Origin of the sequence: Salinisphaera hydrothermalis C41B8 (assembly GCF_000732535.1) — a bacterium.
In the GTDB taxonomy this organism is placed as follows: Bacteria; Pseudomonadota; Gammaproteobacteria; order Nevskiales; family Salinisphaeraceae; genus Salinisphaera; species Salinisphaera hydrothermalis.
Genome location: NZ_APNK01000026.1, coordinates 1 through 50,106 on the forward strand (window position 1 = coordinate 1; position 50,106 = coordinate 50,106).

A 50,106-nucleotide genomic window follows, 5' to 3' on the forward strand; every position below is an offset into this window, starting at 1 on the left:
GGGGTCAATTTTCAATCGGCGTTTCAAGACCAAAAGGGGTCACTTTTCAGTCGGCGTTGACACTTACGATCGCGCTTCTGGATTCGCACGGGTCGGCGGTGTATTAAGTAGGGGCTGGGCACGTCTGAGTGCACGCACGAACGGACAACGTCGAATAGCTCAGGCCCCATTTCGATCTCGATGTAGACCGGGCGCTGGTAGTTTCGAGACTTCTGCTGGAACACGCGGAACGAGCGGCGCTTGAGGTCGACGTTGTCGATATGCAGCGCGCACAAGTCCTGCCGCCGCTGCAGGCTGTACAAAGCAACGCCCATTGCGCGCTGCAGCCACGGATCGGCCGCTTCGTGGGTGGCGCAGTAGCCCGCCCAAGTGTGGCGCTGGCGCTCTTTCTGTGGCGCCTTGCCCTTTTGCTCAAGCGTGCGGGTGGCCGGGTTGTCGTCGCGGTATCCCTGGTGGCTGGCGAACTTGAACAGGTCGCACAGCAGCACGCGATGCTTGCCGTAGGCGTGGTGCGGCTTCTCTTTGAGCAGGCCGCTGATGTCGATCGTCTCGAACTCTTGCACGGTGCGATTCGGCCAGCGCTCGCGGTATTCGCGCAGCTTGATTGCCTTTCCGTCGATCGTGCCTTCGGCCAGACCGCGTCCGCGCAGGTGCTTCTCGTATTCGTCCAGCAGTTGGCCGAAGCCTGGGTTCTTCGTGGGTGACTTGGGTTGGGCCAGCGCCTTATCGACGAGGTTTGAAGCCTCGCGCCGGAACTTGAGATTCAGCGCCACCGCAGCATCGATCGCGGCCTTCTCATCCTTGCCCATCTGCACACGTCGACCGTCCGGCATCTTGTACCGGTAGTAGGTCGCGTTCTTCCGGGGATTCGGCTCGAGGTTGTCCGGCAGGTGCCGGAAGCGAGCGCTGCGCTTTCTGCCCACGTCGGCCATGGCTATGAGGCGGACTGCTGATCTTGCCACCGGCTCAGCGCGGCGTCAGCCAGCGCGTTGCCAGTAGAGCGCAGCGGCTCGCCGTTGTCGTCGACGAATACTACCCAGGCCCCGCCCAATTTCTCGCCGGGCAAGTCACCGTCCTTGATCCAGTTGATGATGGTTTGGGGCGAGGGCGGCTTGCCGACGAAGGCATGCCGGCGGTACTCGCCCAGCATCATGCGTTTCATGTGCGATCCCCGACAACGCGCGTGTCTCTAAAAAAATGATGCGGCCATCCGTCTCGTGTGCCGACAGACGGCGGCATCCAGTGCGGTGATTCCACGATACCAACGCGAAGCCGTTTTCCAGCCGAGTTAAACAAGGGGGATGGCGAAATCTTCAGGCAGCATTTTCACTTTGCGCCTCGAACCTCCGATTTATGCCGCCGCTCGGGGTCCAATTAAGCGTAGCTCGGCGCGCCCGTCGTCTAAGAGACAGGAGAACTAAACTGTGATTTCGGTATCGCAGTTGCCGTGGGGCCAGCTGATTGACGACGAGGGCCATGTCCCGTCCGCGGTGTTGAGCGTCGAATGGTCGTGCGATTGGGTCAGCCAATTGCGGTATCGCGACTGTAATCGTATTGAATGTCGCGCCTGTCAATATCGGTTCGATCGGCAGGCGTCGCCTCGGTGAGGTAAGTTTCAAAGCGATCATTTAAACGCTATCTCAGTAAGGCTGATTAGGGGCTGGAGGCCACCGTGTCCGGTGTGTCCTAGCTTCTGCTTACTCTCCGATGGCGCAAGCCGACCGGCGGACTTGCGTCTTAGTGCGCTGGTCATACAACAGCGAAGCGTGATGTCCATTCATCACGGTAGACTGCATAAGCGGCCCTGTATCACGCGGGGCCGATAGCCCTCGGCAGCGGGGCCGTTGCCACCTGATCGGGTCGAGCATGCCGCCGCCGCGTCCCGCAGTAATCCTTCCAACAATTAACTTGGGTCAAATGGGGGATTACCGGCCGTCCCCCGCCGGTTTACTCGTCGTACCGGTCGTGATTCATGACGACTGTCTCAGGCTCGTAATGGAAGTCAAGGTCAGCTCACTGGTGGGGTCGACGAATCCACGATTGCCGTCCAAAAGTGTCCAAGTTGGACACCTTGATCTCTCAACTTATTGATTTCATTTATAGGCATTCGAGCTCTGCGAATGTTTCGGCCTAAGGCGCTGCTGAAATAGCTATCAAATTTTGTGCGAGGCTTGTCTGTCGCCTGTTCCGACTCGGCTTGTGGTTATTTGTTGTCCGATTTTTGGGTTCATCGGGTTCAAATCGCGGCTTTCAGACGCAGTTCGGCTAGGGAATGCGTTCATGCCGCCTCCAAGGCGGCGATCCGCATCAGGTTATAGCTGGCAAACACCAGCTTGGCCTGAGCGGCGACCCGATCCAGTCCGCGTAGCATGGTTTGCCGCAGCGGCCGGTTGAACGTGCCCCAGCCGAACGGCGTCTCGACGCGGTGGAGGGCGTTGATCGACTTCGCGTAGCCGACATGCTGTGTCGTACGGGCGCCGATCGCCGATCGTCGGCCCTTGTTGTTCTGGGCCACGTGCGGCGTCACTTGGGCCTGGCGAGCGCCTTGGATGAAACGATGCTGATCGTAGTTCTTGTCGGCGCCGACGGTGAGGCGGCGCTTGCCCGGTCTTCGATCGAGCATCGCCAGCGCGGCATCGACTTCGGCGGTACCGCTGGCGTGCGTCGTTTCGGCGTCAACCACCAGGGCATGCCGATTGTCGGTCAGGACATGGCCGATATAACACAGTCGGCTGGGTTGGCCCCGGGCTTTCTTGTACAACCGGGCGTCGGGATCGGTCTTGCACTCGTGGGTGTCCGCGCGCCGAGACTCGCCCTTGAAGTCGGGCGGGCCCTTCGGCGGGTCGTCGTCATCGTCCTTGCGACGATAGCTGCCCATCGATGCCCAGGCGTCGATCAACGTGCCGTCCACGCAGAAATGCTGTTCGCACAACAGCCGTCGCTGGCGGGCCTGATCAACCACCGCGTCCAACAACCGACCGGTCACCGCGCCATCGATGAAGCGCTGCCGATTCTTGGTGAACGTCGTGGCGTCCCAGACCGCGTCGTCCAATGACAGTCCGACGAACCAGCGAAACAGCATGTTGTAGCGCAGCTGCTCGACGAGCTGACGCTCGGAGCGAATCGAATACAGGATCTGGAGCAACAGCGCCCGGATCAGGCGTTCCGGGGCAATGCCCGGTCGGCCCGTATGCGAATAGCTGGCCGTCAGTTTGCCCTCCATCGAGTCCAGGGCCGCATCGACCAGCGATCGGATCTGGCGAAGCGGGTGATCGGCGGGCACGAAATCGGTCGTCTGTGAATACGAGAACAGCGACGGCTGTTCGGCGTCCGGGCTACGCATCGGCTCGGCTCCTGCTCACTCACTACTGCTGGCCATTGTCCCGAGATTTGCCGGGTTTTTCAGTAGCCCCCTAAGACGCAAACGCGCGGGCGAATCACCCCGGGTTTTCCGGAGGCTCGTGTGTTTGAGTCACGCGGCGTTGGCGGACTCGGAAATCGTTGCATAGAAGTCTTCTTCAGCCTCGGTCGGCGGGATGTCGCCGATGGGGCCGAGAAGGCGTTGACGACTGAATCAGTCGACCCAATCCAAGGTGGCCAATTCCACGGCCTCAAGATGTCGCCACGGTCCGCTGCAGCGGATGACCTCGGTCTTGAACAACCCGATCACTGTCTCGGCCAACGAGTTGTCGTACGAGCTGCCGACACGCCCGACTGAGGGCGTGATCCCGATATCCGCGAGCCGCTCGCTGTATCGGATCGACAGATATTGGACGCCGCGATCGGTGTGTTGAATCAAGCCCTTGGCCGGTTGGCGATCATGAATGGCCTGCTCAAGTGCACCGAGCACAAGGCTCGTGTTCGGCGCGCTCGACGCGTGCCAGCCGACGATGCGGCGGGCAAACACGTCGACGACAAAGGCGACATAGACAAAACCGCGCCATGTTGCGACGTACGTAAAATCCGCGACCCAGAGCCGGTTGGGCGCAGCCGCCGTGAAGTCTCGGCGGACATGATTCTCGGGAGCGGTCCGGCGAGCCCCCCCAACGGGTCGTTCGCGGCGCACGACCGCGGGTAACACCGCGCAGGCCCATGTTCCGCATCAGACGCTCGACGGTGCAGCGTGCCACGTATGCTGAATTGCTCCACGCATTCGGGCATCGCGCTGTTGTCGTGCAGATCGGCTCGACACCGCAGACGTCGCGATGATGATCGATGAAATCGATCATCACTTGCCGCGGCGGTCGAACTCCGTCTAGGCAAAATACGCGGAGGCCTTGCGCAGGATCCCGTTGGCGCGCTTGAGCTCGCGGTTCTCGCGCTCAAGCGCCTTGTGACGTGTTCGCGTTCTTCGCTGGTCGGGCCGTCGCGCAGAACACGGCCGCGCTCAGCTTGGCGAATCCAGTTCCGCAGCGTCTCGGGCGTGCAACCAAACTTACCGGCGATCGAGCCGATCGCCGCCCACTGCGAGGCATACGCGCCCTGATGCTCGAATACCATCCGGACCGCGCGTTGACGCACTTCCGGGGAATAACGTTTGCTCTGTTTCATCGCTCCAGTCTCTCGAGAGTTGGAGCTTCCGAGAAATTCCGGGGCGATTCACCCCACGTCGCGGCGGGACTTGTCCCATGTCTTGACTGGGGTGGTTTTAAGCTCCGTTTCCAAATCGTTCATCCCCTTCTTAGCTGAAGCAGTTTCGGAGATCGTATATCCCCCTAGTGCGTCAACTGATTTTAAAGGGCTTTTCAGGTTCTCGAGAGATTATCCGCCTTAGATGCGGAGGACTGATTCACGATTCCACTGATTGCAAATCAGTCGTCCCCTTCTAAGGCGGAGAATGAATCATGGATTTATTGGCGGTATTGAGTGATTTTGGTTATCCAATAGGTTCTCCTCCTAAGAGGCGGAGGACTGATTCTGTGATTGGCCGAATCTGAATCGTATATCCCCGTCTAATAGGGATATTGATCTGAGTATTGCGGGAAGGCGCGACGCCTGATTCGCTCGCAATGGATTCTCCGCCTAAGAGGCGGAGGACTGATTCCGTATTTAGCCAAATCCAAATCGCATATCCCCATCTAAAGGGGATATTGATCTGAATATTGCGGAAATGCGCGACGCCCGATTCGCTCGCGATAGATTCTCCGCCTAAGAGGCGGAGGACTGATTCCGTATTTGGCCAAATCCAAATCGCATATCCCCATCTAAAGGGGATATTGTCTAAAACACTACGGTACGCGGGACCTTCGTCTCACTCGTAATTGCCTCTCCACCAAGTGGTGGTTAACGCAGGTGAGTCAGCCATAGCGTGCTGCCGCCGCAGTACTCTGCTCGCAGGTCGATAAATGGGCGACAAATGGGCGGGAGAGGCGCGGAGCGGGACGGGTCGGAACGCCAGCTGGTCGACTATTGTTCGACAAATGGGCGACAACGGATCGGATACGCAAAACGGGAGCTTGGTTCTTGTGCGCTGACGTGAGCAAAAAAATGATGGCTGAAATCGTCACATCCGTTTCAATACAATATCTTGCATAGGAGATGACGGGGGTTGCATATGGTGGCAATCATTCCGGCATCGATTCGTGGTACGCGACCGGTAGGTCAAGCAGGTGAGCTGGGGCGCTGCCGAGGATTCGCAGGTGTTCCACGGCGATCGCGATCGGCTGTTCGTCGCACCCCGGCGCGTGGGGAGGTTAATCGACGCGTGTGGACTGCTCCTCGTTTGCAGGGACCGGGTTCGACACCGGCTAGGTGCGACTGCCTGCGTGGTGTCCGCTCTCCGTGGGTGGTGCCCGGTTTTCGTATCGGCATCGGACCCTGACGGACTATTCGTTCACCGGTTCCCTCTCACACGCTTGCACGAGCTCGGAATCCCTGCATCCACAAATGGTGCCTTGATCAGGCCCGAAACCCAGCCGGGTCAAGAACGGCCCCGGTCGCGCTGAACAATCAGCTCATGACAGCACGGGAGACGCGTCATGGCGATCAATCGGGCTCAGATGCCCCCGGGCTTTGGATGCACGAGTTCATGCAACGGTACGGCACCGAGGGGCAATGCGAGGCCGCGCTAGCCACTGCCCGTTGGCCAACCGATTTTCTCTATCCAACTGTCACAGCCGGCGGCATACAACATTCGAGCCCGGCGACCGTACCCACAGGATCGAGGCCGGATCATACGCTTCCAGCTGATGCCGGAACTTAAAGATCGTGGTTTCGTCGGGAATACGGTCTTCTCACAATTCCGGGCCGGGGAAGCGCCGCATGAACTCGATCTCGTAGAGCGCGTCTTCCATCATCGGATCGGACAGATTGAACCACTGCTGCATCAGATCGATGCGCAATTGTGTTGCCAACCCGATCGGCTGCTTCCCGCGTCGGCCCGAGCATGGATAGTGCTGCGGTGCGATCTCGGCTTCGGAGGTGGCCCAGGGAATGAGTGCTTCCATCTATTCGAGAAACGCTCCCTCGCGCGTCTTTTTCTTCTTCGCGCTATAGTTGAAAATCGCAGACTGTGTTGCTTCATCCTTGGAGCCGGGGCCTATCGCATGCGCTTTATTAGCGCTTATCTGGCGATTCAACCCGAGATTTTTTAGCATAAGAAAACGTCGCATCGGTACTGCTGGTACGCTTGAGCGTTAGGCCATATGGAGTTTGTTATGGACGCAGGAACATTAACGCTGCTTTGTCTTATCGGTTTTGCCTCGTTGTTCGGGATTCCAAACCTAATCATTTATGTCAGAAATGTGAGGCGCGACAAGCATAAGAAATAATCAAGCGTTTTTTTTATTATGTACCAAGCACAGAACCGTGATCAGTTGCTCAGTGCCGAGGCCTTCGAGGCAGCCTCTTCGTTAGCGACGGAAGTGTCTATGGATCCGGGTAAGTCCAATATTGATACGGGTGTCCGAACACTCCGGGGCATGATGCGCGTTTCGGCGATCCCGGTCACGGTGTCAGCGGCGTCACGAAACATTCCACCCGCGCTGGCGCTTGGTGGCGAGGCTTTCGCTTGATCGAATAGTCAACCGCTTGTCTGTAAGACGCGCTCCTGATGTTGACTGAAGAGGGCCGTTGCTCAAAAAAGCGGCGCGTCCCGCGAATCATAAGGCAAATCGCGACATGGCCTGTCGCCTGATTCGATAGGATCGGGTTGTTAGAGGCATGGTCACTGTGCCGGCCATTCGTATGAGAAGGGGGTTTATGGGGCAGGCATGGGATGTGGTCGGTGACGTGCATGGGTTCGCGGACGACTTGATACAGCTGCTGGAGAAGCTGGGGTATGAGCAGCGTGCTGGTGTGTATCGCCACCCGAATCGGCGAGTGCTGTTTCTCGGCGACTTCATCGACGGTGGCAACCAGAATCGACGTGTGATGGAGATTGTCCGACCGATGGTCGACGCCGGAGGCTCGTTGGCGATCATGGGCAACCACGAATACAACGCGATCTGCTATCACACCAGGGATCCCGATCAGCCCGGGGGCTATCTACGCGCTCATTCGAAGAAAAATCTCGGCCAACACGAGAACACATTGGCCGAGTTCGATGACCCCGCCGCCCTTCAGGACATGATCGAGTGGTTCAAGACGCTGCCGTTGTTCATCGAGATTGATGGGCTTCGTGCCGTGCACGCGTGCTGGGATCCTGCTGCAATCGAATCGCTGAGGTCCCGCCTTGGCGAGCGTCCGGTGATGAGCGAATCATTTCTTGTCGAGTCCTGCGACAAGGCCAGCGCTGCACATGACGCGGTCGAAACCGTTCTGAAAGGACTGGAGTTTGAACTGCCAGCCGGCATTACATTCAAGGACAAGTACGGGCAGGCACGGCGTGAGGCCAGAATTCGCTGGTGGATGGAGAATGCCGAATCACTGGATAAGATGGTTATCGGTCCGCCGGGCCTCGATGCGGCGACCGCCGGCCATAACGCCGAGCGCAGCAAGCTGGTCGGCTACGAGCCAGACTTGCCGCCGATTTTCTTTGGCCATTACTGGCTGACCGGCGAGCCGAGACTGCAGGGGAGCAACGTCGCGTGTCTGGATTACAGCGTCGCCCGAGGCGGCAAGCTTGTCGCGTATCGATGGGATGGCGAGCAGATGCTCGATGAGTCGAAGCTCGTATGGTGATCACGGGCTCGTCTACCGGCGCGACCGGTCACGTCCGCGCTGAAGAATTGTCGGCGCGTTATGCGGCACGAGTGCTTCATGCCCTTTTCCTGAGGCTGTAATGGGGGGGGGGCAGATACGACCGCCCCCGTATCCGGGGCGGTGGGTAGTTGATTGGAGCCTCAGGCACATGGCGTACAAGAGCCGCATCAGGGTTGCCGGTGTCATTTTCCGGGGAGAGCGCGTTTGAAGAAGCTATACATCCTTGTCGTGGCCGCGGTAGTGGCCGCCATCCTGATTGTGCTGACGTGGAAATCCACTCCACTCGGCGATGACCTGGTCAAGGATAACGCGGTCAAAGCCTTGCCCCAATTTGCTGATACGGCCCGAAAGGAAACGCCCGAGGTTGATGCGGTGCTCCTGCATTACCTGCATCTGAAGAACAAGGTGCCGCTCTACGTGGCGGAGGCCTCTTTGATCAAGTATCCCGAGATGGCAGAGAAGGTCCTGCCCATCTACGGCGATCAGCCTGAATTCCGGACTATCCTGAGTGCCTACGGCAGCAGCGTCATCCCGCCCATCTACTATTTCGTGACCAATGACGTGCACTCGGTCGATGCGATGTACTACTCAGCGCAGACAATGCATTCGGCGAGTCGAGGCGTGCACTTGGCCAAGGCTCGGGTGGAAGGCTGGCTCGGGTTCGGGACGTCGGATAAAAAGGTCCCCAAGACATCGAGCCATTCTGCCGAGGCACGCGACCCAAACGCAGGTGCCACGAATCCGGGTGGGGCCGATACCGTTTCTGCCGCTGACCGGACGCAATCGTCCAATGTCGACGGGAGCCTGTCAGAGCGCAGCGGTGACAATCATCCGCCTTTGACCCCCACAATGCGGGGATGGTTTGCCATCCAATTCATTCACAAGGATGGTCATGATTTTCTCAGCCAGTTTGCCATGGCCAAAGATGGTCATGTCACCTGGATCCAGAGCGAACGCATCCTGCAGGACCTGAATTCATTCTTCGGTAGCGGGATACGAAAGCTCGACACCAAGTACCAAACCGGTCGGAAGGTCACCGCGGGCGACGTGGGCTGGGCCGCAGCGGATGTGATCGGAACATTCGGCGGCATGAAGCTCCTGCGGGTCGGTAAGACGGCCGAAGCGGCAGCCAGGACCACTGAATTCGCCGAGGACGCCAGCAGAACCGCCCGTGTGGCCGATGAGGCGGGCGGAGCAAGAAAAATGGCTCAGGATGTGGGAGGCGCAGCGAGAGAGGCGAAGGAAACCGGGAGATCGGCCACGTTCGCTCAAGGGACGGCCAAGTTCGGACACGCTACTGCCAAGGGCGTGAATTACAGCAAGTACGCAAAGTTGCCTCTTATCGCGGCGACGGGCTATCTGGCGATTTTTCACCCATCGCTCATATCGGACGCGCTTGCAGTGGCGGCTCACATACTCGGACTTCCAGTGTGGCTGGTGCAATTTGCGGGGTGGTTCCTCATCCTGCTCCCGTTGCTCTATATCTGCTCATGGATCCTGAAGTACCTGATCAGGCCCTCCATTTTTGTGCTGCGTCTGTCAGCCCACGGTCTTTCAAGGATCGAACAGTGGTCTAGCCGCTCGGGGGCGCGTCCAAATAAAACGACAGACGCGACATCCACACCGGCGACCTGAGCTGAACGCGCTGCGACGCGCCAGCCAAGGCGGGCCAAAAAAATCAGAACAGGGGGCAGGATGATCGAGAACCATATCCACCGAGCCGAGAATCTCGCTCTGTCGCATCTCGACTATGTCCTTTGGGCCCTGGCAGCAATATGGGGGCTCGGGCTTATCCTGGGAATGCTCAAGCAGATCGTCGTGTACCGCGACTTCAACGATGTCACGTTCTGCTGGCTGACGGTAACATTGCCCATTGCGGCCTTTTTCATACTGATGAACATGGGCGCCACAAGTTTTTATGGCCTCGCCTCGTATATCGGGTGGTTGGAGGCCACGATGGCACTGGTCATACTGGTGCGCACTTCTATCGACAATCGCAATCCCTTCAAGGCCGTCCTGGCCTTCATGGTGAAAATTCCGGTCGCCATCCTGCTCGCCGTGAACATCGTTGACTTTGCCACCGGAGACAAGCGTCAATCCCGCAGAATGTCCGCCTTCTTCATTCTCCTCCTGAGTGGCTTCGTCATTGCTCTGGTCGACGACCGGAGCAAAGGCTTTCTCGCCACAGGGCTCCTCAGACGACATGGAATCAGTCAGAGAGGATCGACAACCTAATTTAGGGGAGTGGCCGCCGCGCGCTGATCTCGCGGCCGTCGTGTCATCATGTACTTGAGACTGAGCGCTGCCTGTTGTCACTGCAGCGGTGATTCCTCACTCCGAATCTCACGCCGATGTCGACACAACACTCATGTGAATGACACCTTGTGCCGTGCCGACCCGAAGCCTGTTGCACAGCCGGGAGCAATCCGAAGGTGCCAAAAACGGGCCATTGACCTGGCATATCGACGACGGAGGGCGGCAGCAATGGGCCGTTGGCTAAATTTGATGCCGACGAGCTGTACTCCCTCGACAACATCTTGCTGAGTCCGCTATTCGTGTACCGGGATCAGTTGGTAGCCGTCGGCGGGCTCGAAAAAGATCTCGCCGGCCTCCGGGTCGATGTCGTCAGCGCTCGTTACCTGCTGTACGTCGTCCCAGTAACGGACCTGCTCGGCTAGTGCCTTCGCGTCGACAGCGTAAGGCGGTGCCGTCATGGCCAGGATCTCATGGACCTGGTCCCTGGTCAGGCAGGGCATCCAGAGCGGGGCGAGTACGCGCTTGGTGCGCAGGGGCGCTTCCACCCAGCTCTGGCCCAGGTGCTTGAGTAACCGGCGGGGCAGGGTCCGACATTCCGTGTGATATTTCGAGTCGGTGTCGCGTCTTGGCTCGGATACTGCGCCCGGTATGTTCCACTGCCGTCCCGGTCGCCGATTGCGCAAGCCGGCTGTTGGGGTTGCGTCTTACCGACGGCGTGAGACAACCGAGGCAGGCTGAAAGCAATTTACGTCAGCCCAGCGGCCCGACTCAGTCCCAGGCCGATAGCCCCGCTCTCTGCCCGACGCACCGGGTGGGGGTCAGGAACGATCGCCAGGACACATGCCATGCAAGAACTTCCGCCTTTGGGCTTCGCCGCCGCACCGCGTCTGGATGACCACCCGAAATCGCTTCTTGAGCGACTGGACGAATTGACGGAGGGCCGACCGCTGACCACGCTCAGCGTGGTTGGCGCCGCCCTGTATATCGCGATCGCCGAGATCACCGCGGGGCCCGAGCGGATGGGCCTGCTCCTGGCCCTGTGCCACGTCACGCTGGAAAGCCCATTCCTGGCCAAAGTGCCGCTTATCGTACTGGCCCTGCCGTTACATCCGCTCAGGAAAAAACATGAAATCGACGCCTGGGCCCGCGCCGGCTGGTACCGCGAAGGGTTCGAGCCAAAACACCACGATTCGCGGCAACTCCGCCGTGTTAGCCGAGACGAGATCGCCGTCCACCGCGCTGGCCGGCGTGGTTGAAGCTGGACACACCACCGGACGAACCCGCCCGCCGCGTGCGGACGGGTTATCCGTCCGATACCCATCCCGCAACGGAGTCCATGCGATAATGAAAGCATCCCGAATTCTGCGTTTCCTCGCCACCGCGTGTGGCGTACTGGCCGGCGTATTAGCGGCCAACCCCTGGCAAGGTAGTACGATCGTGGCGGGCTCATGCGGTGGTTTGTTTCTACTGCTCGCGATCGGTTTGTTTTTCAGGGCGCAGCAACTCGAAGACCAGAACGAGCGGTGACTGAATGATCAAGGCATTCCGCGCCAGAGTCGCTCAAGGTTGCGCACTCGATTTCGAGTACAAAGTCAGGATCAGATAAAGCAATGGCCCCGCGGTGGACAAGAATAAGAGCGGTGAGGTGCCGCCCGGGAGACGAGGCGGTCAGGTTCAACGCCGGTATTGAATACAAGGGACGAATTGCCCGCGGAGACAAACGGCCTTTCGGATATCGGTATCCTGGCATGGGCGGAGGATCTGATCGTGGCCAAGAGACCGAAAGCAAGGCGGGTGGTATCCACGGTTAAACTGCGCGGGCAATCGCGTTGCGCTTGCCCAACACCTGAAACTACCCGCGCGGGGAGGCTTGATCTTCGTTCGCTTGGGGAAGCTATATCTATTCCCGGAGCAGAGACGGGGATCGGAGAACAGTCATGGACGTCGTAGAACCCTGAATAGCCGATCTGATCAGGAGGTATTGCGACCATCTGCAAGGGGCCGCTGGTATTCGCCGCGTGCGCTGCACGGGGCGGATCGAGATCCTTAAATCACGACTGCTTCATGGTTATGTCGTGTGGCTTCGCGTCGGCCGGTGCTGCATGCTCGGCTTCGCCGCGATCCAAATATTCCAGTTTGTTGGCTATGCCGTTCCAGTCATCCGCATCCGGTGGCGCATCGAGAATATGATCGAGCACGGGCCATCGCGAGGCCAGGTCGGCATTGATAGCCAGAAAATGCCCTTGATCTGGGGGCAGCTCGTCTTCCTCGAAAATAGCGTGCGCTGGGCATACCTCAACGCACAGTGTGCAGTCGATGCATTCCGCCGGGTCGATGGCGAGGAAGTTCGGCCCTTCGTGAAAACAGTCGACTGGGCATACTTCAACGCAGTCGGTGTATTTGCACTTGATACAGTTGTCGGTCACGACGTGTGTCACGATTGCGACTCCATGCAGTCTGCGCGGCAGAGGTTATCGATGCGGTGGCAGATTTGCCTTGATCTGTGTCAAGCAGGCGCTTCACGGCGTTGTTGGAGTTCGGCCGGACACCAAGCACCAAATGCTTGGGCGGGCTGACGACATTTTGAGCTTCGGTATAAACGCCGGTTTTGACGCCCGTGCGCGTGTCCATGATGCGCTCGAACTGAAAGCGCCAGCTTGACTGGGGCTTGTTTGTCAGCGTATCGAAGACGTTAGACAGTCTGAGCGCGGATCTGGAGTAGTCGCTGGTGGGCTGGGTATGTTCTTTCGGTAGGCTACCTTTCGCGGTCCGATGACATGCGACAACCGATTGCCGGCTTTCACCAAGACGAAGAACTGCACTGGGTGGCCGAACTCGTTTGCGGCCATTGTCAGCACGTACGCCACAACCCGCCGTGGGTAGAGCGCCCCTGGGTGACAACCGAGGCCGGCCGCGCGTCGATGAGGGGGTTCGAGCTGAACTGCGTCAAATGTGATCAGGGCGCGCCAAAGGATTTACAGCGGCCCAGATAGCGGCTGGCGGGCGGAGCGTTTGGTGATTGGATCACCGCGCAGGCCGATTACGTCTCGGGCGGGCGCCCAGAGATTTCGCACAATCCATGCACGCTGTCATATCCCGACGCTACGTGGATTGGTGGCCCGGACAGCGCGACCGTTCTTACCTGATCATTCATCCAGAGTTTGGCTTCTGGTTTTGTTTGCGGGCCGGATGGGTGGTTGCAAGCAAGTGATTCATGCGTGGCCACGGCTATTGGACTATGAGGCGAACGTGGCAACCCGACCCAAGCTGCGGCGTACCCCGGCATCGTTTAGGAAAGCGGTCATCCGAATCGATTCCCGGTCCGGCCGAATGTCGGTCGGCGACGTTTACAAATAAGGGGCCAGAAAACCCGCGGGCTGCTTGCTGAAGGCGACGCTTACAATATAGACAAAGACGGTCAGCGCCATCAGGCTGATGACGGCGCGGCCCGCCCGGTTATATGGTGCGCGGAATACAGCGACACCAAGTGCGATATAGACAATGAGGCCGATCACCTTGGCCGTGAGCCAGTCGCTGTTGAGGAATGGATATTGATGGATCAAGAATGCGAGCGTCAGCCCGCTGGCCAAGAGCAGCGTATCGATCAGGTGCGGTAGCACGCGCAACCAATTCCAAAGGGCGCGCCCCGACAACAACACCCAGAGTGCGCGCGACGCGAAAAGGCTGCCGCTGAGTGCGACACAGGTCACGTGGACGGTTTTGATTGCGTCGTAGTACTCGTCGATCATCACGCCATGAGTTGCTCGCGTAGCGAAACCAGGTTCGGGATATGCAGGTCATGGCCCTGCATTTCGATCAAATCCTCGTCCTGCAATAGCCGTAAGATGCGCGAAAGTGTCTCCGGCGTCACTGCAATTTTGGCGGCGATCAGCGACTTGGTGGCCGGTAATCTGACCGTCGTCGGGCCCGCGTCACAGTCGGATGCCAGACTCAGCAGATAGTGGACCACGCGGTAACGACTGTTCTGCAGCGACAGTGCCTCGATTTCATCCCAATGGGCCTCGATCCGTTGGGTCAAGTTGGCCAGTACCGCCCGGCAGGCGACAAAAGAGTCCTGGAGGATCTCTAGATAGGCTGCGGCGTCGATAGCCACCAGCACCCCGGCGTTCAGCCCTCCGGCATTCACCAGATATCGCGGCGCGTCCATAAACATCACGCTCTCGGCAAAACTCTGGCCGGGCTCGATCAACCGCATGATTTTTTCGTGGCCATCATTGGAAACGCGATAGAGCTTCACGGTGCCGGAATACAGGACGAAGAAGGCAGGTGCCTGCTCGTTCTGCTGAAACAGCATCTGGCCGTCCGAGAACTCTCGAATGTGAAGTGCCGGCAGTAGTCTCGCGTGCTGTGCATCGCTCAGGCCGGAGAACAGGTCATGCGTGCGTAGCGACTGAACGACCGCGTGCTCCGTGTCTTTCATCTAAACAATGCCCGTCCGGACACGGCTCGTAGCGCATCTGCGGTCTCGAATACCTTCGCTGCGCCACAGGGGCCGTATGCATGCATTCGGTGTGTGGCTGCCGGGCCTCCGAGGCGCGTCTTGATCAAGGTCAACGCTAACACCGGGCCGCGAACCCTAGACTGCCCATGAACCAAGCCAAAGTCTAACCAGCGAAGCCGGCCCGTGCGAATGACGTTGAACAGACCTCGAAGAACAGATGATCCACAGCGGTCGCAGACGATGCTTGGAACGTGGGATCCTCCGCTTCTGTCGGCGCCCCATCGGCTGTTCTTTCTGCTTGGCGGGCTGCAACTGGTGCTGTGCATCCTGTTCTGGCTCGTTGTACTGACCGGACTTTATATACCGGCCGTGCCCGTGCTGCCGCTGACCGTCAATGCGATGTCGGCGCATCTGTTTCTGATGCTCTACGGGCTGTTCATCTTTTTTGTCTTCGGTTTCCTACTCACCGTGTTTCCCCGTTGGCTGGATACCGCCGAGGTTGACCGGTGCCGCTATGCCCTAATGGCCGCGCTGTTGACGGTCGGCATGGGCGCTTATTACCTCGGCCTGTTCACAAGCCGCAATGTGGCCCTCATCGGCACTGGGCTCTTCGTCGGCGGCTGGGGGGTGGGCCTGTGGACCCTGGCCGGTATCTGGCGGTGCTCCAATCGCGGCGACAAGCGCTTTGCGCTATTCCCATTCGGATGCGTCACCCTGGGCGGTATTGGGGCCGTCAGCCACGCGCTGTGGCTCTGGACATCGCAGGATGAGCTATTGGTGATCGCGGGCGCCGTCGGGCTCTGGCTTTATCTGGTGCCGTTGGTGATCGTCATCAGCTATCGGATGATTCCGTTCTTCAGCAGCAGGGTGCTGACGCCCTACGTCGCCATCAAACCCCGCTGGACCCTGCCGGCCACGCTGATCTGCGTCCTCGCGCACTTCGGGCTGACCCTTTTTGATAAGCCCGAATGGCTTTTTCTGTGCGATCTGCCGTTGGCTGCCATTGGCGCTTGGCATAGCTATCGCTGGGGGTTGTGGCGCAGCCTGCGGGTGCCGTTGCTTGGAATGCTCCACTTGAGTTTCGCTTGGCTGGCTGTCGCGATGGCTTTGTATGCTATCCAGAGTCTGCTGCAATGGACGCGTAGCCCGTTGGATCTGGGACTGGCGCCGTTGCATGCGCTGGCCATCGGTTTCGTCACCAGCATGCTCGTAGCGATGGCGTCGCGCGTAAGCCTCGGGCACTCCGGCCGGCCGCTGCGGGCCGACCGGATCACGCTATGGGCCTTCGCAGCCGTTCAGCTCGCGACTATCGCCCGGGTGCTGGCCGAATTTCCGTGGCCGGGCCATGGCTATGCATATCTCGGTCTGGTTTTAGCGGCAGCGCTGCTTTGGCTCGCCGCGTTCATCCCCTGGGGGCTGCACTTCGGCACGATCTACTGTCGACCGCGGGTGGATGGCGTGCCCGGCTGAGGGGACGTGTCAGCCAATGTGTCATGCCAACCTATCAGCTGGCGGCATACGCGATGCGGTATTGCCCGCGACGTACGCCATCCCATTGGCGCACTGTCTTGCCGCGACGCATCAGGACGAAGCGTTTGTGACTCGAGCCGGCACACCCTCGCGATCGAAGAATACGAACGCGTCCAGATCCGCACCAATGGCCAGCGCGGTCGCCATACGCTCCAGATGGGACTCGCATTCGCCGGAGGTGGGCGCTCTGCCTCGCGCACCCGGCAATATCGCAGTCATCAGGAAACGCCAATCGTGGGTGACTTCGTCGGCACCGGCCACGATATCAGCCAGACGCAGACTGTCGGTCACTGCCCAGTCGCGGGCCATGACCGGCTGTAACAGGCCCTCGTCAACCAGAGCTTCGCTGCCGTCGGACCGACGACGATAAGCGATCTCGGCCTGGACCAGCACGGTCAGCAAACGGCAGGGATCGGGTTCGGCCCGCGCCATGGCGAGCAAGTCACCGAAGGATTCGAGGGTGGGCGTGGTGTTCGATTGTGACGTATTCATTACTGCAAAAGCGGGTTGTCGGCAGTCTCGAGATCCACGCCGCGCAGTTCCGCTTCGGAGGCCAGCACCCGAATGTATTGGCTGACCGCACGCCGCCAGGAAGACTCGGTCAGATAATCGGCGATCATGGCAGCGACATCGTCATAAGCCAGCGGCGCGCCGCCGCGGCGATCGTCCACACGCACGATATGATAGCCATAACGCGTCTCGACGGGCTTTTTCGCCAAGCCGATATCCAAGCGCAGCGCCACATTTTCCAGTTCCGGCACCGTCTGACCGCGCCCGATCCAACCGAGCGCGCCGTCGGCTGAGGCCGATGGGCAGCGCGAATGCGTTCGCGCCAGTGCGGCGAAACTGTCCGGTTCGGTCTGAATACGCGCGATCAAATCGTCGGCCTGCTCGCGGGCCGTCACCCGGGCTTCGGGATCGTCGGGCGCGGCGGCCAGCAGGATATGCGCCATGTCGACGCGGACCGGCGTCACGAATCGCTCCCGGTTGGCTTCGAAGTAGCGCCGGCAATCGTCGTCGCTGGACTCGGGCACCGTGACCTCTGCGGCCAGCAGTTCGTCGATTGCGGCATCCAGGCGCTCGGCGGTCTCGATGCCGACGGCCTCGGCGCGCTGGCGCAGCAGCTCCTTGACGGCCAGTCGCCGTGTGGCTTCGGCGCGTTTTTCGTCGATCGTGCCGGATTCGACTTCGCCGGACTCAGCGTTGATATGGTGCTCTGGCAGTACGACGCGGTTGACCATGGCAAGCATAAGCGGCTCTCTTGTTCGACGGTTTAAGGGCGCTCGGAACGCGCTGTCGCCCGCGCACGGTACTCACGCACGACCTGATAGCGTCGACCGGCATAGCGATACGGCACGCTCCAGATATGCACCAGGCGTGTGAACGGGAAGGCCAGGAACACGGTCAGCCCCAGAAACAGGTGGACCTTGAACACCCAGTACACGCCGGACAGATAAGTCGAGGCGCCCGGCCGGAACGTCACGATGTGCTGGGCCCAGCCGATCAGCTTCTCCATTTCCTCACCACCCAAATGCTGGGCCGAAATCGGAATGGTCGCCAAGCCGAACACGAGTTGCACATACAGCAGGATCAGAATGAATTTATCGCCGCGCAACGACTGAGCACTCACCAGCCGATGAAACAGTCGTCGATAAAGCAATATCGTGGCCCCCACCAGGGCCGCCGTGCCGGCCAACCCCCCCGAGATCATCGCGAGCAACTGCTTGCTGTGGGCGGTCAATCCCAAATAGGGATAGAACGAGACCGGCATCAACAGCCCGATCAGGTGGCCGAAAAATAGGAAGATAACGCCCAGGTGGAAGAGATAACTCCCGACCTGGAAGACCATCGAGTTGTTCAATAACTGGCTGGAATTGGTTTTCCAGGTGTACTGGCTCATGTCATAGCGCACGAGACTACCGAACAAAAAGATCGTGCCGGCGATATAGGGATAGATCTGAAACAGGATGTAATCGAGCGTATGCATGATCTCAGCCTCCGTGGGCCGACCCGGCGCGATGGCCGTCGCTATCGGGCGGCGCCTGACGTGTTGCGCCGCAGTTGGTATGGGTATCGCCGGGACCAAACGTGACCGGCTTTTCCATCCAGACCGCATCGATTGCGGCTGGCGTATCGTCGCGTTTTTCCCGGCCGGCCATGTCGATCAACCCCTCCGGCGCGGGGTCGGCGCCAATCAGCCGCAGCAATACCGTGAATGCACTGGCATAAGCGCTGCCGCGTTCGGCCAGACGCACCCGGATCCGCTGGAGTACGTGGGTGGTTTCAACCAGCCAGCGATACGCCTCGGCCTCCGGCAGCTGTGCACAGAACTCCAGAAATACCGGGAGAAAATCGGGCAGTTCACGTGCGTCGATCTCGAGGCCGCGTTCGTGATAGGCGCTTTTGAGTTCGAGCATGGCCGGACCGCGGTCGCGTGACTCGCCGTAGATGTGCTCGAAGACGTACAACGAGACTTTGCGGCCGCGATCGAACGTATCGATGTAGCGCGCCTGAATGTCGAGCAGATCGCGCCCGGCCAGTTCATCGACAAACGCGCGGACCGCCGCGCGCTCGGCGCCGTTGAGCTCGGGCGGCGCACACAGCATATCGGCGAGCTCGGCGGCATGACTCTGGAGTTCCGCGCTCGGGTAGTCGAGCACCCGGGACAGGGCCGCCAGTACCCGACCCCGCGTATGGTCGTTGTCCATCATTTCCGGGCCCCGCTTTCAGCTTCGGGGCGCGGCGCGCCGGGGGCGTGATCACGCTGTTGTGGGCTTTTGGAACCGAACAGGTTGCCGCGGGTCACGCCATCGGTATGACAACCGTCGCCGAAGGAAAAACCGCAGCCGGAGCGCTGTCCCCAGGGGTCGGCCGTGGCCATCTCGCGGTGGCCGGTCGGAATCACGAAGCGATCCTCGTAATTGGCGATCGCCATGGTCTGGTACATATCGTCGACCAGCGCTGGCGTCAGCCCCACCTGTGCCAGCACGGCCTCGTTGGGCGTATCGCCGACGGTCAGTGAGCGTCGGTAGCGGCGCATGGCCAGCAGCCGCCTGAGCCCGTTAATGATCGGCTCTTCCTCTCCGGCGGTCAGAAGGTTGGCCAGATACTTGACCGGGATCTTGAGTGAGGCCACATCTGGAATCTCGCCGTCGGCGGCAATGTTACCGGCGTCCGCAGCAGCCTGGACCGGCGACAACGGCGGCACATACCAGACCATCGGCAGCGTCCGATATTCCGGGTGCAGCGGGAAGGCGACCCGCCATTCCTTGGCCATTTTCCAGACCGGCGAACGTTTGGCGGCCTCCAGCCAGTTGTCCGGTACACCATCGGCGCGCGCCTGAGCCTGGACCTCCGGATCGTGGGGATCCAGAAAGATATCCATCTGGGCTTCGTAGAGATCGGCCTCGTTGGCTACACTCGCGGCCTCCTTGATCCGATCGGCGTCATACAGCATCACGCCCAGATAGCGGATGCGTCCGACACACGTCTCCGAACAGACCGTCGGTTCGCCGGCCTCGATACGCGGATAACAGAAGATGCATTTTTCGGACTTACCTGACTGCCAGTTGTAGTAGATCTTCTTGTACGGGCAGCCCGAAATGCACATGCGCCAGCCGCGGCAGCGGTCCTGGTCGATCAACACGATGCCGTCTTCGGCGCGTTTGTAGATCGCCCCGCTCGGGCACGATGCGACACAGCTCGGGTTGAGGCAGTGCTCGCACAGCCTCGGCAGATACATCATGAAGGTGTGTTCGAACTGGCCGTAGATCTCGGTCTGGATGTTGGCGAAGTTGTAGTCGCGCTTGCGCTTGGCGAACTCACCGCCGAGGATCTCCTCCCAGTTCGGGCCCCACTCGATCTTGTCCATCGGGGCGCCGGTAATCGCGGAGTAGGGCTTGGCTGTCGGCTGCGCTTTCGATGCTGGCGCGTTTTGCAGCCGCTGGTAGTCGAAGTTGAACGGCTCGTAGTAGTCGTCGATCTCGGGCAGATGCGGATTGGCGAAGATCTTGGCCAGCAGCCGCCATTTACCGCCCTGTCGCGGGGTGATATCGCCGTCGTCGCGGCGCACCCAGCCGCCTTTCCAGCGATCCTGGTTTTCCCACTCTTTGGGATAGCCGACACCGGGTTTGGTCTCGACGTTGTTGAACCACATGTACTCGGCGCCCTCGCGCGACGTCCAGACGTTCTTGCAGGTCACCGAACAGGTGTGGCACCCGATGCATTTGTCCAGGTTCAGGACCTTGCCGATCTGGGCCCGTATCTTCATGGCCGAATCTCCCCATATTGTCGAGCGCCGTCGTCACTCGGCGACTTCATCGCACGTACCCCTGATCGCGAATGCTCTGGTTATCACCTTCCAGCCAGTCGACATCGCGCATTTTGCGGATCACCACGAAATCGTCTCGATTGGAGCCGACCGTGCCGTAGTAATTGAAGCCGTAACTGAACTGCGCGTAGCCGCCGATCATGTGGGTCGGCTTGATCAGCGTGCGGGTCACCGAGTTGTGGATGCCCCCACGATTGCCGGTGATTTCGGAGCCGGGGGTGTTCACCGTGCGGTCCTGGGCGTGGTACATCATGGCCATGCCTTCACGCACACGCTGCGAAACCACGGCGCGAGCAACCACGGCGCCGTTGACGTTGTAGCCCTCGATCCAGTCGTTGTCCTCGATGCCGGCGCGCTTGGCATCGGCCTCCGAGATCCAGATGATCGGCCCGCCGCGGGAGAGCGTGAGCATGATCAGATTATCGGTGTAGGTGCTGTGAATGCCCCATTTCTGATGTGGTGTGATCCAGCTCAGCACTATCTCGGTATTGCCGTTGGGCCGCGTGTTCATGATCGACTTCCAGGTCTTGGTATTGACCGGGGGTCGATAGGTGGTGAAGCCTTCGCCGAATGCGCGCATCCACTGGTGATCCAGATAAAAATGCTGGCGCCCGGTCAACGTGCGCCAGGGGATCAGTTCGTGGACGTTGAGATAGCTGCCGTTGTAGGTCGTGTCTTCATCGGATACGCCAGACCAGACCGGCGAGGTGATGACCCGGCGTGGCTGGGCCACTATGTCGCGGAATTTGATGTGCTCGCCGGCCCGGGATGAGGCCAGATGGGCGTGCTCGCGGCCGGTCGATGCCGATAGCGCATTCCAGGCCTTCATCGCCACCGCACCGTTGGTTGACGACGACAGCGTCATGACCGTATCGGCAGCCTGGATCGCATCCGCCATGCGCGGCCGACCATGTCGATCCCGCCCATGCACCGCGCCGAGTTCGGCGATTTCGCCCGCGGTTTCCCATTGCAGGCCCTTTTCCTCGTTGCCGTGTGCTTCAAGCGCCGGGCCGACGGCGTTGTAGCGATCGTAGGTCGCGGGGTAGTCGCGCTCGACGACCTTGATCGCCGGCATGGTCTTGCCGGGTATGGGGTCGCAGCCGCCGTCGTGCCACTCGGCCACATCGAAGGGCTGGCCCAGTTCGCCGGGCGAATCATGCTTGAGCGGCGCGGTCACCACATCGGCTTCCACGCCCAGCCGACCGTCGGCGACCTGCGAGAATGCCCCGGCAATGCCCTTGAAGATATCCCAGTCCGAACGCGACTCCCAAGCCGGGTTGACGGCCTCGGACAGCGGATGAATGAAGGTATGCATATCCGAGGTGTTGAGATCGTTCTTCTCGTACCAGGTCGCCGTCGGCAATACGATGTCCGAGTACAGACAGGTCGAGGACATCCGGAAATCCAGCGTGACGAGCAGATCGAGCTTTCCGCGGGGCGCCTCGTCGTGCCAGACCACCTGCTCTGGACGCAGACCGCCCTCTGCGCCCAGATCCTTGCCCTGTACGCTGTCCTCGGTGCCCAGCAGGTGCTTGAGGAAATATTCGTGCCCCTTGCCTGAGGCACCCAGCAGATTCGAGCGCCAGATGAACATGTTGCGCGGCCAGTTCTCGGGCGCGTCCGGGTCCTCGCAGGCCATGCGCAGATCGCCGCTTTTGAGCTGTTCGACCACGTACTCAACCGGGTCGCGGCCGGCTTGCGCGGCCTCGCGGGCGATCTTTAAAGGATTGCGGTTGAGCTGCGGCGCCGAAGGCAGCCAGCCCATGCGCTCGGCGCGCACGTTGTAGTCGATCAGGCTGCCCGTCCACTGTTTAGGATCGGCCAGGGGAGAAAGAATCTCGTCGACCCCGACCTGCTCGTAACGCCACTGATCGGAATGGGCATAGAAAAACGAGGTGCCATTCATCTGACGCGGAGGACGCAGCCAGTCCAGACCGAACGCCACCGGCAGCCAGCCGTCCAGCGGTCGCAGATTCTCCTGGCCGACATAATGGGCCCAGCCGCCGCCGTTGACGCCGATCGTGCCGCACATCATCAGCATGTTGATGATGCCGCGGTAGTTCATGTCGTTGTGGTACCAATGGTTCAGACCGGCGCCGAGGATCACCATCGACTTGCCCTGCGTCTGCGCCGCCGTTTCAGCGAAACGCCGCGCGACATGGATCACATGCGCGGCTGGCACGCTTGTGATCGTTTCTTGCCAGGCCGGTGTGTAGGGCACGTCTTCATCATAATGGCGCGCGGTGCCGTCGTCGTAGCCGCGATTGACGCCGTAGTGGGCGACCAGAAGGTCGTAGACCGTGGCCACCCGCGCGGTCTTGCCGTCGGCAAGCCGGATCCGGGTCACCGGCACACGTCGCCAGAGCACGTCTTCCTGCACGTTGGGCGTGTATTGCTCGTGCACGAAGCCGCCGAAATAGGGAAAGCCGACCAGCGCCGTGTCGTCACCGTGATCAATGAAGCTCAGCCGCGCGTGGATTTCGACGTCGTCCGCGGTTTTCTGCTCCAGGTTCCAACGTCCGCTGTCGTCCCAGCGAAAACCGATCGAGCCCTGCGGCACCGCCGGCGCGTCGCGGGTGTCGTCCCAGACCACGGTTTTCCAGTCGCCGTGTTCGCCGGCCTCTTTGGTCAGGTCGCTGGCGCGTAGGAATCGCCCCGCGACGAAGCCGTCGTCATGTGGATCGAGCTGCACCAGCATGGGCAGATCGGTCAGACGCCGGCAGTAATCCTGAAAATACGGGTCGGGCCGCTCGACGTGAAATTCCTTGAGGATCACATGGCCGAGCGCCATGGCGAGTGCGGCGTCGGTCCCTTGCTTGGGCGACAGCCACAGGTCGGCGAACTTGGTGGCCTCGGCATAGTCCGGGGAGCACACAACGATCTCGGTGCCGTTGTAGCGCGACTCCGTCATGAAATGGGCATCCGGCGTGCGCGTCTGTGGCACGTTCGAACCCCACAGCATGATGAACTTGCTGTTGTACCAGTCCGCCGACTCCGGCACGTCGGTCTGCTCGCCCCAGGTCTGCGGCGAGGATGGCGGCAGGTCGCAGTACCAGTCGTAGAACGACAGCGGAACACCGCCGATAAGCGACAGATAGCGCGCCCCCGAGGCATAGGACAGCATCGACATGGCCGGGATCGGCGAAAAGCCGGCGATCCGGTCCGGTCCCCAGCGCTCGATGGTGTGGACATTGGCCGCGGCGATCAGTTCGTTGAGCTCGCCCCAGCTGGCGCGCACCATGCCGCCGAGCCCTCGGCGTTTCTGATAGCTGCGCCGGCTGGCTTCGTCATCGACGATCGAGGCCCAGGCGTCGACCGGGTTGTCATACCGGGCACGGGCTTCGCGCCAGAGCTTGATCAGCGTGGCCCGCACCAGGGGATACTTGAGTCGATTCGCGCTGTAGATGTACCAGGAATAACTGGCCCCGCGCGGACAGCCTCTGGGTTCGTGGTTGGGGAGATCGGCCCGGGTACGCGGATAGTCGGTCTGCTGAGTCTCCCAGGTGACCAGCCCTTCCTTGACGTAGATCTTCCATGAGCAGGCGCCGGTGCAGTTCACGCCATGCGTCGAGCGCACGATGCGGTCGTGCTGCCAGCGCTGCCGGTAGGCGTCTTCCCAGGCACGATCGTCGGTACTGGTTTCGCCGTGCTCGTCGGCAAACACGTCTTGCTTGCGCTTGAAATAAGTCAGGCGGTCGAGGAAATGACTCATGAATGGGCTCCTGATTTGATCGCGCTGGCCGGGGTGTCGTCTGTAGCGGCGTGTTGCGCGATCATGCCGAGGCCTTGCTGGGTTTTGCGGTTGGTTGCTTGCGCTGTTCGCGCTTCAGGGCGGCGATGAGCACGCCGGTCAGCGCGATGCTTGCCAGCGCCAATCCGATGTAGACGGAAAAGCCCCAGGCATAACCGCTCGGCCCGAACCAACTCACAAATTGCCCGAGCAACGGCGGCACGGCGAAGCCGCCGAGCGCACCGAGCCCGCCGACCCAGCCTGAGGCGCCGCCGACGGCATCGGGAACATAGCGGGGCAGCATGCAGAACACCGCGGCGTTGTTGACGCCCATACCTATGGCAATGCAGATCTCGCCGGCGATCGACAAGACGAACGTGCCGGAGAACGTCATCAGCAGGGCCCCGATGAGCAGTAGCGTCAGTGATGCCACTGCGACTTTTTCGCCCCCCAGCCGATCCGCCCAGCCGCCGCCGGGCACTCGGATGAGCGACGACAACAACGAAAAGCCTGCCGTCAGCTCGACAGCGGTCCAGTGCGTGGTATGAAAGTAGGTCTGCCAGTAGGTTGCCAGCCAGGCGGTGAGCGCTAGGAAACCGCCGAAGGTGGTGAAGTAAAGCAAGACGAGCGGCCAGGTCTGCCATTGCCGAGCCGCTTCGACGAGCGTACGGAAGGCATTGTCCTGCGGGAATAATTCCTGGCCCGCCGAGCCTGCGGTGCGGCGGGCGTCCTCGCGCGACAGGCCCTGCGCCCGGAGCTGGAAATAACCCGCGTTGTGGCTCAGCAGGAAATATAGGGCGACGCCGAGCACTACGATGGCGATCGACACCATATAGGCTGCCCACAGACCCCAGAATGCGATGATCAGCGGCAGTATCAGCGCCACAAGCCCGGGAGAGGTATTACCGAGCCCGGCATAGGTCCCCAGCGCCCAGCCTTGACGCTGCTTGGGAAACCAATAAGAGACCTGACCGATACCCACCGAGAAGGTCGCAATCCCGCAGCCGCCCAGCGCGCCGAAGAACAGCAGCAACGGATAATAAGACTGGGTCAGATGTTCCGGGTACAGGGTGATCAACATCCACCACAGGCCGGCGATGCCGATCACCGAAAGCACCAGCAGAATCAGAAACGGCAACTTGCCGCCATTATTGTCCACCCAGGCTCCGAACGGGATTCGGAGCAATGAACCGGTGAGCATCGGGATCGCCACCAGAAAGCCGACCTGGCCGGGCGAGAGTTTCATTACCTCGATGAAGCTTTGAGCCGTTGGGCCGAACAACGAGACGGCGCCAAAGCCTATGAAAAAACCGAGAGTTGCCCCGAATAGCGCTTTCGACGGGCTACCGACGATGGCGCCTGCAGCAGAGGAATGTCGATCGCCTACGGCCATGCTCAAAATCCTGGCGGCATACGCTGGCCCGTCGGGCGGGGGGCCGAGTATTTATGGGAGTGGGAATCGGTATTTTCGGAGTCGAGGCTACAGCGCGTTCGGGTACTCGAAATTGATACAGATCAAGTGAGCTTCGACATCGCCGCTCGGCCCGGTGGGGTACCTGTCTGGGGAAGCACCGGGGCCGGTTACAGTCCGATGGCGACTGGTCTCAGAAATCCTCCGACGCTTGCGCTTGCTGCGCGCCGTTTCGGCGTCGGGCTATGCTTTTATTATTCGTCTGCAAAAGGTTGTCGTGTGTTGCTGCGCTCCCTGATCCGCGAACTGCCGCCGGCCTATTTCGCCCTGGTCATGGCAACCGGCATCGTATCGATCGCCGCATATGGGCTTGGGCCGGCCTCGATCGGCTGGGGACTGTTTGGTCTCAACCTGGTGCTCTACACAGTTCTGGCCGTACTCCATGGGCTGCGTCTGATGCTTTTTCCCCAGCGTTGTATCGTCGACTTGTTCGACCCCAGTGCTGGCCCGGGTTACTTCACCTGGATCGCCGCCACGGCGGTACTGGGCAGCCAGTGTCTCGTGCTGGCGCATGCGGCACAGGTGGCCACGGCATTGTTCGTTTTCGCAGTTGTGCTCTGGCTTCTGCTCAACTATGCGGTGTTCGCCGCGCTGGCGCTGCGGCGTCATAAACAGGCGCTCGATGTCGGCATCAATGGGGGGTGGTTGCTTGCAGTAGTTGCTATGCAGGGGCTGGCCGTGCTTGCCACGCATCTAGCCGGGGGCTGGGGTCAGCCGGTTCGGCTTGAGCTGCACTTCGCCGCGCTTGTGCTGTGGCTGGCGGGCGGGATGCTCTATCTATGGCTGGCGGCGCTTATCTTCTATCGCTACTACTTCTTCGCGCTCGCGCCCGGCGATCTGGTGCCAACGTACTGGATCAACATGGGCGCCATGGCGATCTCCACGCTGGCCGGCTCGTTGCTGATCGCGGGCAGCAGCGGTCCGGCCCCCTATCTACAATCGCTGCGGCCGTTTCTTGAGGGATTCACGCTGTTCTACTGGGCTGGTGGTACATGGTGGCTGCCGCTGCTGGTGATCCTGGGCGTCTGGCGCCATGTCATTCGCGGCTACCGTCTCGTCTACGACCCGCTGTACTGGGGCATGGTCTTCCCGCTGGGGATGTATGCGGTGGCCACTGAGCACATGAGTCGATCCATGGGCCTGGCGTTTCTGCGCCCGATATCGATTGTCTTTCTCTATATCGCGCTTCTTGCATGGGCAGTGACCGCGCTGGGGCTGGTAGTAGCAATGGTGACAGGCGTCCGGCGTTTTGCCACCCAGTTGCGTGCCGCGGCCGGGGATTGACCTAGCCGTTTGCCATTCAGCTTTTCGAGGCTGCCGATGCGCTGGCTTTCATTGCAAAAGGCGCGGGGGCGTTTCAGCAAGGTTGGCATGGGCGCCTTGATCTTTCAGGTCATGCAAACTTCGCTCATCGCGGGCACCGACACCGGGGGTATATCGCAGTGCGGCAGGTCGCTGATTGACGCCACCTACCTCGGGATGGCGTTATCCGGTCGGGATTGTTCGGGAGGAGCAGCCCATGCGTATCCGCTTGAAACGGGTCTATGAAGAAGCGGCTGACGAGGCTGGTTATCGTGCGCTCGTGGATCGAATATGGCCGCGGGGTGTAGCCAAGGATAAAGCGAAGCTCGATGCCTGGCTGAAGGAACTGGCGCCTTCGAACGAGCTGCGCCGCTGGTTCGGTCATGACCGCGAGCGCTGGGCTGAGTTCAGCGCGGCATATCGGGCCGAGCTCGATGAGACGGATGGTCAGCTGCTCGAGGCGCTGCGCGAACATGCTCGTAATGAAGGGCTGACGTTGTTGTTCGCAGCGCGCGATACTGAACATAACAACGCTGTGGTGCTGGCGGATTATCTCGAGGGCGACGATGAGTGACGACCGGGAACTCAGGACGGCCGAGCGCGTGCGCTCGGCCTGTATCGAAGCCGCGCGCGGGTTACCAGGAGGCGGCGATCGCAGGGCTGTGTGCCGAAGGGGCGCTGGAAGCCGCGCTCGGAGCCATAGACCGGCTCGATCTACGCGCGGTACTGACGGATGCCTTGCATGACGACGCACGCTGAGACCGTCCGCTCAACCAGGCTTCCACTCTAGTGCCGCGTCGGCTTGGGTGACAATGCGGTTGACGATTTCGGCGGCCGGTTCGATCTCATCGATCAGATCGATCGCCTCGCCGGCGAACAATACGGCCGTCTCGGCATCGCCCCGGGCTACAGCTTCCTGGTAGCGCCGGCGTTCGCTGTCGACGGACTCGGCCAGTGCCGCTTCCCGCGTATGCCAGTCCCGGGTGAAGCCATTGTCGATCACGCGGCCGGTATAGTGGCCCCAGTCGTAGCCGCGCACGATATCGAAGACACGCGTGCGCAGCGTCTGGTCGCCGCCGTGATGCACGATCGCCTGCTTGGCTGCCGGCAGGCCGAGCGCTTCGTCGCTGGCATAGAGCCGAGTGCCCACGAGAACGCCTGAGGCCCCGAGCATGAGTGCAGCGGCCAGCCCGCGACCGTCGGCTACGCCGCCGGCCGCAACGACCGGTACCGGGGCGACCGCGTCCACCACGGCGGGAACGAGGCTGAAGGTGCTGCGTATTGCGCCGTGGCCGCCCCCCTCGGTGCCCTGAGCCACGATCAGATCGGCCCCTGTTTCGGCCGCGCGGCGCGCATCGCTTAGCGTCTGAACCTGGCATATCGCCAGTGCGCCAGCTTCATGCACGCGGGGGATATAGGCAGCGCAATCGCCAAAAGAGAACATGATGGCGGCCGGCGATTGCGCCAGCACTTGTTCCAGTAGTGCTGGCTTGGCGTCCAGGGCCCAAGTGATGAAGCCCACCCCGAAACGACAATCGCGGCAGTGCGTCATCTCCTGTGCCAGCCAGTCGGCGTCGCCGTAACCCGCGCCAATTAACCCAAGCCCGCCGGCATTGCTCACGGCGCGCGCAAGTTGGCCGCCGGAGACGCCGCCCATGGGCGCGAGCAGAACGGGATGCTGGATACCCAGCAGGCGGGTCACGGCGGTTCGCATGGATTACTCCGGGTTGGGTAGAACGTCATTCTCGGGCCGTAGCAAGGCTCGTAGCTCCGCGGCGTTGCCGACTAGGTCGGCTATGGTGTGGCCGTCCAGGGTTTCGAGAAATGCGTTCTGTGCGCGGCCCAGCAGGCCTTTGAGGCGGCAGGCCGGGTCGATGGGGCAGGTCGAGTTCGGCCCGAAACATTCCAGCAGGGTCAGGTTTTCGGTCTGACGCACCAGCGCGCCGACATCGATGGCATCTGCCGGTTGCGCCAGCGACAGACCACCCCCGCGCCCGCGGCGACTGTTGACATGGCCGAGCTGTACCAGCGTCTGCGCCACCTTGGCCATATGGTGCGCCGATACCCGGTATCGCGCGGCGGCATCCTGGACGGTGGCGGGCGATTCACCGTCGGCAATCGCCAGATAGATCAGCAGCCGCAGAGCGTAATCCGTATGGGTGCTCAGTTGCATGAAGCGCTTGACTTATACAATTTGGTAAATAATATACCGATTAAAACAGGTATGCGAAATACCATTTAAAGAAGGAGCTTCTCATGCTGTCGGATCGTCAAAAGGCGCTTATCAAAGAAACCGTACCGGTGCTGCAAGAGCACGGTGAAACGCTGACGCGCCATATGTACGAGCGGATGTTCAAACACAATCCCGAAGTCCGCGATTACTTTAATCCGGCGCACCAAGTCGAGGGTAGCCAGCAACGCGCCTTGGCGGGCGCCATCGTGGCTTATGCGCAGCATATCGACCAGCTGGAGGCGCTGGGTGATGCAGTGGAGTTGATCGCGCAGAAGCATGTGTCGCTCACTATTCGACCCGAGCACTATCCGATAGTGGGCGAGAACCTTCTAGCCTCCATCCGCGAAGTGCTGGGCGAGGCCGCCACCGACGAGATCGTGGATGCCTGGGGCGCGGCCTATGGACAACTGGCCGAGATATTCATCGACCGCGAACAGCAGATCTACGATCAGCATGAGCGTGATTATGGCTGGCGTGACGTGAAGGATTTCGTCGTTGCCCGTCGCGAACAGGCCAGCGACAACATCGTGTCGCTGTATCTGGAGCCTGCCGACGGCCAGCCGCTGGCCGCCCACCAGCCCGGCCAGTACATTGCCGTTCATGTGACCTTGCCAGATGGCCGCCGTCTTAAGCGGAATTACAGCTTGTCCAATGCGCCGGGTACACCGTATTACCGGATCAGCGTCAAACGCGAAACCGCACCGGACGCGGATGCGCCGGAGGGCATGTTCTCAAACTACCTGCACGATCAGTCGAAGGTTGGCGATCGGATCGCGCTGACGCCGCCTTGCGGAGAGTTCACGCTCGACCTGCCGGTAGAGGAACGCAAGCCGCTGGTGTTCATTGCTGGCGGCATCGGCGTGACCCCGGTGCTCTCGATGCTTTACGGAGCATTGCAGCAATCCAGCGCGATGCGGCCGATCATTTTTATTCAGGGGGCGTTGAATGGCGCGGTCCACGCGTTCGCCGATGAGCTGCGGGAACTCAGCGCTCGCTATCACAACCTACACCTGCACGTGCGTTACAGTGAGCCTCGTGCGGAGGACCGCGAAATCGGCCGCTACGATAGCGAAGGGTTCATCGATCAATCGCTGCTGGAGACGATGGTGGGCGATGCTGCGGCGACCTATTACTTCTGTGGCCCGACGCCGATGCTGTCGCATGTCGACCGGCTGCTCGAGGCGCGGGGCGTGCCCGCAAGCGACCGGCAATATGAGTTCTTCGGACCCGCGGGCTCATTGGAGGCTTGAATCTAGCAGCCTGAATCTCGACGCGATGCCGACGACATCTCGCACTAACGATGCGATGCCAGTAGCTGCTCAGGCGACTGGCATCGCATAGCTGAACGCGCGCGGTTCGGGCGTGCTCATTTCGGTAAGAGTCCATCAGGAGCTCACTGACCTCGGCGCGCGAGATTTCCGGCGGCGGAGCAATGCCCTTGGCTGGGCATCTCGCGCACCTTGGTGCTCGACAGGATCACGAAGTCTTCCTTGGTTTGATCCGGCGCGTCGGACCTCATTACGACTCGGGGCATATCGTCACGAGGCCTGTTTTCACAGGGCATAGTCACTATTTTTGTCTATGCGACGCTATCGCTTTATGAATAGCTCCGGATCTAAAGCCCGATGGTTAATTGACCGACTTCGGAATAAGCGTAGCGATCCGAGCTGGATAATTATCGTCGAGGTCAGCTCTGAATCGGCACGAGCCGGTAGCCGTCCAACGGTTCAAAAAAGATCTCGCCGCCCTCGGGGTCGATGTCGTCCGTTTTCTCGATCAGGCGTATGTCGTCCCAGTAGTGGATCTGCTCCGCAAGCGCTCGCGTATCCAGGTTTCTTGCCACTTCAAGGATCTCGTCTGTCTCAGCCGCTGGCAGGCAGGGCATCCAGAGCGGCGCAAGTGCATGCCGAGCTTGGGCGGACTCTTCGATCCATGACTGACCCAGATGCCGGAGTAGCCAGCGACGCAGCGCGCGACATTCGGGGTGATATTTCGAGTCGGTGTTCGATATCAATTGCGCGGCCTTGAACTGGCCCGACAAATCGACCCGAAAAGCGCTTGAACCGTCCGCCCCGCTGGCCAGCGCGAGATGCGGACTGGGGCTGGCGTACACGGCATGGCGTCGACAGGGCATATGGGATGGGCGCACCCATTCCCACAAGTTGTCGACGACATAAGGCACATTGCCCGGCGGACGGGCAGTTGGGCGTGGCGGAAGCAACTCGGTGGTAGCGGCCTTGTGTGCGGGCAGGGCGCGGAATATTTGCATCAGGGATTCTCAGTCGGAGATGTTGCGATCAGTGCAGGATTAGCCGATCGCGTATTGAGTTGCCGCCGCATCCAGCGCCTGCACGATCCGCTGACGCAGACTGGCTGGCCCGATCACCTCTACGGCGGCCCCGAACCCCAGCAGCCACCAGGTCAGCTCTTCGGTATCCAGCACAGTGGCCGTTAGGCGGACCCGGGCGTCGCCGTGCTCCGTGATGTGCTGGTCGGTACTGAGCGGCCGCTCGGCCAGATGAACGGCCGTAGCCTCATCGAGGGCGAGTTCGAGTTCGATGGTGCCGGAACCCGTCGGATAGCTGAATCCCCCGGCCTCCCGGATATAAGCCTCGATCTCGAAATCCGCCGGTCGATGGATGGTCGCGTCCAAGATCTCGGCTGATTCGATCCGGTGTAGGGCGAGTTGCACAACGTTCTCGTAGGACCATAGCGGCCCGACGAGATAGAGCACGCCCTGCCGGCTGACCAGCGCCAGCGGACTGAATTCGTAGTCCCGGGTGTGATCCTGACCGCGCGGCTCATACGTGATCTTGACCCGTTTTTCCTCGAGCAGCGCCGCATAGATCGTGCGCTGGATGGCCGGATCGATCGGCGCAGGGGCCAGTTCCGGCCCGATGCCAATCACGTGGACCTTGTCGCGCCAGTGACTGAGCGGCTTATGTGGGAGGTCATCAAGCACCGCTCGGGCGCGCTCGAAGTAGGGCGTGAGCAGGTCGAGCGTGGAGGGCGGCAGCAGCGGCTGCAGGTGACGTTCGGCGAGATTGAAGGCGAGCGCGGTGCTCGGCTCCAGGCTCGGAATCTCGATCGGTCGGAACCCCGGCGGCCAGTACCAGCGGTAACCCGGGCCGGCCTCGTCACAGGTATAGCCGAACAGCGTCGACAACTTCGCCAGATCGCGCTCGACCGTGCGGGCCGTCACGGCGAAGTCTTCGTTTTCGAGATGCGCCGTCATCTGCCGGGTGGTGATCCAGCGCGGATGACGCGGAATCTTGCGGAGCATGCTCCATTGGCGGAAAAGCGTATCGCGATTACTGGTCATCAAACATCTTGCGCATAGGTCTCCGACAAGCAGTGTCGCACAGGCAATCCGGCCTTTAATCGACCAGCGGCGGTCTCTGCGACACGGTTTGTCGCGGTACTGCGGTCTCATAGCCGCATGACACAGCTTCCGACGCCGCGTGATTGCCCCTACGGCTCCTTCGCTAGCCCTGCACGACCCGATCGGCATCGGCGCCGCTTGGCGCCCCGCGGGCACCAGGCTCGCCGGTCCGGCCTGAGGAGCATGTCGGGTCATCGACCGGTACGCCGCGCCGCGAGACGCGGACCCGCCGACATCGGACTCCCCACGTTGCATCGTCTGCATGCCATGACTACGCACCATCGGGAGCAGATTCTGCGTAGCCGTGTGCTCGGCTGTTTTGTCTGCCTGATCCGCTTTGACGTCAATGCCATCGACACCTGGTGGGATCCGGATGATCACGGGATCGGCCAGACCGCGACCTGTCCGTATTGCGGCCTCGATACCGTCATCGGCGATGCCATGGGCGTTGAACTGACAGACGACCTGCTATCGGCACTAGAGGACTATCTGTTCTGGCGGATCGAAAGTTGATCCGCGTGACCGCGCCTTCGGCCCCATCCGCGGACTCGCACGTATTCATGCCGCCCCTTCACCGTACGCGTCCCATTGGATCACGACCGGATATCGCCGCGCCGCCCGCTTTTCATTTCAACCCGGAGAATCGACCGACGCCCATGAATCAATCGCCCGTCCCCGACACTGATCACCAACCATCCTGCCGTCGTCCCGGCGCGCGGCCCAAGCTCAAGCGCGATCATAGCGACGGCGCCTTTCTCATCGGCCATCGCGGCCCGACGGCCGTGATCGCCGAGCCGGATCTGCGCTGTCTCGACCTCGTCGACTGTCCGCAGCTGGCCGAACTGGATCTCACCGGTTGCCGGCCCGACCTGCATCTGACGGTCCGCGGTTGCCCCGCGCTGTCGCTGATCCATCTGCCGCATGAGCCCGACACCGGCGCCATCGTCCATCTCGATTGCGGCGACGCCCGGCAGACGCTCCATATCCGGGGCCACCTGCACGGCCTCGACGCCTATATCGCCGGCCGGCCGTTCGCCACCCAAGCGCGCCGGGCGGGACAAGTATTGGTCAACGCCTATCTCGGCCCATGGGCCGAGGGTGAGGCCATCAAGGACCACGGCCTGGTCGTGCTGTGGGGCGATCTGCCGCGCCACCTGACGCTGGCTCACGATGCCGCCACGCGAGAGCTGATCGTGTTCGATACGCCGACGCTGGAAATCGTTGAAGCCGCTGTCTCTCTGGACGCGGTCAGCGTCACCGATGCCCCGGCGCTGACCCGGGTGAACCTGTCGGGCGGTAGCCGTCGTTTCCGGGCCACCCGCGTGCCGGCGTTGTCGCAGCTGGCCGGCTACGGGCGGACGGCTGTGCTCGCCGCGGGCAGCGGGGCGGCCGGGCGGCTGACCGTGGATGGCGAGTGGCGGGCCCTGCGGCTGTCGGAGTCGCCGGTCACCGAACTGGCGGCCCCCCGGGTCGCCTCGATCGCGCTGATCCATTGCCCCGATCTGCGCTATGTCACCCGCGGCGAGGACACCGCCATCTCGGTGGTCGGGGCGACGCGCGCCGTGGGGCTGGGCATCGAGCGCCTGCGGTTGGATGCCAGCACGCTACGGCATCTCGCCCGGGCTGCCCGGGCCGGAGACACCGAGGCCGCGACCCTGCTCGGCGACTGGTGCGGTGAAGCGACCCATCCCCGCGGCTGGCTCGATGCCCTCGAAGTGTTCGCCGAATTGGCCGGCAAGGGCTTCGATCCGGCCTGGTTATGGGGGGCTGCGCTGTGGCCTGCATGCCCGGGCCAACCGGTCACTCGGCCCGGAAGAGCAGGCTCTTGACCCGGTCGATCTCGCGGTCAAACACTGGCACTGGGCCTTGCCGGACGATCTGGCCCAACGGGGCTGGAGTGCCGATCTGGTCCTGTGGCTGGCCTGCCGTCATCTGCCGTGGGCTGCCGGGTTCGAGCGCCTGCTGAAACGAAGCGGCCGGCCGCGACATCTGGCGACCCTGGCCCGGGTGTGCATGGATCCCACGCTTGATGCCGCCGACGCACGTCTTCTCGGCGACTGTCTGGAACAGGCTCTGTGGACCGCGAAGCCCGTGGTCGAGCAATCTCGACGTCACGGCGTCCAGCCGACCGAGCCACCACCGGCCAAGGATGAGCTGCTCTTCGTCGACCATTATCTGGAACCGATCTGGCCGTTGATCGTGGCCGAGCGCGATCAAGCGCTGTCGGTCGCACTCGCCTGCTATGTCGAACGACAGCTGCGCCCCGCGCAACAGATCCGGCCGCTCACTCGCCTGTTGCGGCTGGGGCTGACCGACGTGCGACCGACCCTCATGGCACTCGCCCGGCAGCTGCGCGAGGACGGCGAGCCCGACCGGGCGGGTGAGGCCATGGCGGCCGCGCTGTCGCCGGCCGCGCCGTCCCGGTTCGCCACCGCCTGAGTCACGCCATGCCATACCGACGCCGCCATCCTTCACCACTCACCGGAGCTTCTCCCGCCATGCCCGAGACGCCGACCAACATCCTGCCCGCCGACGGCGCCACGCTGGCCCAGGCCGGGACCCTGATCGACCACCACCTGCGCAGCCTCTGGGCCCATCCGGAGTGCGCCCGCGCGATTCCGCCGATGATGCTCTGGGGCCCGCCGGGCGTGGGCAAGAGCAGCCTGATCCGGGACCTATGCAGCCGTCACGACATCGGCTTCGTCGATATCCGGCTGTCCCAGCGCGAACCCATCGATCTGCGCGGCCTGCCGGTGCCGCGGGGCGACGAGGTCCACTGGCTGCTGTCCGCCGAATGGCCGCGGGATCCCGATAGTCGCGGCATCATCCTGTTCGATGAACTGACCGCCGCCGATCGTAGTCTGCAGGTGGCCGCCTACGAACTGATTCTCGATCGGCGGCTGGGTGATCTCTACCAGGTCCCCGACGGCTGGTATATCTGTGCGGCCGGTAACCGCGCCACCGACCGGGCGGTTGCGCTCAGTCTGTCGAGCGCCCTGGCCAATCGCTTCTGTCATCTCGATCTCGTGCCCGATCATGCGGCGTGGAAGCGCTGGGCTGTGGCCCACGGCGTGCATCCGGACGTCATCGCGTTTCTCGATTTCCGACCGGAAAGCTTTTTCGACATGGGCGGCGACGTGGAGCGGGGCTGGCCGAGCCCACGCACTTGGGAACGCGTGAGCACCGCCGTGCAACTGGCCGACGAAGTCGGTCTGGATGCCGCCAGCCTGCGGTTGCAGATCACCGGCCTGGTCGGGCGCGGGGCCGCCACCGAGTTCCTGGCGTTTCGCAGCTGGGCCGACGACATCCCGGACGTCGCCGCTATGATGCGCGGTGAGGCCCGTATCCGGATTCCGGGCCGCGCCGATCAGCGTTACGCGCTGTGTGCAGCCATGGTGCATTACCTTTGGCAGGGTTCGGCCGACGACCGCGAACGCCTGATCATGGGGTTTTTCGACATCAGCGAACAGCTGCCGTCGGACTTCGCGGCCATGGCCATGGTCGATGCCCTGACGGGGCCGGACGACGCCACGACAAAGGTCCGCACCGATTGCCTGATGCGTCATGCGCGCTTCGAGCGCTGGACGCAACGCCACGGCGAGGCGTTTGTCGCCCATCAGGTGGCGGCATGAGCCGTGCGGAGACCGCCGTCCGTCTGCCGCGGGCGCCCGGACCGGAAGAGGCCGCACTCAAGCACAGCGCGGCCCGCCTCTGGGAAGCCGATCGTGCACAGTTGATGCTCCGCCAGCCATTCGTCGCCATGCTCGCCATGCGGCTGGATCTCGTGCCGGTGGTCGACGACCGGCTCGACACCGCCTGTACCGACGGCGAACGGATCTTCGTCGATGCCCGTTTCCTGCATGCGCTCAGTGCGGCCGACCGCGCGTTCGTGCTGGCGCACGAGGTCTGGCATTGTGCCGCCCGTCATCTGTTGCGTCGGGGCAGGCGCGAGGCCCGGCGCTGGAATGTGGCGGTGGATCAGGAAGTCAACGCGCTGCTGTGCGACGAAGGCCTGAGGTTGCCGCACGATTGTGTCTATCGGGCCGAGTGGCATGGCCTGAATGCCGAGACCGTGTATACCCGGCTGGCCGATGACGAGACGGGTGACCTGGCCCGCGGGCGATCCGCCGATCAGCACGAGCTGCGAGTGGGATTCGGGGAAGGGGAGAGCGTCCGGGATCCCGACCTCGATTGTTTTGATACGAACGGCGACTGGGGCCAATGGCCGGCCCGGGTGGTCGCGGTGGCACAGCAGATCGAACGCCAGCGCGGCGAAATGCCGGCCGGCATCGCGCAGCTGGTCGACGGCTATCGTCGCGCCGAAGTCCCCTGGCGCCGCGTGCTCGCTCGATTCGTCACGCGCACCCTCGGCGATGAGCGCCACTGGCTGCCGCCGAGCCGCCGCGGGATCTATCGGGGGTTGTATCTGCCGAGCCGGCGGGGCTGGCAACTGACGCTGACCGTGGGTATCGACACCAGCGGCAGCACGGCGCTCCATCTGCCGGCGTTCCTTGGCGAGTTGATCGGCTTGGCGGCCAGCTTCGGGCGTTACCGGCTGCGGCTGCTGTTCTGCGATGCCGCGATCCAGCACGAGCGCATCGTCTCCGACGATGCGCCCTGGGATCCGGCCGAGCTGGACTTCGCCGGTGGCGGCGGCACCTCGCTGACGCCGGTATTCGATCGGCTCGAAAGCGAAGCGCCGCCGGCGGCGCTGATCTATTTCACCGATGGCTACGGTCCGGCGCCACGGCAGGCGCCTGCTTACCCCGTTCTCTGGGCGCTGACGCCTGGCGGTCGGCGTCCGGCCGCATGGGGCGAGTCGCTATGGCTGGCCGAGTCTTGAGCGATGACCGCGCGCCATCCGGATTCACCCGTTACTCACCACCACACTTGAGACCCTTGCATGTTCGAACGCTTCCGACACCCCGATCATATCGACCACACTTGGCATCAGTTTCAATGTGCCGTAGTCGACCAGACCATCGATACCCTCGAGCCGCTGGGATGGCGGGTCAAGGCTGGCCACGGTGGTACTTATCAGTCCGTCGGAGGCGCCGAAGTGCGCTATGTCGATATCCATGTGGCGGAACCGCGACGGGGTGGCCTTGGCTTCGTCATTGATGCGAAGCACTTCAAGGTGGCCCCGCTCAATCGGCACGAGCTCGACTCGACCGACGACTATCGCCGCCGGATGCGGGCCGCATTGGCGATTGTCGCGACCAGTTCGACCACGTCGATCCCGAGGTCGGTCTGGGATCAGGCCGCGCAAATGGATCGACTGCTGATCATGCCGGTAGACCGGGCCTACCCGCGCACACTCAAGAAGATTGCCCGGCAACTGCTCGGTGGCCGATCGTGAGGTCGGGCCCTATTGATGCCTGTTTTTCAACATTTGGGAGGTTGACATGATCGGTGCCATTACCGGCGACATCGTCGGCTCGGTCTACGAGTTCGACAATCACCGCGACAAGCGCTTTCCGCTGTTCCGGGAGGATGCTTTTTTCACCGACGATACCGTCCTGAGTGTGGCGCTGGCCGAGACGCTGATGCATGGCGGCGACTATGGCGAGGCCATGCGGCGCTGGTACCGCCGCTACCCCGATGCCAGCTATGGCGGCATGTTCCGGCAATGGGCCAGGACCGACGACGCCGGGCCTTATTACAGCTGGGGCAACGGTTCGGCCATGCGCGTCAGCCCGATCGGCTATGCCTTTGACGATCTGGAGTCGGTTCTGGACAAGGCGGCGGCCTCGGCCGCCCCCACCCACGATCATCCGGAAGGCATCAAAGGCGCGCAGGCTGTCGCGGCAGCGATTCTCTGGGCCCGTCAGGGGCAGGACAAGGACACCATACGACGCGAATGCGAGACGCGATTTGGCTATGATCTGGCCCCGTCACTCGCTGACATCCGGGCGGACTACGACTTCGATGTGTCCTGCCAAGGGACGGTGCCGCCGGCTATCACCGCTTTTCTCGAGGCCGAGGATTTCGAGGATGCGATCCGCAATGCCATCTCGCTCGGCGGCGACAGCGACACACTGGCCTGCATCACGGGCGGGATCGCCGAGGCCTTCTACGGCGTGCCGCCGGAGATCGAGGCCGAGGCGTTCAAGCGTCTGGACCCGCCATTGGCCGACGTGGTCGCGGCGTTCCGGCAGCGCGTCATGACGGAGGCCCGCTGATGCACTGGCGTACCAGCATCACGGATCCGCTACGTATCGACGCGGTCGATGTGCCGGGCACGAGTGCGCACATTGGCATGACCCTATGCCCGGGCAAAACCTATCCCTGGGGGCGCCACGGCGCATGGCATCGGGATCTGGCAGTCGACCTCGCCGTGATCGAACACTGGGGTGCGCAGACCCTGATCAGTCTGATCGAGGATCACGAATTCGAGACGCTCCAGGTGGCCGGGCTGGGCGAGGCCGCACAGGCCCGCGGACTGACTTGGCGGCACTGGCCGATTCGGGACCGAGATATTCCGGACGAGCGATTCGAGGCCGACTGGGCGGCGGATATCGACACCATTGCGAGCGACCTGCAAGCCGGGTGCTCGTTGGTGCTGCACTGTATGGGCGGACTGGGGCGCTCCGGCACGGTCGCGGCACGCCTGCTGACGTATTTCGGGCTGCCGGCCAGTGAAGCGGTCGAGCATGTGCGGGCCGCTCGGCCTGGCGCTATCGAAACCGGTCCGCAGTTGGAATACGTGTTGTCAGCAACCGCCATTCGGTCGGTTGACTTGCGAATGCGTTGATCGACTGGCATTGCGAATGCCGCGAACGTGAGCACGCTGAAACCGGGGATTACCAAACGACCTGAAGTAACGCAGTAACAAGGCATTCGATATCTTGCGAGTGAGGTGCCGGAGCGGGTAGTGCTGTGGATTGACAGGGATCTTGCCAATCATCTTGCTCGGAATTTCTTGGCCGGTGCTAAATAGCGCAGTACATTTGCCGTTACGTAGCTGGGGGAGACAAATGGCGACGATCAAAGCCGCCACGGGGAGCTTGCGCGAAGATTCCGGCGTAAAAGAGGCACTTCGCGCTGTTGCCAGCCGTGAATATCACTCCATTGCGAATAGGGCCAAGGTGCGCGTGCTCGAGGACGACGCACACAAGGATATTGCAATGCCTGCGCACGACGAACGGCCGGGCATGAAAGACAAAACATGACGATCACGGCTTATCACGCCAAGTACTACGCCTATGATTTGACCCGTCAGGCGCCACCGGGCGCGGCGGATCAGCTCTCCATGTCGCTGTTCGACGCATCGGTCGATCTGAATCCCCATCAGATCGAAGCCGCGATGTTCGCGTTGCAGTCACCGCTTTCTGAGGGTGTGGTCCTAGCGGATGAAGTGGGTCTCGGCAAAACCATCGAGGCGGGCATCGTGTTGTGCCAGCGCTGGGCCGAACGGCGTCGACGCCTGCTCGTGATCTGCCCGGCCGCAATCCGCAAGCAATGGGCGACTGAGCTGCAAGAGAAGTTCAACCTGCCCGCCGTGGTGATGGACTCGCGGTCCTATAAACAATGCCAGCAGCAAGGACAGCCCCGCCCATTTGAGCAGTCGGCTGTTGTTCTGGTGTCCTACCACTACGCAGCGCGTATGCAGGACGACCTGCGCATGGTGCCCTGGGATCTGGTCGTCATCGACGAGGCGCACAAACTACGTAACGCATACCGCCCAAGCAACAAGGTGGGGCAGGCCATCCGCTGGGCGACAGAAGGCCGCCGCAAGCTACTGCTTACCGCCACGCCGCTGCAGAACAGCCTGATGGAACTGTACGGTCTCGCGAGTCTGATTGACGATTACATTTTTGGTGATCCCAACGCCTTTCGCGCCGAGTACGTCAACGCAGGCGGCGATCTCGCTGGACTACGTCAGCGTCTGGCGGGTTTCTGCAAGCGCACCCTGCGGCAGGACGTTCTGGAGTACGTGCGTTACACGGAACGGCGGGCGCTCACCCAGCCGTTTCGCCCCACGGATGCCGAGCAAAAGCTGTACGACCGTATTTCCGAGTTCCTGCAAAAGGAAAATACCTACGCCATCCCGGATCGACAACGCCACCTGATCGTGCTGATTCTCCGCAAGCTGATGGCGTCCAGCTCCCACGCTATCGCCGGTACGCTGGAAAAGCTCCGCGACCGGCTCGTTGATCTGCGCGACACCGAACAACTGGAACTCGACTGGAGTAGTGAACTGGTCGAAAGCGAGGAAATGGAAACCGAACTGCTCGACGAGTGGTTGCCATCGGAGGTGGCCGGGGAAACCGATGATGAAGGCAGCGGCAATCGTCCGGAGCCAAAAAAGCTGCGCGATGAAATCGACGAGATCGACAGCCTGGCCGAAGCGGCCCGTGCTATCGGCGTCGACGCCAAGTCTCGCGCCTTGCTTACGGCACTGGGCGTTGGTTTCAAGGAAATGGCCCGTATGGGCGCGCGTGAGAAAGCGCTCATCTTCACCGAATCGCGCCGTACGCAGGACTATCTCAAAGACTATCTTGAGCACAACGGCTATGCTGGCCAGGTGCTGCTGTTCAATGGCACCAATGCCGGCCCCGAGGCCAAAGGCATTTACGAAAATTGGGTCAGCCGAAACCAGGATAACGGCCGGGCCACCGGTTCCCGTGCCATCGACGCCCGTCTGGCTCTTGTGGAGCATTTTCGCGACAACGCGCAGATCATGATCGCCACGGAGGCCGCCGCCGAAGGCATCAACCTGCAGTTCTGCTCGTTGGTGATCAACTACGACCTGCCCTGGAACCCTCAGCGCATCGAGCAACGCATCGGACGTTGTCATCGCTATGGCCAGCAGCACGATGTGATCGTGGTCAACTTCCTCAACGAGCGCAATGAGGCTGACCAGCGTGTCCACGAACTGTTGACGGAGAAATTCAATCTCTTCAACGGGCTTTTCGGCGCGTCTGATGAAGTCCTCGGCCAGATCGAATCCGGCGTGGACTTCGAAAAACGCATCCTGACCATCTACCAGCAATGCCGCACCGCTGACGAGATTGAAACGGCCTTCCGCCAGCTTCAGGAAGAACTGGACGAGCAGATCCGGAATCGAATCGAGCGCACCCGCCGGACGCTGCTGGAGCATTTCGACGAAGACGTGCACGCTCGCCTGCGTCTGCAACTGGAAGACGCCGAGGCCCAGCTTGATCGGGTCGGTCAGCGATTTTGGCAGGTGACGTCGCATGTGCTGGATGGCCAGGCCTGTTTCGACGACGCGAATCTGGCGTTTGACCTTAAAGAGCCGCCAGTACCGGGAGTTCCCACTGGCCGTTACCACCTGATTTCCAAGACCCGTAGCGGGGAGCAGGGCGAGTCCCCGGACTACGGCTACTACCTGTATCGTCTCTCTCACCCGTTGGGTGAGCATGTGATCGAGACTGCCAAGAGCGAGCCCACCCCGGCCGCCGACTTGCGGTTCGACATCACCGCCCATGCGGGGCGCATCGCTCTGGTGGAGGCACTCAAGGGGAAAGCCGGCTGGCTGACTCTGGCTCGGCTGACCATCGAGTCGTTCGAGACCGAAGAATACTTGCTGTTCTCCGGTATCGACGACGATGGCCGCTCCTTGGACAATGAGACCTGCGCCAAGCTGTTCAATGTCGCCGCCGAGAACCGAGGCCCGATAGACCCGCCGGGTGAGGTGGAGCAAAGGCTCGCCGCCGAACTGGCTCAGCACCAACGCGCCACTGCGAACCGATCGCTGGAATCCAACAACCAGCACTTCAACGCCGCGCGGGAACGCCTGGAGCAATGGGCGGAAGACAAGATGCTAGCGACGGAAAAGACGCTCAAGGACACCAAGGAGCAGATCAAGGCCCTGCGCCGTCAGGCGCGCCAGGCCGAAACCCTGGAAGAACAGCACCACATCCAGGAGAGCTTGAAGCAACTTGAGCAGCGCCAGCGCAAGCAACGCCGTGACATCTTTAAGGTGGAAGACGAGATTGAAGACCAGCGCGACCGCCTGATCGCGGCGCTGGAAAAGCGTCTGGCGCGCGACCAGCACAGAGAGCGCCTGTTCACGTTGCGCTGGTCTGTAGCCTAGCGGCTAGAAAGTGCCCGATTCACCGACGAACCAATACGAGTCAATGGATAGAGACCCACGCATGAGCCAGAACCCCGCCTTCGACAAACTGATCCGCCTGCTCAAGGAGCTGTTTCAGCTCGACCAGCCGGATCTGGACTTCGGGCTCTACCGCATCATGCACGCCCGCGCCGGTGAGATCAGCCAATTCCTCGACCGGGACCTGCTGCCTCAGGTCAAGGACGCCTTCAGCCGGTACAGAACCGCCGACAAGGCCGAGCTGGAAAAGGAACTACAGCAGGCCATCGAACAAGCCAATGGCCTGGGCGTGGACCCGGAAACCACGGGCAAGGTCAAAGAGCTGCGCCAAAAGATTGCCGAGCAGGGCGTGGACGTCACCGGCCTGGAGCAGGAGGTCTACGATCACCTCTACAAGTTCTTCCGCCGCTATTACCACGAAGGCGACTTTCTCGCCAAGCGCGTCTACAAGCCCGGCGTGTACGCCATTCCCTACGAAGGCGAGGAAGTAAAACTGCACTGGGCCAACAAGGATCAGTACTATATTAAGACCAGTGAGTACCTGCGTGACTACGCTTTCACCCTCAAGCCCGGCGCCGATGACCCCAAGCGCGTTCACTTCCGGCTGGTGGATTCCGCCGAAGGCGACCACGACAACGTCAAGGAGGCCGAGGGCAACAACCGCGTATTCATCCTGGCCGGTGAAGACTTCATCGCCGAAGAGAAGGGCGAGAGCGGCAAGGAGCTTATGATCCGCTTCGAGTACCGTCCGGCCACCGTGGACGACTGGAGCGAAGACGCGAAGGCCAGCGCCACCGCGGCGGGGAAAAAGAAGCCTCCTACCCAGAAGGACCTGCGTGCGGACGCGGCGCGCCGCGTGCTGGAGGTAGAGGACGACGGCCTGAACCCCTGGCTGGCTGAACTGGCTCAAAACCACATCAAGGCCGACGGCGAGGCGGCGGACTATAGCCGTCTGGCGGCCCATCTTAACCGCTACACCGCGCGTAACACCTTCGACTACTTCATCCACAAGGACTTGGGCGGCTTTCTGCGCCGGGAACTGGACTTCTATATCAAGAACGAAGTCATGCACCTGGACGATATCGAAAGCGAAACCGTCCCACGTGTGGAGCAGTACCTTTCTAAGATCAAGGTGATCCGCCAGATCGCCGGTAAGATTATCGAGTTCTTGGCGCAGCTGGAGGATTTTCAAAAAAAGCTGTGGTTGAAGAGGAAGTTCGTTACCGAGACTTCTTATTGCATACGCATAGGTTGTATTCCGGAAGCGTTCTACCCCGAGATTGCCGCTAATGACGCTCAGCGGCAGGAATGGACTGAGCTTCATGCGATACATGAGATGGAGGCGGACTTAACCACGGTGGCCTATAGCGAGCCGTTAACTGTGGAGTTTCTGAAGGCGTATCCGACGTTAATGGTGGACACGCGATACTTTGAGAACGAGTTCTGCCAGCGCTTGTTAGAAGGAATAAGTAATATAAACGAGCGGACCGACGGGATTCTATTTAATGGTGAGAATTTCCAGGCTCTCTCTCTTATGAGTTGTGGGTTACGGGAGGGTATAAAGTGTATCTTCACTGACCCCCCGTATAACACAGGCAGCGACGGGTTCCCTTACAAAGACGCTTATCAGCACTCTAGCTGGTTGACGATGATGGATAACCGCCTGGGTGTTGGAACGCGTTTGCTCTCAAGTGACGGTATTTTCGCATCGAATATCGATGATAATGAGATTGATTCGCTCAAATCGCTAGTAAGCGAACAATTGGGTAAAGACAATGAAATTGGAAATCTGGTGTGGAAGGGGTCAACTGATAACAACCCTACACGGATCGCAGTTGAGCACGAGTATGTTGTCTTTCATGCCAAATCTAAAAACTATGTCGATAAGCACTGGAGTGCCGCCGATAATGAGACCAAACAGTTCATACTTGACGAGTTTGAACAGATAAAAAATTCTAGCTCGTCACTAGAGGAGATAGAACAAAAGTTTTTGACGTTTATGTCGGAAAATAAGGAAAATATTGGAGATCTGTACCGGTATAGAAGAGTTGATGAGGACGGGCCTTATGTCGCACGTCGCAACATGGAGAATCCGGGAAAGAAGGGATATGACTATGACGTGCCTCACCCAACCACGAAAAAACCATGTGCAAAGCCATATTGGGGATGGCGGTTCCCCGAAACAACGATGGACAAGTACCGAGAGGAGGGAAGGCTCATATTCGGTGAAACTGAAGAAAAAATTCCCGAGCTCAAGGTGTACCTTCGAGACGTGGGTTTTCCTCTTCGAAGCGTATTCTATCTGGATGCGAGGAAAGGTTCGAACGATCTAGATCGCTTATTTGGAGCAAGAAACGTATTCAAAAACCCAAAGCCTGTTGAGCTCGCGTCTTATTTGCTGCCTTATGTTACATCGCAAAAATCGAGTGTACTAGATTTTTTTGCGGGTTCTGGTACGACCGGTCACGCATTGATCCATTTAAACCGGGAAGATGGTGGTGATAGAAAATTTTTCCTAGTGGAGATGGGCGAACATTTCGACGACGTACTGGTTCCCCGGCTTAAGAAGGTCGCTTTCACTTCTAAATGGAAAGCCGGCAAGCCAGAACGACTTGCCACACCTGAAGAATCGGAGCGCAGCCCGCGCATCATGAAGGTGGTCCGTTTGGAATCCTACGAGGACGCGCTCAACAACCTGGACCTGCGCCGCAGCGAAACCCAAGACGATTTGCTGAACAGTCATTCGACCCAGGGCGTCGACGGCCTGCGGGAGCAATACCTGTTGCGCTACTGGCTGGATGTGGAAACCCGAGGCAGCCAGTCCGTGCTCAATATCGGTGCCTTTACCGACCCCACCGCCTACAAGCTGAAGGTCAAGCGGCCGGGCAGCGAGGAGACCCGCGAGGTCAATGTGGATCTGCTGGAAACCTTCAATTGGTTGATCGGCCTCACCGTTGAGACGATGGCTGCGCCCCAGACGGTCTGCGCCCAATTCAAGCGCGATGACGACCCGGACTTGCCGGAGGAAAATCCCCGCCGGCTGCTGCTGGACGGGCGTATCCGCGAAGCCGAAGACGGGCCCTGGTGGTTTCGCACTGTCACCGGCACTACGCCGGACGGGCGCAAAACGTTGGTGATCTGGCGCAAGCTCACCGGCGAGCCCGAGCAGGACAACCTGGTGCTGGACGAATGGTTCAAGAAGCAGGGCTATTCCAGTAAAGACAGCGAATTCGACCTGATCTACGTCAACGGCGACAACAACCTGGAAAACCTGCGCCAACCCGACGACACGTGGAAAGTCCGCCTCATCGAGGAGGACTTCCACCGGCTGATGTTTGAAGAGGCGGAGGCGTAAGGATGGCGGGACGCAGACGCACGAAGAAGCCGCAGGTGCCGTTCGCCTACAAGCTGGTGCTGAACCAGTGGCTGTTCAACCTGTTCGGGCTGCCGTCCACGGATGGCTTTTTTATCTGGAACGGCAAGCGGCTGACGCTGCTGGAAGCCTTCAAGCAGAAGTTCCAGTTGAGCGAAGACAGTGCCGGCGGGCTGGATGAGAACAACATCCACCGCTTCCATACGGCCCTGACCAACCAGACCGATCCGCTGCCCGAGCTACCGGATGAGCTGCTGCTGGAATACGACCAGAACATCGTGCGCCATACCCAGCGCTTAAACGAGCAACGGCTGACACGCGGCGAAGAGCCGATCGTCTGGAAGTACTTCCAATACCTGTCGTTGCTGTTCACCGAGATCTATTTGGACCGCTATTTTTCCGACGCGGCGGCCTTGCTGGCCTCGATCAACGAACAGGTCGAGCGCTATAACGCCGACAAGCCCGAACCGGATCAGGTGCCAATGCTGGACCCGGAGGGCGATGTGACCGGGCAGTTGAACAAGCTGGCCTTCTGGAGCGCTACCGGGTCCGGCAAGACGCTGATCATGCATGCCAATATCCTGCAATATCAGCACTATTTGACCAAACATCGCCGACGTCGTGAGCTGAACCGCATCATCCTGCTCACGCCCAATGAAGGGCTGAGCCATCAACATCTGCGTGAGTTTCAGGCCGCCGGGATTGACGCCGAGCTGTTCGACAAAAACGGCCGGGGCCTGTTTGCCGGTCAGGCAGTCGAAATCATCGACATCAACAAGCTGCGCGATGAGATGGGCGACAAGACCGTTGCCGTGGACGCCTTCGAAAACAACAACCTCGTATTAATCGACGAAGGGCATCGCGGTACCAGCGCGGGCGAGACCGGCGCCTGGATGCGCTTTCGCAACGCCTTGTGCGAAGAAGGCTTTTCCTTCGAGTACTCGGCAACCTTCGGCCAGGCGGTTAAGGGCAGCTCGCAACTGACGGCGCAATACGCGCGTTGTGTGTTGTTCGACTACTCCTACAAGTATTTCTACGGCGACGGTTACGGCAAGGACTATCAGATTCTCAATCTGGACCCGCAGACTCAGGAAAACACTATGGAGGTGTACCTGGTCGCTTGCCTGTTGTCGTTCTTCCAGCAGTTGCGTTTGTACCAGGAGCAGGCCGCACCGTGCCGGCCTTTCCATATCGAGAAGCCGCTGTGGATATTCGTAGGTGGACGCGTCACGGCCTCCTTGTCAACGAAAGAGGCGTCCGACATCGTCGAAATCTTGCGCTTTCTGGCACGCTTTGTCGGCGATCGTACTGGCAGTGTAGCTCGCATCCGGCGGGTTCTGGAGCAAGGCTTGGTCGCCGCGGACGGGCGCAACCTGTTTGCCCGTCGCTTTGCCTACCTGAACAGTCTGGGGAGGTCTGCCGAGCAGCTATTCGAGGAAATACAGGCCACCTTGTTCAACGCCGCGGGTGGCGGCGCGTTACACGTAGAAAATCTTAAGGGCGTGCCGGGCGAAATTGCCCTGCGTGTGGGTGACAACGATCCCTTCGGCGTGATCAATGTGGGCGATGACAGCAAGCTGTGCACGCTCTGCGACGCCGAAGAAGGGCTGCTAGTCGGTGATCGGGATTTCAAGGGATCCCTGTTCCAGTCGATCAACGCACCGGAGTCATCGATCAATGTGCTGATCGGCTCCAAGAAGTTTACCGAAGGCTGGAACAGTTGGCGCGTCAGCACCATGGGCCTGATGAATGTCGGTAGGTCGGAGGGTTCCCAAATCATCCAGCTCTTCGGTCGCGGAGTACGCCTGAAAGGCTACGACCGCAGCCTCAAGCGCAGCGCCCGAGTGAATCTGCCGGAGGAGGTGTCGCGGCCGGCTCATCTGCCGACGCTGGAAACCTTGAACATCTTCGGCATCAAGGCCGACTATATGGCCCAGTTCCGCGAGTTTCTGGAAGAGGAAGGCCTGCCGACCACTGAGGAACGCATCGAGTTCTTGCTCCCCGTTATCCGCAATCTGGGCCAGAAGCAGCTCAAGACGATTCGTTTGAAGAAGACGATCAACGGCGTACACACCGAGTTCGGCGATGCCTTCAAGAAACTGGGGCCTGTGCCCGCGCTAGCGCCGCCCGATCCTGAGCAAGACGCCGCGACCCGATACCTGCAAACCAATCCGGTTGTGCTCAATTGGTATCCGAAAATCCAAGCGCTCAGCTCGAGTGGGGTCGGCGCCGCGGGGCCGAATAATCAGCCAAACCAGGGCATCTTGAGCCGGCGGCATATTGCGTTTCTTGACCTGGATGCGCTTTATTTCGAGCTGCAACGTTTCAAGGCCGAGCGGTCGTGGCACAACCTGAATTTGCCACGCGAAATTCTAGCGGACCTATTGGCTGACTCGAGCTGGTATTGCCTGCTGATCCCGGAGTCGGAACTGGCCTTCGATTCTTTCGAGAAGGTTCATTTATGGCAGGAACTGGCCGAGGCGCTGCTCAAGAAATACTGCGAACGCTACTACTCTTTCCGGAAAAAGGAGTGGGAGTTGCCACACTTGGAATACCGCTATCTGGATGCCAGCGACCCGAACTTTCCGCAGGTTAGTGAGGAGTTCCCGGAAGGCTACCATCGCATCCTCGTTGAAGAGTCGCAGACCGAGATCATCGAAAAGCTCAAGGAGTTGAAGGCACAGATTGACGCGCGAGAGCTCGAGCCTTGGCAGTTTGGTGGCTTGCAAGCCATTCCCTTCGGCCGTCATCTTTACCAGCCCCTGTTGCATTTGGCGGGAGGCGCGGTAGACATCAGCCCCGTGCCGCTGAACCAGGGCGAGCGCCGTTTCGTAGAAGATCTCAAGGCATATTGTGATTCGTCGCCCGCGCTGTTGCAGGACAAGGAGCTGTACCTGCTGCGCAACTTGAGCAAGGGGCGGGGCGTGGGTTTCTTCGAGGCGGGTAACTTCCACCCCGACTTCATCCTTTGGTTGATCGTTGGCGGTCAGGAATACATCACTTTTGTGGATCCCAAAGGTATTCGCAATCTGGGCGCCCAAGACCCGAAGATCCAGTTCTATAAGACCATCAAGGAAATCGAGCAGCGGCTTGACGACCCGACAGTTACGCTGAATAGCTTCGTGGTCTCCAACACCCCGGCGCACGAAATGCGGCTGCAGTGGGGCGTAAACAAAGCGCAGATGGAATCATGGCATGTTTTGTTCCAAGGCGAGGATAAGGAAAGCTACGTCCACACGTTGCTCGAAAAATCGGTTGCGAATGCCACTGCGGCCAACGCTCGGCAAGAGTCTGAATATTCATGAGTGTCGCGAGCGATTTCGAGCTCCACATGGACGCGTGAAAAATCCTGCCGTACTCCATCGTAGTCCACGATCACCGTGCAAAAGTGTCCAAGTTGGACACCTTGATCTTGCAACTAATTGATTTTTGGTTCTCGGCATTCGAGTTCTGTGGCTGCGCCGGCTCCAGACGGAAACGCGCGGGAGATGGCGTAGTGCATGGGTCGTCAAGAGGCCCAACGCCTCCCGTGCGTGCCGCCGGAATCTCGCTGGGAGTCCAAGGGGGTCCAAGTTAGACCCCTTGGATCCGTAACATGTGGATTCGTAGAGCCCTTGACGATATGCAATAGGGGCTCCGGCGAAACCGCCTGTCTCAGACCAGACTCTGGCTTAATTACGTCGACTACTTCGTCAGTGTCTAATCGCTCTGAATATTCCAACGAAGTCTCTTTCTGCTTAGTGCGCACGGGTCTTACGGTAATCCCCCCATTTTTAACGCGAGCCAAAAGTGGAGCTAAGCGGCCATTGCGAGCTTC

At 60.8% G+C, this 50,106-nt stretch carries 39 protein-coding genes, 5 pseudogenes and 1 other annotated feature; of the genes and pseudogenes, 23 read left to right on the forward strand and 21 right to left on the reverse strand.

Annotation, left to right across the window (positions count from 1 at the left end; all coding sequences use genetic code 11):
* Positions 1 to 23: 23 nt before the first annotated feature.
* The 4 genes and pseudogenes from C41B8_RS14185 to C41B8_RS14200 all read right to left on the reverse strand — a co-directional run bounded on the left by C41B8_RS14185 (position 24) and on the right by C41B8_RS14200 (position 4,551).
* Entirely contained in the window at positions 24 to 932 is a 909-nt protein-coding gene (locus tag C41B8_RS14185; RefSeq protein ID WP_037339558.1) for a phage integrase Arm DNA-binding domain-containing protein, read from the reverse strand.
* A gap of 2 nt (positions 933 to 934) precedes the next feature.
* Positions 935 to 1,162, reverse strand: coding sequence for a MerR family transcriptional regulator (locus tag C41B8_RS14190; protein WP_051883564.1), 228 nt, complete (start codon positions 1,160 to 1,162; stop codon positions 935 to 937).
* Positions 1,163 to 2,278: 1,116 nt separating this feature from the next.
* The gene (locus C41B8_RS14195; protein ID WP_037339561.1) at positions 2,279 to 3,343 is read right to left on the reverse strand and encodes an IS5 family transposase; all 1,065 of its coding nucleotides are present in this window, start codon (positions 3,341 to 3,343) and stop codon (positions 2,279 to 2,281) included.
* 129 nt (positions 3,344 to 3,472) lie between these two features.
* Positions 3,473 to 4,551, reverse strand: a pseudogene (locus tag C41B8_RS14200) (IS3 family transposase).
* Positions 4,155 to 4,271: a sequence feature (AL1L pseudoknot), on the reverse strand. It overlaps the preceding pseudogene by 117 nt.
* 1,427 nt (positions 4,552 to 5,978) lie before the next feature.
* Between C41B8_RS14200 and C41B8_RS20915 the strand changes: the two are divergent.
* A pseudogene (locus tag C41B8_RS20915) lies at positions 5,979 to 6,106 on the forward strand (IS1595 family transposase); the annotation flags it as partial.
* A gap of 127 nt (positions 6,107 to 6,233) precedes the next feature.
* Here C41B8_RS20915 and C41B8_RS21190 read toward each other — a convergent pair.
* The gene (locus C41B8_RS21190; protein WP_051883565.1) at positions 6,234 to 6,446 is read right to left on the reverse strand and encodes an IS5 family transposase; all 213 of its coding nucleotides are present in this window, start codon (positions 6,444 to 6,446) and stop codon (positions 6,234 to 6,236) included.
* Positions 6,447 to 7,200: 754 nt separating this feature from the next.
* Here C41B8_RS21190 and C41B8_RS14215 point away from each other — a divergent pair.
* From C41B8_RS14215 to C41B8_RS14225, 3 genes are all read left to right on the forward strand, one after another.
* A complete protein-coding gene (locus C41B8_RS14215) occupies positions 7,201 to 8,121 on the forward strand; it encodes a metallophosphoesterase (RefSeq protein ID WP_051883566.1) in 921 nt (306 codons plus the stop codon).
* A 225-nt stretch (positions 8,122 to 8,346) separates the two neighbouring features.
* Positions 8,347 to 9,777, forward strand: coding sequence for a hypothetical protein (locus C41B8_RS14220; RefSeq protein WP_037339567.1), 1,431 nt, complete (start codon positions 8,347 to 8,349; stop codon positions 9,775 to 9,777).
* A 60-nt stretch (positions 9,778 to 9,837) separates the two neighbouring features.
* Positions 9,838 to 10,377 (forward strand): hypothetical protein, encoded by a 540-nt coding sequence (locus C41B8_RS14225; RefSeq protein WP_037339570.1) that lies wholly within the window; start codon positions 9,838 to 9,840, stop codon positions 10,375 to 10,377.
* Between the two features lie 314 nt (positions 10,378 to 10,691).
* On the opposite strand, the gene C41B8_RS14230 is transcribed toward C41B8_RS14225, so the two are convergent.
* Entirely contained in the window at positions 10,692 to 10,856 is a 165-nt protein-coding gene (locus C41B8_RS14230) for a hypothetical protein (protein ID WP_156962548.1), read from the reverse strand.
* Positions 10,857 to 11,243: 387 nt separating this feature from the next.
* On the opposite strand from C41B8_RS14230, the gene C41B8_RS14235 reads away from it, so the two are divergent.
* Both C41B8_RS14235 and C41B8_RS20510 read left to right on the forward strand, forming a co-directional pair.
* On the forward strand, positions 11,244 to 11,654 hold the full coding sequence (locus C41B8_RS14235) for a hypothetical protein (RefSeq protein WP_037339575.1): 411 nt from the start codon (positions 11,244 to 11,246) through the stop codon (positions 11,652 to 11,654).
* Positions 11,655 to 11,742: 88 nt separating this feature from the next.
* Entirely contained in the window at positions 11,743 to 11,925 is a 183-nt protein-coding gene (locus tag C41B8_RS20510) for a hypothetical protein (protein ID WP_156962550.1), read from the forward strand.
* 590 nt (positions 11,926 to 12,515) lie between these two features.
* Here C41B8_RS20510 and fdxA read toward each other — a convergent pair.
* Positions 12,516 to 12,836 (reverse strand): annotated as a pseudogene (gene fdxA, locus C41B8_RS14240) (ferredoxin FdxA); the annotation flags it as partial.
* Positions 12,837 to 13,175: 339 nt separating this feature from the next.
* On the opposite strand from fdxA, the gene C41B8_RS21065 reads away from it, so the two are divergent.
* Entirely contained in the window at positions 13,176 to 13,391 is a 216-nt protein-coding gene (locus tag C41B8_RS21065) for a DUF3565 domain-containing protein (protein ID WP_084189017.1), read from the forward strand.
* Positions 13,392 to 13,745: 354 nt separating this feature from the next.
* Here the strand turns inward: C41B8_RS21065 and C41B8_RS14245 are convergent, their stop codons facing one another.
* Both C41B8_RS14245 and C41B8_RS14250 read right to left on the reverse strand, forming a co-directional pair.
* Complete coding sequence (locus tag C41B8_RS14245; RefSeq protein ID WP_037339577.1) at positions 13,746 to 14,147, reverse strand: SirB2 family protein; 402 nt, start codon at positions 14,145 to 14,147, stop codon at positions 13,746 to 13,748.
* Positions 14,147 to 14,839 (reverse strand): Crp/Fnr family transcriptional regulator, encoded by a 693-nt coding sequence (locus C41B8_RS14250; RefSeq protein WP_037339580.1) that lies wholly within the window; start codon positions 14,837 to 14,839, stop codon positions 14,147 to 14,149. Before C41B8_RS14250 ends, C41B8_RS14245 begins: the two co-directional genes overlap by 1 nt.
* Before the next feature lie 261 nt (positions 14,840 to 15,100).
* On the opposite strand from C41B8_RS14250, the gene C41B8_RS14255 reads away from it, so the two are divergent.
* On the forward strand, positions 15,101 to 16,330 hold the full coding sequence (locus C41B8_RS14255) for an NnrS family protein (protein WP_037339584.1): 1,230 nt from the start codon (positions 15,101 to 15,103) through the stop codon (positions 16,328 to 16,330).
* 111 nt (positions 16,331 to 16,441) lie between these two features.
* On the opposite strand, the gene C41B8_RS14260 is transcribed toward C41B8_RS14255, so the two are convergent.
* From C41B8_RS14260 to C41B8_RS14290, 7 genes are all read right to left on the reverse strand, one after another.
* Positions 16,442 to 16,882 (reverse strand): hypothetical protein, encoded by a 441-nt coding sequence (locus tag C41B8_RS14260; protein WP_037339586.1) that lies wholly within the window; start codon positions 16,880 to 16,882, stop codon positions 16,442 to 16,444.
* A complete protein-coding gene (locus C41B8_RS14265) occupies positions 16,882 to 17,640 on the reverse strand; it encodes a peptidylprolyl isomerase (protein WP_037339589.1) in 759 nt (252 codons plus the stop codon). Before C41B8_RS14265 ends, C41B8_RS14260 begins: the two co-directional genes overlap by 1 nt.
* Before the next feature lie 23 nt (positions 17,641 to 17,663).
* Complete coding sequence (gene narI / locus C41B8_RS14270; RefSeq protein WP_037339593.1) at positions 17,664 to 18,377, reverse strand: respiratory nitrate reductase subunit gamma; 714 nt, start codon at positions 18,375 to 18,377, stop codon at positions 17,664 to 17,666.
* A 4-nt stretch (positions 18,378 to 18,381) separates the two neighbouring features.
* The gene (gene narJ, locus C41B8_RS14275; protein WP_084189020.1) at positions 18,382 to 19,101 is read right to left on the reverse strand and encodes a nitrate reductase molybdenum cofactor assembly chaperone; all 720 of its coding nucleotides are present in this window, start codon (positions 19,099 to 19,101) and stop codon (positions 18,382 to 18,384) included.
* The gene (narH, locus tag C41B8_RS14280; RefSeq protein WP_037339595.1) at positions 19,098 to 20,660 is read right to left on the reverse strand and encodes a nitrate reductase subunit beta; all 1,563 of its coding nucleotides are present in this window, start codon (positions 20,658 to 20,660) and stop codon (positions 19,098 to 19,100) included. The genes narJ and narH overlap by 4 nt, the downstream gene beginning before the upstream one ends.
* A gap of 46 nt (positions 20,661 to 20,706) precedes the next feature.
* Complete coding sequence (locus C41B8_RS14285; protein ID WP_037339598.1) at positions 20,707 to 24,432, reverse strand: nitrate reductase subunit alpha; 3,726 nt, start codon at positions 24,430 to 24,432, stop codon at positions 20,707 to 20,709.
* Positions 24,433 to 24,493: 61 nt separating this feature from the next.
* A complete protein-coding gene (locus C41B8_RS14290; RefSeq protein WP_051883568.1) occupies positions 24,494 to 25,843 on the reverse strand; it encodes an MFS transporter in 1,350 nt (449 codons plus the stop codon).
* A 297-nt stretch (positions 25,844 to 26,140) separates the two neighbouring features.
* Here C41B8_RS14290 and C41B8_RS14295 point away from each other — a divergent pair, with 297 nt between their 5' ends.
* Positions 26,141 to 27,205: a tellurite resistance/C4-dicarboxylate transporter family protein gene (locus C41B8_RS14295; RefSeq protein WP_037339599.1), complete on the forward strand. Its 1,065-nt coding sequence runs from the start codon at positions 26,141 to 26,143 to the stop codon at positions 27,203 to 27,205.
* 235 nt (positions 27,206 to 27,440) lie between these two features.
* Positions 27,441 to 27,797: a DUF488 domain-containing protein gene (locus tag C41B8_RS14300; RefSeq protein ID WP_037339601.1), complete on the forward strand. Its 357-nt coding sequence runs from the start codon at positions 27,441 to 27,443 to the stop codon at positions 27,795 to 27,797.
* A 195-nt stretch (positions 27,798 to 27,992) separates the two neighbouring features.
* Here the strand turns inward: C41B8_RS14300 and C41B8_RS14305 are convergent, their stop codons facing one another.
* Together C41B8_RS14305 and C41B8_RS14310 are read right to left on the reverse strand one after the other, a co-directional pair.
* Entirely contained in the window at positions 27,993 to 28,937 is a 945-nt protein-coding gene (locus C41B8_RS14305; RefSeq protein ID WP_037339603.1) for an NAD(P)H-dependent flavin oxidoreductase, read from the reverse strand.
* A gap of 3 nt (positions 28,938 to 28,940) precedes the next feature.
* Entirely contained in the window at positions 28,941 to 29,396 is a 456-nt protein-coding gene (locus C41B8_RS14310; RefSeq protein WP_037339605.1) for an RrF2 family transcriptional regulator, read from the reverse strand.
* 74 nt (positions 29,397 to 29,470) lie between these two features.
* Between C41B8_RS14310 and hmpA the strand changes: the two are divergent.
* Positions 29,471 to 30,706 (forward strand): annotated as a pseudogene (gene hmpA / locus C41B8_RS14315) (NO-inducible flavohemoprotein); the annotation flags it as partial.
* 118 nt (positions 30,707 to 30,824) lie between these two features.
* On the opposite strand, the pseudogene C41B8_RS21035 reads toward hmpA, so the two are convergent.
* The 3 genes and pseudogenes from C41B8_RS21035 to C41B8_RS14325 all read right to left on the reverse strand — a co-directional run.
* A pseudogene (locus C41B8_RS21035) lies at positions 30,825 to 30,984 on the reverse strand (sulfate adenylyltransferase); the annotation flags it as partial.
* 159 nt (positions 30,985 to 31,143) lie between these two features.
* Positions 31,144 to 31,725 carry a hypothetical protein gene (locus tag C41B8_RS14320; RefSeq protein ID WP_156962551.1) on the reverse strand — a complete coding sequence of 194 codons (582 nt, stop codon included), beginning with the start codon at positions 31,723 to 31,725 and terminating at the stop codon, positions 31,144 to 31,146.
* 39 nt (positions 31,726 to 31,764) lie between these two features.
* Positions 31,765 to 32,778, reverse strand: coding sequence for a helix-turn-helix transcriptional regulator (locus C41B8_RS14325; RefSeq protein ID WP_037339611.1), 1,014 nt, complete (start codon positions 32,776 to 32,778; stop codon positions 31,765 to 31,767).
* A 327-nt stretch (positions 32,779 to 33,105) separates the two neighbouring features.
* Between C41B8_RS14325 and C41B8_RS14330 the strand changes: the two genes are divergently transcribed.
* From C41B8_RS14330 to C41B8_RS14385, 12 genes are all read left to right on the forward strand, one after another.
* Entirely contained in the window at positions 33,106 to 33,351 is a 246-nt protein-coding gene (locus C41B8_RS14330) for a hypothetical protein (protein ID WP_037339614.1), read from the forward strand.
* A gap of 143 nt (positions 33,352 to 33,494) precedes the next feature.
* A complete protein-coding gene (locus C41B8_RS14335) occupies positions 33,495 to 34,667 on the forward strand; it encodes a hypothetical protein (protein ID WP_037339618.1) in 1,173 nt (390 codons plus the stop codon).
* 37 nt (positions 34,668 to 34,704) lie between these two features.
* Positions 34,705 to 35,277, forward strand: a complete 573-nt coding sequence (locus C41B8_RS14340; RefSeq protein ID WP_037339620.1) for a hypothetical protein — start codon at positions 34,705 to 34,707, stop codon at positions 35,275 to 35,277.
* A gap of 59 nt (positions 35,278 to 35,336) precedes the next feature.
* A complete protein-coding gene (locus C41B8_RS14345; protein WP_051883571.1) occupies positions 35,337 to 36,470 on the forward strand; it encodes an ATP-binding protein in 1,134 nt (377 codons plus the stop codon).
* A complete protein-coding gene (locus tag C41B8_RS14350; protein ID WP_051883572.1) occupies positions 36,467 to 37,681 on the forward strand; it encodes a vWA domain-containing protein in 1,215 nt (404 codons plus the stop codon). The genes C41B8_RS14345 and C41B8_RS14350 overlap by 4 nt, the downstream gene beginning before the upstream one ends.
* Before the next feature lie 60 nt (positions 37,682 to 37,741).
* Positions 37,742 to 38,197 (forward strand): hypothetical protein, encoded by a 456-nt coding sequence (locus tag C41B8_RS14355; protein WP_037339622.1) that lies wholly within the window; start codon positions 37,742 to 37,744, stop codon positions 38,195 to 38,197.
* A 46-nt stretch (positions 38,198 to 38,243) separates the two neighbouring features.
* Entirely contained in the window at positions 38,244 to 39,020 is a 777-nt protein-coding gene (locus C41B8_RS14360) for an ADP-ribosylglycohydrolase family protein (protein ID WP_037339624.1), read from the forward strand.
* Entirely contained in the window at positions 39,020 to 39,592 is a 573-nt protein-coding gene (locus C41B8_RS14365) for a cyclin-dependent kinase inhibitor 3 family protein (RefSeq protein ID WP_037339627.1), read from the forward strand. Before C41B8_RS14360 ends, C41B8_RS14365 begins: the two co-directional genes overlap by 1 nt.
* Positions 39,593 to 39,815: 223 nt before the next feature.
* Positions 39,816 to 40,010: a hypothetical protein gene (locus C41B8_RS14370; protein WP_037339629.1), complete on the forward strand. Its 195-nt coding sequence runs from the start codon at positions 39,816 to 39,818 to the stop codon at positions 40,008 to 40,010.
* Positions 40,007 to 42,898 (forward strand): SNF2-related protein, encoded by a 2,892-nt coding sequence (locus C41B8_RS14375; RefSeq protein ID WP_037339632.1) that lies wholly within the window; start codon positions 40,007 to 40,009, stop codon positions 42,896 to 42,898. The genes C41B8_RS14370 and C41B8_RS14375 overlap by 4 nt, the downstream gene beginning before the upstream one ends.
* Positions 42,899 to 42,959: 61 nt before the next feature.
* Entirely contained in the window at positions 42,960 to 46,271 is a 3,312-nt protein-coding gene (locus C41B8_RS14380) for a site-specific DNA-methyltransferase (protein WP_037339635.1), read from the forward strand.
* 2 nt (positions 46,272 to 46,273) lie between these two features.
* Positions 46,274 to 49,594: a DEAD/DEAH box helicase family protein gene (locus C41B8_RS14385; protein WP_037339638.1), complete on the forward strand. Its 3,321-nt coding sequence runs from the start codon at positions 46,274 to 46,276 to the stop codon at positions 49,592 to 49,594.
* Positions 49,595 to 50,106: the final 512 nt, after the last annotated feature.

Bases quoted from the DNA above. Each gene is read 5' to 3' on its own strand.
- C41B8_RS14185 (WP_037339558.1), bottom strand. From the start codon at position 932: ATGGCCGACGTGGGCAGAAAGCGCAGCGCTCGCTTCCGGCACCTGCCG.
- C41B8_RS14190 (WP_051883564.1), bottom strand. From the start codon at position 1,162: ATGAAACGCATGATGCTGGGCGAGTACCGCCGGCATGCCTTCGTCGGC.
- C41B8_RS14195 (WP_037339561.1), bottom strand. From the start codon at position 3,343: ATGCGTAGCCCGGACGCCGAACAGCCGTCGCTGTTCTCGTATTCACAG.
- C41B8_RS21190 (WP_051883565.1), bottom strand. From the start codon at position 6,446: ATGGAAGCACTCATTCCCTGGGCCACCTCCGAAGCCGAGATCGCACCG.
- C41B8_RS14215 (WP_051883566.1), top strand. From the start codon at position 7,201: ATGGGGCAGGCATGGGATGTGGTCGGTGACGTGCATGGGTTCGCGGAC.
- C41B8_RS14225 (WP_037339570.1), top strand. From the start codon at position 9,838: ATGATCGAGAACCATATCCACCGAGCCGAGAATCTCGCTCTGTCGCAT.
- C41B8_RS14230 (WP_156962548.1), bottom strand. From the start codon at position 10,856: ATGACGGCACCGCCTTACGCTGTCGACGCGAAGGCACTAGCCGAGCAG.
- C41B8_RS14235 (WP_037339575.1), top strand. From the start codon at position 11,244: ATGCAAGAACTTCCGCCTTTGGGCTTCGCCGCCGCACCGCGTCTGGAT.
- C41B8_RS20510 (WP_156962550.1), top strand. From the start codon at position 11,743: ATGAAAGCATCCCGAATTCTGCGTTTCCTCGCCACCGCGTGTGGCGTA.
- C41B8_RS21065 (WP_084189017.1), top strand. From the start codon at position 13,176: ATGCGACAACCGATTGCCGGCTTTCACCAAGACGAAGAACTGCACTGG.
- C41B8_RS14245 (WP_037339577.1), bottom strand. From the start codon at position 14,147: ATGATCGACGAGTACTACGACGCAATCAAAACCGTCCACGTGACCTGT.
- C41B8_RS14250 (WP_037339580.1), bottom strand. From the start codon at position 14,839: ATGAAAGACACGGAGCACGCGGTCGTTCAGTCGCTACGCACGCATGAC.
- C41B8_RS14255 (WP_037339584.1), top strand. From the start codon at position 15,101: ATGCTTGGAACGTGGGATCCTCCGCTTCTGTCGGCGCCCCATCGGCTG.
- C41B8_RS14260 (WP_037339586.1), bottom strand. From the start codon at position 16,882: ATGAATACGTCACAATCGAACACCACGCCCACCCTCGAATCCTTCGGT.
- C41B8_RS14265 (WP_037339589.1), bottom strand. From the start codon at position 17,640: ATGCTTGCCATGGTCAACCGCGTCGTACTGCCAGAGCACCATATCAAC.
- narI (WP_037339593.1), bottom strand. From the start codon at position 18,377: ATGCATACGCTCGATTACATCCTGTTTCAGATCTATCCCTATATCGCC.
- narJ (WP_084189020.1), bottom strand. From the start codon at position 19,101: ATGATGGACAACGACCATACGCGGGGTCGGGTACTGGCGGCCCTGTCC.
- narH (WP_037339595.1), bottom strand. From the start codon at position 20,660: ATGAAGATACGGGCCCAGATCGGCAAGGTCCTGAACCTGGACAAATGC.
- C41B8_RS14285 (WP_037339598.1), bottom strand. From the start codon at position 24,432: ATGAGTCATTTCCTCGACCGCCTGACTTATTTCAAGCGCAAGCAAGAC.
- C41B8_RS14290 (WP_051883568.1), bottom strand. From the start codon at position 25,843: ATGGCCGTAGGCGATCGACATTCCTCTGCTGCAGGCGCCATCGTCGGT.
- C41B8_RS14300 (WP_037339601.1), top strand. From the start codon at position 27,441: ATGCGTATCCGCTTGAAACGGGTCTATGAAGAAGCGGCTGACGAGGCT.
- C41B8_RS14305 (WP_037339603.1), bottom strand. From the start codon at position 28,937: ATGCGAACCGCCGTGACCCGCCTGCTGGGTATCCAGCATCCCGTTCTG.
- C41B8_RS14310 (WP_037339605.1), bottom strand. From the start codon at position 29,396: ATGCAACTGAGCACCCATACGGATTACGCTCTGCGGCTGCTGATCTAT.
- C41B8_RS14320 (WP_156962551.1), bottom strand. From the start codon at position 31,725: ATGCAAATATTCCGCGCCCTGCCCGCACACAAGGCCGCTACCACCGAG.
- C41B8_RS14325 (WP_037339611.1), bottom strand. From the start codon at position 32,778: ATGACCAGTAATCGCGATACGCTTTTCCGCCAATGGAGCATGCTCCGC.
- C41B8_RS14330 (WP_037339614.1), top strand. From the start codon at position 33,106: ATGACTACGCACCATCGGGAGCAGATTCTGCGTAGCCGTGTGCTCGGC.
- C41B8_RS14335 (WP_037339618.1), top strand. From the start codon at position 33,495: ATGAATCAATCGCCCGTCCCCGACACTGATCACCAACCATCCTGCCGT.
- C41B8_RS14345 (WP_051883571.1), top strand. From the start codon at position 35,337: ATGCCCGAGACGCCGACCAACATCCTGCCCGCCGACGGCGCCACGCTG.
- C41B8_RS14350 (WP_051883572.1), top strand. From the start codon at position 36,467: ATGAGCCGTGCGGAGACCGCCGTCCGTCTGCCGCGGGCGCCCGGACCG.
- C41B8_RS14355 (WP_037339622.1), top strand. From the start codon at position 37,742: ATGTTCGAACGCTTCCGACACCCCGATCATATCGACCACACTTGGCAT.
- C41B8_RS14360 (WP_037339624.1), top strand. From the start codon at position 38,244: ATGATCGGTGCCATTACCGGCGACATCGTCGGCTCGGTCTACGAGTTC.
- C41B8_RS14365 (WP_037339627.1), top strand. From the start codon at position 39,020: ATGCACTGGCGTACCAGCATCACGGATCCGCTACGTATCGACGCGGTC.
- C41B8_RS14370 (WP_037339629.1), top strand. From the start codon at position 39,816: ATGGCGACGATCAAAGCCGCCACGGGGAGCTTGCGCGAAGATTCCGGC.
- C41B8_RS14375 (WP_037339632.1), top strand. From the start codon at position 40,007: ATGACGATCACGGCTTATCACGCCAAGTACTACGCCTATGATTTGACC.
- C41B8_RS14380 (WP_037339635.1), top strand. From the start codon at position 42,960: ATGAGCCAGAACCCCGCCTTCGACAAACTGATCCGCCTGCTCAAGGAG.
- C41B8_RS14385 (WP_037339638.1), top strand. From the start codon at position 46,274: ATGGCGGGACGCAGACGCACGAAGAAGCCGCAGGTGCCGTTCGCCTAC.